The organism is Streptomyces sp. NPDC028368 (genome assembly GCF_055565615.1).
Map to the genome: position 1 here is coordinate 622247 of NZ_JBVHTY010000001.1, position 55042 is coordinate 677288.

A 55042-nucleotide genomic window follows, 5' to 3' on the forward strand; every position below is an offset into this window, starting at 1 on the left:
GGCTCGCCGACCTGGCCACCGAAATCGAGTGCGCGGGCCTGCTCGTACGGGACGTGGCCGCCCGCTGCGACGCGGAACCGGACCGGCTCTTCCCCCGCGAGGCATCCATGGCGAAGCTCAAAGCCACCGAGACCGCCAAACACGCCGCCCTGGAGGGCATGCAGATGATGGGCGGCTACGGCTATGCGACGGAGTACGGCATGGAACGCCACCTCCGCACCGCCGTGGTCTCCACCGTCTACGGCGGCACCAGCGAGATCCAGCGCGACATCATCGGCAAGACCTACGGCCTGTAACGACGCCCTGCGGCCCGGAACTGCGGCCGCAGCCACGTGCGGCAAGTAAATCTCCCTGCCCTCAATCTCCCTCTCCCCAGATGGTTACCTGGAAGTAACCTCAGCTGATTGGATAAGCGTCGCCGGATCAAACCCCCACCCCCCGCAGGGAGTTCCCGTGTCGCACTCAGCGCTCCGCTCTACCCGGGTCGCCGCGATAGCCGCAGCCCTGGCCGCCGTCACCCTGACCGTCGCATCCCCCACAGCGTCGGCCGCCACCACCCCCCATCTGAAGGTGCTCACCTACAACACCTTCCTCATGAGCAAGAACCTCTATCCCAACTGGGGCCAGGACCACCGCGCGCAGGCGATCCCGGCCGCGGACTTCTTCCAGGGCAACGACGTCGTCGTCCTCCAGGAAGCCTTCGACAACTCCTCCTCCGACGCCCTGAAGGCCAACGCCTCGGCGCAGTACCCGCACCAGACCCCGGTGGTCGGCCGCAGCAAGGACGGCTGGGACGCCACCGGCGGCGCCTACTCCGCCGCCACCCCCGAGGACGGCGGGGTGACGCTGCTGAGCAAGTGGCCGATCCTGCGCAAGGAGCAGTACATCTACAAGGACGCCTGTGGTTCGGACTCCTACTCCAACAAGGGCTTCGTCTATGCGGTGCTGGACGTGAACGGCACCAAGGTGCATGTGGTCGGCACCCACACCCAGTCCACCGACTCGGGCTGCAAGGCGGGCGAGGCGGCCGCCGACCGCGCCCGGCAGCTCAAGGAGATCGACGCCTTCCTCGACGCCAAGAACATCCCGGCCGGCGAAGAGGTCATGGTGGCCGGCGACCTGAACATCGACTCACACGGCGACGAGTACAACGCGCTGCTCAGCAACGGCGACCTGGCCCCCGCGGACAGCCGCACGGGCCACCCGTACTCCTTCGACACCCAGGAGAACTCGATCGCCAAGTACCGCTACCCGAACGATCCCCGCGAGGACCTGGACTACGTCCTGTACCGCAACGGCCACGCCCGGCCCGCCGACTGGCAGAACAAGGTGATCAAGGAGGAGTCGGCGCCCTGGACGGTGTCCAGCTGGGGCACGGACTACACCTACACCAATCTCTCCGATCACTATCCGCTTCTGGGCGGCTGAGCTGCGTCAGGTGCGGCCGGCGGGTGGTCCGGCCGGCGGGCGCGGTCCGTCAGTGGTCGTAGACCGTCACCGGTATGCCGTGCCGGGTGAGCCGCTCGGATATCAGCGGCTCCACCCGGGACCACTTGCCGCCCGCCAGCCCGCAGCCGATCCGCGGCATATGGACCGAGGCCCCGAGTTCCTGGGCCTTGGCCGCCACCCGGCCCAGGCCCGCGTCGATGGCTTCGTACCGCACCGGAACGCCCTTGCTGCCCGTACGGATCCCGCGCTGCCCAACGATATTGGCCACCCAGAGACGCTGTCCGACCTGGACGAACTGCGCCGCGCCCAGCCCGAAGTCGTTCCCCGCCCGCGCGCGGTGCCATGCGCGGTATGCCGCCTCCGGCTCCGGCCAGCGGCGCGAGAGCGCCAGAACGAAGCCCTTGCCCCAGCCGCCGAGGTCGTTGCAGACATGGGCGATGATCTTGACGCCCTTGCCCTGCGGCGCGGTGGCGTCCCCCTTGAGGTACGTGACGTGTGAGATCCCCGTGTTCTCAGTCATGCCTCAACCGTAAAGGCGACCACTGACAATCGGTCGGGACGATCAAGCGCAGGGGCGGCCGCGGAAGCCTCTCGGGCCTCCGCGGCCGCCCCTGCGTTCTCAGGCGTCCGCTACTGCGCGGTTATTCCGCCAGTTCGCGTTCCTTGGCGATCCGGGCCACCCGGCCGCGGACCGCGTACCAGCCGGCGACCAGCGCGGCGGCCAGGACCGGGATCAGCATCACGGTCTGCCGGCCGACACCGTCGTCGAACCACATCAGCACGATGACGCCGACGAGGAAGACGATGGTGGCGATATCGGTGACCGGCGTGCCCGGGAGCCGGAACTTCGGGCGCGAGAGCAGCCCCTCACGGGAGCGGCGCACAAACACCATGTGACAGATCATGATCGTGACCCAGGTACTGATGACACCCAGCGCGGCGATGTTGATCACGATCTCGAACGCCTGGCCCGGCACGAGGTAGTTGAGCCCGACGCCAAGGACGCACACCGTGGCGGTGAGCATGATGCCGCCGTACGGAACCTGGTTGCGGTTCATGCGGCCGACGAACTTCGGCGCCGAACCGGCCATGGACATCGAGCGCAGGATCCGGCCGGTCGAGTAGAGGCCGGAGTTGAGGCTCGACATGGCCGCGGTCATCACGACGAGGTTCATGACATCGCCCGCGTACGGCACACCGAGGTTGGACAGCACGGTCACGAAGGGGCTCTCGCCACCGGTGAACTTGTTCCACGGCAGCAGCATCGCCAGCAGCACGACCGAACCGACATAGAAGATGCCGACCCGCCACATGATGGAGTTGACGGCCTTCGGCACGACCTTCTCGGGCTCATTGGTCTCACCCGCGGTGACACCGACCAGCTCGACGGCGGAGTAGGCGAAGACCACACCCTGGAGCACGATCACCATGGGCATCAGGCCGGTCGGGAAGAGACCGCCGTGGTCGGTGATCAGATGCAGCCCTGGCGTTTGTCCGGCGACCGGGTGCTGGGTGGCCAGCAGGAAGATGCCGATGAACATGAAGGCGACCAGCGCCGCGACCTTGATGATCGCGAACCAGAACTCCAGCTCACCGAAGATCTTCACCGAGATCAGGTTCACCGACAGCACGACCGCGAGTGCGATCAGCGCCATCACCCACTGCGGGATGCTGGTGAACATGCTCCAGTAGTGCGTGTAGAGAGCGATGGCCGTGATGTCGGCGATACCGGTCGTGGACCAGTTGACGACATACATCCAGCCGGCGACGTACGCGCCCTTCTCCCCCAGGAACTCCCGGGCGTACGAGACGAAGGAGCCGGAGGACGGGCGGTGCAGCACCAGCTCGCCGAGCGCCCGTACGACGAAGAAGGCGAAGAGGCCGCAGACCGCGTAGGCGATGGCCAGCGAGGGACCGGCGGAGTGGAGCCGGCCACCGGCGCCGAGGAACAGGCCGGTGCCGATCGCGCCGCCGATGGCGATCATGTTGATGTGGCGGCCCTTGAGGCCCTTGCTGTAGCCCGCGTCGCCCGCATCCTGCCGTGCGCCGCTCCCCCCGTCAGGTGACCTCTGGGCTGCGTCTGTGACGGTTTCTGTGCTCACTGCTGGTGGATCTCGCTTTCAGGCAGGTGCTTGAGCGGGGCCATAGGACTCCGCGGATCGCGCGAAGTCGGCCGACGGCACACCATCCCTGAAGACCGCTCCCCCGTCTGTGGGCAAGATCACATGGCGTAAAAACCTTGTAGGATGTGACGGTATTTCTCGTGAATCACCCGGCGGCGCAGCTTCAGGGAAGGGGTCAGCTCGCCGGTTTCCGGACACCACTCCTCACCCAGCAGCAAAAATCGCTTGACCTGCTCGGTCCGGTTCAGGTGCGTATTCGCGGCCGCCACGGCCCGCTCGACCTCTTCCTGGACGGCCGGATGCCCGGCCAGCTCCCGTAGCGTCCCCTCGATGCCGTGCCGCGCCGCCCAGGCCGGGGCCAGCTCCGCGTCCAGCACCAGCAGCGCCACCAGATAGGACCGGCCGTCGCCGTATGCCAGCGCCTGCCCGATGAGCGGGTGTTCCTTGAGGGTGTTCTCGACCAGCGCGGGCGAGACGTTCTTGCCCGTGGACGTCACGATCATTTCCTTCTTGCGGTCGGTCAGCCAGAGGTAGCCGTCCTCGTCCACCCTGCCGATGTCGCCGGTCGCGAACCAGCCGTCGGCATCGGCGGCCGGTTCCACCGACCCGTCCGCCCGCAGATAGCCGTCGCATACCGTGCGCCCCCGCACCTCGATCTCCCCGTCCTGGGCCGTGCGCACCTCGAGGCCGTCGATCGGGCGGCCGACCGAGCCCAGCCGGAAGGCGCCGGGACCGTTCGTCGTGGACACGCCCGCCGTCTCGGTCAGCCCCCAGGCATCCATGATCACGATGCCCAGACCGGCCCAGAACCGGACCACGTCGGGCGGCATCGGCGCGGACGCACTCGCGGTCCACACCAGCCGGTCGAACCCGGCCAGAGCCAGCAGCGGATCCAGCACCTCGGCCTTGACCTGCGCGTATGCGGCCGCCAGCACCTCGGAAGGCCGCTCGCCGCGCTCCCGGCAGGCCACATACGCACGGGCGGTCACGCCCGCCGCCTCCACCGCCGCCCGCCGCTCCTGCGGGAGCAGCGCGAGCGCCGCCCGTACGGCCGCCGCGAGCTTCTCCCAGACCCTCGGCACGCCGAAGAACTGCGCCGGATGCAGCTCGCGGGCCGTCGCGGCGACCGCCGCCGGGTCGGCGCAGAGATAGACGTGTGAGGCGCGGAAGACCGGCAGATAGATGCCCAGCATCCGCTCGGCGATATGGGCGAAGGGGAGATAGCAGAGGTGCTCGACATGATCGGGCAGCTCGACGGCGGCATCCAGCGCCCTCGCGTTGAGGAGCACATTGCGGTGGCTGACCACGACGCCCTTGGGATCGCCGGTGGTGCCGGAGGTGTAGACGACGGTGAGGGTGTCGGCCGCGTCTCCCTGCCGCCATGCCGCCTCGAACTCCTGGGGGTCGCGGAGACCGGCGCCGCGGGCGGCCAGCGCGGTGTAGGTCTCGTACCGGTCCGGATCGCCGGCGTCCTCCGCATCCACCAGCACCAGCTTCTCGAGCCGGGCGGCGGCATCGTCGAGCAGCGGCTCCCAGCGCCCGCGCTCGCGCGCACCTTCCAGGACGGCGAAGCGGGCCCTGCTGTGCCGGACGATATGGGCGATCTGTTCGGGCGCCGCGGTGCCGTACACCGTCACGGGGATCGCGCCGAGGTGTACGAGGGCGAGGTCGCTGAGCCAGTGCTCGGGGCGGTTGCCCATCATGAGGAGGACGATCTCGCCGCGCCGTACGCCGAGCGCGCGGTACCCGGCGGCCAGCTCCGCGACGCGGCGCCGGACCCCGGCCCAGCTCAGCGTGTGCCAGCCGGCGGTTTCGTCGGCGTTGCGCCAGGAGAGCGCGGGCAGTTCCCCGTGGTCCTCGGCGTTGCGTAACAACAGGGCGGGAAGGGTGAGTTGGTCCGGTTCGCCGGGCATGCGCAGGATCGTGGTCAAGGTGACCTCCTGGTGAAGGGTTCAGAAGGTTTCACAAGAGTGGTGAGACAGCAATACTGTTGAACATGATGGAGTCCGCCACCGACCTGACGGTCGACGAACTGGCCGCCCGCGCCGGCGTCACGGTCCGCACGATCCGCTTCTACAGCACGCGCGGGCTGCTGCCGCCGCCCGAGATCGGCCCGCGCCGGGTCGGCCGCTACGGACCGGACCATCTCTCGCGGCTCGCGCTGATCGAGGAACTCCAGCATCAGGGCTTGACCTTGTCCGCGATCGAGCGCTATCTGGCCCAGCTGCCGCCCGATCTGAGCGCGCAGGATCTGGCCATCCACCGTGCGCTGGTGGCGAGTTGGGTGCCCGACAAGGCGGAGGAGGCGACCCGGGACCAGCTGGAGCGGCGGGTCGGCCGGGAGCTGACCGAGGAGGACCTGGACCGGCTGGCGGCCATGAGCGTGCTCGTACGCACCGATGACCCGGAGGTCTTCCAGGTCGATCCGGGCCTGCTGCACCTGGGCACGCGCCTGCTGGACGTACCGATCGCGCTGGAGACGATCCTGGCGGCGCGCACCGTCGTCATCGAGCACACCCGCTCGGCGGCGCGCGAGCTGAGCCGGCTCTTCAAGGACGAGGTGTGGGAGCCGTACCGGGACGGCGGGCCGGACGAGGAGGAGATGGCGCGGATGAAATCGCTCTCCGCCCATATGCAGCCGATGGTCGTGCAGGCGCTGGTCACCGCCTTCCAGCGGTCGATGAAGCAGGAACTGCGGGAGTGGTTCGGCAGGAGCGAGCGGAGCGAGGCGTGAAGGGTGAGGGGCGGGCCGTCATGGCCCGCCCCTCGTCGGTCAGTCGCTGAACTTCTCGCCCTTCTCGGCCTTCTCGACCAGCAGCGCGGACGGCGCGAACCGCTCGCCGTACGCCGCCTCCAGCTCGCGGGCGCGCGCTACGAACCCGGGCAGGCCGACGAGCTTCTCCCGCCCTGGCCCGCCCTGGTATCCGTTGATGTACTGGATCACGCCGCCGGTCCAGCCGGGGAAGCCGATGCCGAAGATGGAGCCGATGTTGGCGTCGGCGACCGAGGTCAGCACGCCTTCCTCGAAGCAGCGGACGGTGTCCAGCGCCTCGGAGAACAGCATCCGCTCCCGCATGTCCTCGAACGGGATGGCGGCGCCGGCCTGCGTGAAGTGCTCGCGCAGCCCCGGCCACAGGCCGACCCGCTTGCCGTCGTCGCCGTACGCGTAGAAGCCCGCGCCGCCGCTGCGGCCGGGCCGCCCGAACTCGTCCACCATGCGGTCGATGACGGCGTCGGCCGGGTGCGGCTGCCAGGTACCGCCGGCTTCCTCGACCGCCCGCTTGGTCTCGTTGCGGATCTTGCGCGGCAGGGTGAGGGTGAGTTCGTCCATCAGGGACAGCACCTTGGCCGGGTAGCCGGCCTGGGCGGCGGCCTGTTCGACGGAGGCCGGGTCGAGGCCCTCGCCGATCATCGCGACGCCTTCGTTGATGAAGTGGCCGATGACGCGTGAGGTGAAGAAGCCGCGCGAGTCATTGACGACGATCGGGGTCTTCTTGATCTGCCGCACCAGGTCGAAGGCGCGGGCCAGCGTCTCGTCGCCGGTCCGCTCGCCCTTGATGATCTCCACCAGCGGCATCTTGTCGACCGGCGAGAAGAAGTGCAGCCCGATGAAGTCGCGGTCGCGCTCCACGCCTTCGGCCAGCAGCGTGATCGGCAGGGTGGAGGTGTTGGAGCACAGCAGCGCGTCGGGAGCGACGATGTGCTGGATCTCCTTGAACACCTTGTGCTTGAGCGCCACGTCCTCGAAGACGGCCTCGATGACGGCGTCGCAGCCCGCGAGGTCCTGCGGGTCGGCGGTGGGCGTGATGCGCGCCAGCAGCTCGTCGCGCTGGGCCTCGGTCGTACGGCCGCGCGACAGGGCCTTGGCGAGCAGCCCGGCCGCATACTCCTTGCCCCGCTCGGCCGCGTCCGGGGTGACGTCCTTGAGGACGACCTGCATCCCGGCCCTGGCGCAGGAGTAGGCGATGCCGGCGCCCATCATGCCGGCGCCGAGAACGGCGACCTTCTCGACCTTGCGGGGCTCGATGCCCTTGGGCCGGTTGGCGCCGGAATTGACGGCCTGCAGATCGAAGAAGAAGGCCTGGATCATGTTCTTGGAGATCTGGCCGGTCACCAGCTCGACGAAGTAGCGCGCCTCGATGGTCTGGGCGGTCTCGAAGTCGACCTGGGAGCCCTCGACGGCGGCCGCGAGGATGTTGCGCGGCGCCGGGTAGGGCGCGCCGCCCACCTGCTTCTTGAGGTTGGCGGGGAACGCCGGGAGGTTGGCCGCGAACTTCGGGTGGGCCGGGGTGCCGCCGGGGATGCGGTAACCCTTGACGTCCCAGGGCTGCTGGGACTCTGGGTGCTCGTCGACGAAGGCGCGGGCCTTGGCGAGCAGTTCCTCGGGGGTGGCCGCGACGTCGTGGATCAGGCCGGCGTCCTTGGCCCGGGTGGCGTTGTACTGGGTGCCCTGGAGCAGCACCTTCAGCAGCGCGTCGGTGATGCCGAGGAGGCGGACCGTGCGGGTGACGCCGCCGCCCGCGGGCAGCAGACCGAGGGTGACCTCCGGCAGGCCGATCTTGGTGGCGGGGGTGTCAAGGGCGATGCGGTGGTGGCAGGCGAGCGCGATCTCGTAACCGCCGCCCAGCGCCGCGCCGTTGATGGCCGCCACGACGGGCTTGCCGAGGGTTTCGATACGGCGCAGGTCGCGCTTGATGCCGTTGCCCGCCTCGAAGGCCTGCTGCGCCTGGGCGGGGGTGACGGCGATCAGGTCGTGCAGGTCGCCGCCGGCGAAGAAGGTCTTCTTGGCGGAGGTGAAGATGATGCCGCGGATGCTGTCCTTCTCGGCCTCCAGGCGGTCGGCGACCGCGGTGAGGGAGGCCTTGAAGGCGTTGTTCATGGTGTTGGCGGACTGGTCGGGATCGTCCAGGACCAGGGTGACGACGCCGGTCTCGTCCTGCTCCCAGCGAATGGTCGACGCTGCGGTGGGCTCGCTCACTGTGGCTTCTCCGTAAGGGGGTGGGACGGGCGGTCAGAGGCGCTCGATGACGGTGGCGATCCCCATGCCGCCGCCGACGCAGAGGGTGGCCAGGCCGTAGCGCTTGTCCTGCCGCTCCAGCTCGTCGATGAGGGTGCCGAGGATCATCGCGCCGGTGGCGCCGAGCGGGTGGCCCATGGCGATGGCGCCGCCGTTGACGTTGACCTTGTCCAGGCTGAGGCCCATGTCCTTGACGAAGCGCAGCACGACCGCGGCGAAGGCCTCGTTGATCTCGACGAGGTCGATGTCGTCGATGGTCAGGCCGGCCTTGGCCAGCGCCTTGCGGCTGGCGGGCGCGGGGCCGGTGAGCATGATCGTCGGCTCGGAGCCGGAGACCGCGGCGGAGATGATCCGGGCCCGCGGGGTCAGGCCGTAGCGCTCGCCGACCTCCTTGGAGCCGATGGCGACGAGGGCCGCGCCGTCCACGATGCCGGAGGAGTTGCCCGCGTGGTGGACGTGGTCGATCTTCTCGACCCAGTGGTACTTCTGCAGGGCGACCGCGTCGAAGCCGCCCGCGTCGCCGATGGCGGCGAAGGAGGGCTTGAGGCCGGCCAGGGAGTCGGAGGTGGTGCCGGGACGCATGTGCTCGTCGTGGTCGAGGACGACCAGGCCGTTGCGGTCGCGTACGGGGACGACGGAGCGCTCGAAGCGGCCGTCCTTCCAGGCCGCGGCGGCCCGCTCCTGGGAGAGCGCGGCGAACTCGTCGACATCGCGGCGGGTGTAGCCCTCCACGGTGGCGATGAGGTCGGCGCCGATGCCCTGCGGGACGAAGCCGGTCTCGAAGTTGGTCATCGGGTCGGCGAACCAGGCGCCGCCGTCGGAGGCCATCGGGACCCGCGACATCGACTCGACGCCGCCCGCCAGGACCAGGTCCTCCCAGCCCGAACGGACCTTGGCGGCGGCCATGTTGACCGCCTCGAGGCCGGAGGCACAGAAGCGGTTCTCCTGGACGCCGGCGACGGTGTCCGGCAGTCCGGCGGCGATCGCCGCGATCCGGGCGATGTCCGAGCCCTGGTCGCCGACCGGGCCCACGACGCCGAGCACGATGTCGTCGATCGCCGCCGGGTCGAGGTCGGGAAAGCGCCGCCGCACCTCGCCGATGAGGCCGACGACCAGGTCGATCGGCTTGGTGCCGTGCAGTGCGCCATTGGCCTTGCCGCGGCCGCGCGGGGTGCGGATCGCGTCGTATACGTACGCTTCGGTACTCAAGTCAACAAGCCTTTCGGATGAGAGGTGGGGCGGGGGCAGCGGGCGGGGCCGGGGCCGGTCGGGTCCGCTCCGGGGGCAGCCGGGCGTCAGCCGAGCAGGGAGCGCCCGATGATCTCCTTCATGATCTCGGTGGTGCCGCCGTAGATCGTCTGGATACGGCCGTCGGTGAAGGCCTTGGCGACGCGGTATTCGGTCATATAGCCGTAGCCGCCGTGGAGTTGGAGGCAGCGGTCGGCGACCCGCTTCTGCAGCTCGGTCGCCCACCACTTGGCCATCGAGGCGTGTACCGCGTCCAGTTCGCCTGCCGAGTGGTCGGCTATGCAGCGGTCCAGGAAGGCGCGGGTGACGGCGCACTCGGTGGCCATCTCGGCTATCTCGAAGCGGATGTGCTGGAGCTTGGCCAGCGGCCGGCCGAACGCCTCGCGCTCCTTGACGTACTGGCTGGTGATCTCCAGCAGGTGTTCGGCGGCGGCGATCCCGGCGACGGCGATGCCCATCCGCTCCTGCGCGAGATGGGTCATCAGATGGATGAACGCGCCGTTCAGCTCGCCGAGCAGATTCTCCTTCGGCACCCGTACGTCGTGGAAGAACAGCTCGGCGGTGTCCTGCGCCTTCTGGCCGATCTTGTCGAGGTTGCGGCCGCGCTCGAAGCCCGCCATGCCGCGCTCGACGACCAGCAGGCTCAGACCGTGTGCCCCGCCCTCGGGGGTGGTCTTCGCGACGACGATGACGAGGTCGGCGAGGATGCCGTTGGAGATGAACGTCTTGGAGCCGTTGAGGATCCAGTGGTCGCCACGGTCCTCGGCCGAGGTGCGGATGCCCTGGAGGTCGGATCCCGCGCCCGGCTCGGTCATCGCGATGGCGGTGATGATCTCGCCGCTGCAGAAGCCGGGCAGCCAGCGGCGCTTCTGCTCCTCGGTGCCGAGCGTCGTCAGGTACGGGCCGATGATGTCGTTGTGCAGCCCGACGGCGAGCCCGGCGGCACCGGCGCGGGTGAACTCCTCGGCCAGTACGGCGCTGTAGCGGAAGTCGCTCTCCCCTCCGCCGCCGTACTCTTCGGGCACCGCCAGTCCCAGCAGACCCTGCCGGCCGGCCGCCCGCCAGGCGTCCCGGCTGACGATGCCGTCCTTCTCCCACTGCTCGTAATGCGGTGTCACCTCCTTGGCCAGGAAGGTGCGTACGGTCTCGCGGAAGGCCTCGTGGTCCTCGGTGAAGATCTGGCGCTGCATCTGCGCGGTCATCTCTGCGGGCCCTCCTCAGAGCCAGTTCTTGACGGTCTCGATCAGCTTCGCGGGCTCGGGTCCTATGGGGTGGACGTTGAGCATCGTCACGCCCGCCTCGCGGAAGGCCTCGATGCGCTCGCGGACGTACCCCTCGGGCCCGCACAGGGACATCAGCTCGCAGAATTCGTCCGGTACGGCCGCCTCCGCCTCCCGCTTCTTCCCGGCGAGGTACAGCTCCTGGATGGTGTGCGCGGCCTCTTCGTAGCCATAGGCGACGGCGAGGTCGTGGTAGAAGTTCTTGCCCTTGGCGCCCATTCCGCCGATGTACAGCGCGATCGTCGGGCGGGCCAACTCCCTTACGGCGGCGGCCTCTTCGCCGATGGCCAGCAGGCCCCCGGCGACCGTTTGCAGCGGCCCCAGCGCCGGGTCTCGACGGGCGGCGCCCTCGGCCAGCGGGGTGCCCCACACCGCACCGGCCTTCTCCGGGATGAAGAGGGTGGGCAGCCAGCCGTCGGCGACCTCGGCGGTCATCCGGACGTTGGCCGGGCCGAGCGCGGCGACGTAGACGGGGATGTCGGGGCGCACCGGCCGGGTGAGGATCTTCAGCGGTTTGCCGAGCCGGCCGCCCTTCTCCGGGGGCAGCGGCATATCGGTGATGCCGTGGTGGTCGATGGTCTCGCGGCGCCAGATACGGCGGCACAGCTCGATGGTCTCGCGGGTGCGGCCCAGCGGTCTGTCGTACGGCTTGCCGTGCCAGCCCTCGACGACCTGCGGTCCGGATGCACCCAGGCCCAGCAGCGCCCGGCCGCCGGAGACGGCGTCCAGCCCGGCGGCGGTCTGGGCGATCAGGGCGGGGGTGCGGGAGTAGACGTTCAGGATCGCCGAGCCGATCTTGGCGCGCTCGGTGCGGGCGGCGAGGAAGCCCATGATCGTCGGCGAGTCGAAGCCATAGGCCTCGGCGACCCAGATGGCGTCCAGACCGGCCCCTTCCAGGGCGGCGACCTCCTCGGCGGCCTGGCGCGGGTCGCCCGCGTACTGGAGCGTGGTGGCGAGTTCCATCAGCTGTCCGCCTCCTGCGGCTCGGTGCGGGCCGGACCGGCGGTGAGGCTGGGGATCTGCCAGTCGCGGGCGATCTCTTCGGTGTCCGCGCCGGGCTGCGCGGGCGGTCTGCGCACCGCACCCGGGGTGTGGGAGAAGCGCGGCGCGGGCGCGGGCTGGGTGATCCCGCCGTGGTCGACGAAGGTGCCGCGGGCGGCGAGATGCGGATGCGCCGGGGCCTCGCGCAGGGACAGTACGGGCGCCACGCAGGCGTCGGACTCCTGGAATACGGCGGTCCATTCCGCGCGTGTACGGGTCTTGAACCGGATGGCGATGGCGGTGCGCAGCTCGCTCCATCCGGCCAGGTCGTCGCGGCTGGGCGCGGTCTCCTCGATGCCCAGGAGGCGGATGAACTCGCCGTAGAACCGCTTCTCCAGCGCACCGACGGCCATATAGCCGCCGTCCGCGGTTTCGTAGGCCCCGTAGAACGGCGTCCCGCCGTCGAGCAGATTCGCGCCGCGCCGGTCCTGCCAGCCGCCGGCCGCCAGCATGCCGTGGATCATCGCCGTCAGATGAGCCGTGCCGTCGACGATCGCGGCATCCACGACCTGGCCCTGGCCGCCCTCGGTGCGGGCGTGCTGGAGGGCCGCGAGCACACCGATGACCAGGTAGAGGGAGCCGCCGGCGTAATCACCCACCAGGTTGGCGGGGATGGCGGGCGGTCCGTCGGGCGGTCCGATCATGCCGAGGGCGCCGGTGATGGCGATATAGCCGATGTCGTGCCCCGCGGTGTCGGCGAGCGGCCCCTGCTGTCCCCAGCCGGTCATCCGCCCGTACACCAGCCGGGAATTGCGGGCCAGGCACTGCTCGGGGCCGACGCCGAGCCGCTCGGCCACACCGGGCCGGTACCCCTCGATCAGCACATCCGCGCGCTCGACCAGGTCGAGAACCTGCGCCGCGCCCTCGGGGTCCTTCAGGTCCACCAGCACCGAGCGTTTGTTGCGGTTGGTGATGTCATACGCCGGGTCGATGCGCAGTCCGGAGCCTCCGGGCCGGTCCACTCGCACCACATCGGCACCGAGGTCGGCCAGCAGCATGGCTGCGAACGGCCCGGGGCCGATGCCCGCGAGCTCGACGACCCGCACCCCGCTCAGCGGGCCGTTACCTGACTCAGCCATCGCGCCCCCTGTCCCTCCGCCGCACGTCGCACGCCACTGTGACACTTCTGATGTAACACTCGTGATGTTAAGAACGTGTTCCACTTTCCACAAGCCCCCCGAGCCAAGTGCCGGCCACCGGAAAAGGCCCGCGCCGACGATGCTCAATTGCCATCGCCGTCACGGGCCTTTGCGCGTCCGCTGCCGCTGGGCGCTATCCCCCGTCGAGCTCGGCGATGAGCTTCTTCGGGGCTATGACGCGGTAGGACTCCTCGGTCCAGTCACAGAGCAGCTCGGCGGCCGGAGCGGCCTTCTCCGCCAGCGGGAGCTGCACCCAGCCGGCCTTGCCCAGGCCATAGCCCGCGGGCCTGGCGCCGGGCGAGGTGAGCGCATGGGCATGTGCTTCCGGGTCCGTGAGCTTGACCGTGATCCCCGGCGGGCGGCCGTCGTCATCGGCGCCGAGGAAGACAAAAACCTTCTTGTTGACCTTGATGACGCTCTCGCCCCACGGAAACTCCTCCACCGCCCCGGGCAGCTCCAGCGCGAACCTGCGCACCCGCTCCCGCACCGCCGCCGGACCCGCCGCCTTCGCCATGAGCTCCTCCACGTCCGTTCCCCCTCCGCACCGCCCGCGATGCCGTCCGCCGGGCCACGCGTCCCGCGCACGCCGGCCCATCGCATTCCACGCTAACCGCGACCACTGACAACGGCCCGCGGAGCGCCGGACGCAGGGCCGACGGAGGGACAATGCACTCATGTCTCCTCCGCAACTCGCCGCCGGGCTGTTCGACTTCCACAACGGCCAGGGCCTGCGTCAGTTCACCGAGCTGGCACTGGCCCTGCTGCTGTCCTCACTCATCGGCCTGGAACGCCAAGCCCGGCAGAAGAGCGCCGGACTGCGGACCCACACGCTGGTCGGCGTGGGCAGCGCGCTGTTCATGGAGGTGTCGATCCACGGCTTCGGCGCGCTGCTCGGCATGAACGGCGTGGCACTCGACCCGTCCCGCGTCGCCGCGCAGGTCGTCTCGGGTATCGGCTTCATCGGCGGCGGCCTGATTTTCGTCAAGAAGGACGCGGTGCGCGGGCTGACGACGGCCGCCACCATCTGGCTGACCTGCGCCATCGGCATGGCGTGCGGCGGCGGCCTGCCCTTGCTGGCGATCGGCGCGACGGCGGTGCACTTCCTCATCGTCCGCGGCTTCACCTTCGTCTCGGACCGCATGAGCACGGCGCCCTCCTTCGCGCAAGTGGAACTGCGCCTGACCTACCGCGCCCAACACGGACTGCTGGGCAGGATGTTGGAGATGTGCACCAGCAGCGGTTTCCGGGTGACCGATGTCCAGGTGGAGACCGGCGCGGAGGAAGGCCGTGCCCCGGCCGAGGTGCTGCTCCGTTTGGAGGGGAGCGGTACGGCATACCCTCTGGTCGAGGCCCTGACGGAGCTGGAAGGGGTACGCGGGGTGGCGCTGGGACGGCAGGACGACAGTACGGAGTGAGCCGACTCCTACGGGGAAACCGTGGGCGCCGCCTCGGGCCGGGGCGCTGATCCCCCGCCCGCCGCCACGAGATGGTCATGGGTGGCCGTGCTGTCCAGGAGGCGGGCCAGCCGCCGGGGGACATCGCCGCCCACCAGGATGATGACGAGGAGCGTCAGCCCGAAGGTGAGGACCGCCAGCGCCCGCCCCAGAGACATCCCCTCGGCGAGACGGGCTCCCAGGACCGGCGCCACCGCCCCGCCCAGGGCCCCTACGTTGTAGACGAAGCCGAGTGAGGCGGCGCGGGTCGCGGTGGGGAAGTGGCCGGCGATGTACTTCGGCAGGATGCCGGAGATCCCCTGACTCAGTGCCAGCAGCCCGAAGAGCAGCACCCCGAGCCCCACCAGGCTGTCCTTGACCGCGAAGACCGGGAAGACGAACACGAGGGAGGCCAGGAGAGTGCATGCGTACGCCCGCCGGGTCCCCAGCCGGTCCCCCACGAACCCGGCCAGCCAGCACCCCGCCATGGTGCCGAAGCCCGCGTAGAACATCACGTCGGTGACCTGCGCGGCGGTGTACCCCAGGTCGGTCTTGAGGTAGGTGGGCAACAGGGCCTGGATGGGCCAGCTGTACAGGAACGCGCAGAACACGGTGACCATCAGCGACACATACAGCAGCCATCCCTTGCGGCCGCCGAGCTGTGCGGCGAAGGCGACCAGACAGAGCGCCGCGATGACGGACAGCCAGGGGACACGTCCGGCCCCGATGGGCGTGAAGACGCAGAACAGGGCGCCCGCGGCGGCCACTGTCAGAATGCCGTTGCACCAGGAACGCAGCCGGCCGGTGAACAGCGACCGGAACGGATTCGGCCGTTCCGGCTGCGCGCCGGCCGTGGCGGCGCCGATCTCGGCCTGCCAGTCGTCGGCCTCGGGGAGCGACCTTCGTACCCACAGGGCCACCAGGACGGGCAGTACGCCGATCCAGAACATCCAGCGCCAGCCCCAGTGCGGGACCACCCAGCCGTAGAGCTCGGCGGCGATGATGCTGCCGCCCGCGTAACCGGAGATCAGGAATCCGGAGGCACGGTTGCGCAGCCTGGTGGGCCAGCTCTCGAGCACATACGTCACGCTGGCGCTGTACTCCCCCGCCATCCCCAGGCCGATCACCAGACGGGCGACGAACAGGCTGGTGTAACCCCAGGCGAATCCGCAGGCGAAGGTGCCGAGCGAATAGAGCAGGATGCTGGTGATCATGGCGGCCTTGCGGCCGTAGCGGTCGCCCATCGCGCCGAGGACGGCGCCGCCCAGCCACCGGGTGATGAAGGCTCCGGAGATGAGCGAGGCGGCGGTGGCCGTGCTCAGGTGGAATTCATCGGCGATCTCGGTCAGGACGAGGGTGATCAGGACGAAGTCGAAACCGTCGAGGAGATACCCGATCCAGGCGGCGAACATCGCCTTCCACTGGCGCGGGGTCGCCTCCCGGTACCAGGGGGCTGTTCCGGTGGGACGGCCCTGGGAGCGTGTCGTCACAGCAGTCCTGCCTCTTCCAGCAGTCGGCGGACGGTTCGGTTGGCGGCGTCGTCCAGCGGCAGCTGCGGGGCCGCGGTGGCGGGGCTGTCGATGACGCCGAGCAGGTGCAGGGCAGCCTTGAACGCACCGAGGGCGGACGAACTCCGTCCCATGTCCGCTTCGTCCCCGACCTCGGTGAGGGAGAACAGAGCGGCCAGCCGGTCCTGTTCGGCGGCAGCCGCCCTCCACCGCCCGGCCCTGGCGTGCCTGTAGAGCCGTACATAACCCGCCGGATCGACATTCCCCAGCCCCGGTACGACACCATGAGCGCCGGCCAGCAGGGCACCGTCCACGGAGAGCTCCGACCCGGTCAGAACGGAGAAGTTCCCGTTCACGTCGCGCAGCCGAACGATCAGGCGGCGCAGTGCACCGTCGTCGCCGCTGCTGTCCTTGAGCCCGGCCAGCACCCCGTCGGCAGCGAGCGCGAGCACCGTGCCGGCGGGCAGCTTGGTGTGTACGGCCGTGGGGATGTCGTACGCGAAGAGCGGCAGATCAACGGCCTTGCGCAGCCGGGTGAAATGGTCCGCGATCTCGGCCGGATGGGTGCGCGTGTAGAAGGGCGCGGTGGCCACGATGCCGTCGGCACCCAGGGCCTGGGCCGTGCGGGCATGGTCCAGGACGCGGGCGGTGGCCATGTCGATGGCGCCGGCCAGGACGGGCAGCCGGCCTCGGGCGGCCCCGACGACCGTCTCGATGACGGTGCCTCGCTGGACGTCCGACAAGTAGGCGGCCTCTCCGGTGGAACCGAGCACGAAGAGGCCGTCCACCCCGGCGTCGACCAGGCGCTCGGTGAGCGCGACCAGCGACCGGCCGTCGACCCGGCCGGTGCCGGTGAGCGGGGTGCACAACGGTGGCACGACGCCGCTGAGCGGTGCGGGGAAGAGCGGGTCAGGGGGCATCACGTCCGGCTTCCTGCCGTACGGTCCGTTCCGGCGTGCAGGGGGCGAAGCGGCTACCCCGGCAATCCGGACGTGGGACGTCCTATGTCATCCCGAATCTGGCCCCGCTATGACGCCGTGTCAAGACTCCCCGCCACTCACGACGGTGGAGCCGGAAACCTGCGAGCCCCCGCCTTCAGCGCGGCAGCATCGCCACGCTCGCCGCGCACTGCGAATGGAGCGGCGCAGGCAGCTCGTCCGGACCGAACCACTCCAGCGCATCGAACTTGTGCGGCTCACCGATCGCCACCGCACCGGGATCCACCCGTACGGCGAACACCACCGCGACCCAGTGCGACTCCACCGGATCGCCGCGCACCACGTTGCGCACACCGAGCTGTGCAATCTCCAACGGCCGGGCCCGGTACTCCTCTTGGACCTCCCGGACCACGGCCTCCTCGAAGCTCTCCCCGAACTCGAGCGCCCCGGCACCGCAGTCCCAGGCACCCGGCTCGTCCCGCGCGCCCGCGCCCCGCCGGGCCAGCAGCACCCGGCCCGCTCCGTCGTGGCACACGAACACACACGACACCGCCACCGCGGCCATTTCCGCTCCCTCTGCTCTGCGTACGGACCCAGGAAAAAATTGCCGCGTCAGCTCACGACAAAGCCACCGGTTCCGGCCCCCGCACCCTATTGACCTCATGCAACGCCGCGCACCGCAATTACTCCCCGGCCCGCGAGGAACCCGCTTCACCGCCAACGACATGGCCGAAGACCGCCATTGACGGAGCGCCGACGACGTGCTTAGGTCCGGGCTTCAGGTCGAAAGGATGCGCGATGCGACGGCAGGACACCTCCGGACGAGCCCATGACCTCGTCCTCTACGGCGCCACCGGGTTCGCCGGGGTACTCACCGCCGAATATCTGGCCCGGCACGCCCCCAAGGACTGCCGCTGGGCACTGGCCGGCCGCAACCCCGCCAAGCTGGAGCGGCTGCGCGACCGGCTGGCGGCCATCGACCCGGCCTGCGCCGACCTCCCGCTGCTCCGCGCTGACAGCGACGACCCCGGCTCGCTGCGCGCGCTCGCTGCCGACACGCGCGTACTCGCCACGACCGTCGGCCCGTATCTGCTCCATGGCGAGCCGCTGGTCGCCGCGTGCGCCGCGGCGGGCACGGACTACGTCGATCTGACCGGCGAGCCGGAGTTCATCGACCGGATGTATCTGCGCCACCACGCGACGGCCCGCGCGTCCGGCGCCCGCCTCGTGCACTCCTGCGGCTTCGACTCCGTCCCGCACGACCTGGGGGTGCTCTACACCGTCGGGCTGCTCCCCGAGGGCGTACCGCTGCGCATCGACGGCTTCGTCCGCAGCAATGCCACCTTCTCCGGCGGCACGCTGGCCTCCGCGCTCACCGTCATCTCGCGGCCGCTGGCGGCGGCGCAGGCCGCCCGCGCGCGCCGGAAGGTGGAAGCCCGGCCGGCCGGCCGTACGATCCGGGCGCCCTTCGGCCCGCCTCTCAGGAGCGGTGCGACGCATACCTGGGGCGTGCCGTTGCCGACCCTGGACCCGCAGGTCATCGCCCGCTCGGCCGCCGCCCTCGACCGCTACGGGCCCGACTTCCGCTATCGCCACTACGCCGGGGTGCGACATCTGCCGATCGCCGTGGGCGGGGTGCTGGGGGCGGGCGCGCTGGTCACGGTCGCCCAGGTGCCGCCCGCGCGGCGTTGGTTGGCGGGGCGCCTGGCACCGGGCGAGGGGCCGAGCCCGGAGCGGCGCGCCAAGAGCTGGTTCACGGTGCGCTTCGTGGCCACCGGCGGCGGCAAGCGGCTGATGACCGAGGTCTCCGGTGGCGATCCCGGCTACGACGAGACCGCGAAGATGCTCGCGGAGTCGGCGCTCAGCCTGGCCTTCGACGACCTGCCGGAGACGTCCGGCCAGGTGACGTCGGCGGTCGCCATGGGGGACGCGCTGACGGCCCGCCTCCAGAAGGCGGGCATCACCTTCCGGGTGGTCCGGGGCTAGTCCGCCCCTATGGCCACGGGTTTCACGCGCGCGCCAACGCCCTCCGGCACAGGGAATCGGCGGCGCGGGTGGTCTCCGGCAGGCGATATTCGGCCGCCAGATGCAGCGTGTGCGCACATGCCCGGTCGAGACCGACGCGGTGCCCCACCGATACAAAGACCGGCTTGACGCCCTTTTGGGTACGCACCGCACGTCCCACCTCTTCGCCCCCTTGTGCGCCCGCGGCCGCCTCGTCCCGGTCCAGGAGCGGCGAGGTCGCGCCGCGCTCGGGGCCGGGCGGCTCGTACCGGAAGGTGAACGGATTCTTTGCGACCCCGATGGTCGGCAGCCCGGTCAGCACCCCAAGGTGGCTGGCGAGTCCAAAACGCCGCGGGTGCGCCAGCCCGTACCCGTCGCAGACCACGAGATCCGGGGTACGGGTGAGGCGGGCGAGGGCCTCGAGCACGGTGGGAATTTCCCGGAAGGCGAGCAGCCCGGGAATGTACGGGAAGGAGACCCGCCCGACGGCGGTGGCTTCGTCGACGACGGCAAGCGTTTGGGCGTCGAGGGCAACGGCCGCCGCGGCGACCACGTCCCGGTCGTCGTCGTAGGCGACATCCACCCCAACCACCGTGCCCGCGAACCCCGGTGGCGGACCGGCTTCATCGAGTCGTACACAGGGCCGCAACCGGTCCTGTACGGCACGTGCCTGGGCTTCGTCCGTCGGCCAGTGCCGCAGTTCGTCGTCGCACGAGATCGTGGGAGTGTCCATGGTGATCGCCACGCTACCGAACCCGTGATCGGTCGTCCGACCGCCGCTGATTCGCCCGCCGCTCAGCCATCGCGAGGGGCGCGTATCAGTGCAAGGACACGTATCAGTGCAAGGACGTGTGTCAGTGCAAGGTGGAACGCGCGATGCGGAACCCTACGTCGTCGATCCGGAAGGTCGGATGGCTGCGGCGCCGCACCGAGGCCCGGCAGCTCCAGGGCTCGTCGAACCACCCACCGCCGCGTAGTACCCGATAGGTGCCGTAGACCTCGGCATCGTAGATGTCCCAGCACCACTCCCAGACGTTGCCCAGCATGTCGTGCAGACCCCAGGCATTGGGCTGCCTGCCGCCCACCTCGTGAATCCGCTCGTGCGAGTTGCCGCGGTGCCAAGCGATCTCGTCGAGCCGCCCGTACCGCGCGCCGGCCGTACCGGCACGACATGCGTGCTCCCACTCGGCCTCGGTCGGTAGCCGGTACCCGTCAGCGGATGCGTCCCACTCGATACCCTCGGCGTCGGAACGGAGGCGATACGCGGGCGCCAACCCCTCTTGTCGGGAAAGGGCGTTGCAGAACTGGACAGCGTCCCACCACGAAACACCCTCGACGGGCAAGTGGTCGCCTTGCGCGGTGCTCGGTCGCCGGCCGGTGACCTGTGCGTACCGCGCCTGGGTGATCGGGACCGCCGTGAGCCGATAGGGCGCAAGCTCGACCGGCCAGCTGCGCTGCGTCCGCCGGTCCGAGAGCGTCACCTGTCCCGGAGGGATGGCGATCATCTCGTTCGTCTCGTTTTCCACGCCCGCGTCCATGGACAGATGATCTCACCGGCCGCCCGACCGCCCGACCTCACGGAGCGATCGGCTCCAGCAGCGCCCGCCCACGAGAATCTGGGCCGAATGCGGTCCGCGGATGGCTCCGCCCGGTACTGCCGACGGGGTGACGCAACGGCGCTGTCCATGGCGTTGTCTATATTGCATCCATGTTCGTACTGGAACTGACCTACACCGCACCCATCGAGCGCGTCGACGCCGCCCTGCAGGACCACGTGGCCTGGCTGAACAAGCAATACGCCGCCGGGCATTTCATCGCCGCCGGCCGCAAGGTCCCGCGCGACGGAGGCGTGATCATCGCCACTGGCCTGGACCGCGCGGCCGTCGAGCAGCTGGTGGCCGAGGACCCGTTCTCCGTGGCCGGGGTGTGCACATACCGGATCACCGAATTCGTGGCGACCACGACCGCCCCCGCTCTGGAGGAGTACCGGGAACAGCTGCCGTCCTGAGGCGTCGCCCCGGCCCCCCTCGGTGTCTGGGTGCTCAATTTCCGGCAAGGGGCCTTGCGTACGGGGCCGTGACCACCGGTGCGCCCTTCAGGTGAAGGGCGCAGCCGCCACAGCGCTGCTAGAGCGCAGCCTCCGGAGCAGCTGGGGCCGGGGCCGGCGTGGGGGTCGGGCCCGGGGTGGGCCAGCGGCCCCCGTTCCTCCAGTAACCCTGGATTTCCTCCAGCTGGCGGCCCTTGGTCTCGGGCGCGGTGACCGAGGCGAAGACGAGGGCGCCGAGCGCGAGGAGGCCGAGGGCCGCGAACGTCCAGGCCGCCCCCGCCCAGGCCATCAGGGAGGGGAAGAACTGCGCGATCAGGAGATTCGCCACCAGGTCGGCGGTCAGCATCACCGACGCCCCCGTGGAGCGCAGCTGGGCGGGGAACGCTTCGCTCGCATAGACCCAGATCAGCGATCCGAAGCCGAAATTGAAGGCCGCGGTGAACAGCAGGATGGCGCCGAAGCCCACCCAGGTCGTGGCGCCGTGCAGGTTCCCCATGCCGAAGACGACGGTCAGTACGGCAAGCATCGTGACCATCGTGCCGATCCCGGAGAGCAGCACCACCCGGCGGCCGAGCCGGTCGATGATGAGGATGGCGAGGACGGTCGCCGCCAGTGAGGCCAGTTGCACGAAGGACGGCAGCAGGAAGTTCTGGCCGTTGCCGGTGAAGCCCATCTCTTCGAAGATCTGCGGGCTGTAGTACGTCACGGCGTTGATGCCGGTGATCTGGCAGAAGAATCCGAGGCCGACGACGAACAGCGCGGCACGGGCGTACGGCTTGCGGAGCAGCGAGCGAGCCGAGCCGCCGTTCTCCCCGGCGAGCGCGGCGCCCACGGCCGCCACCTCCGCCCGCGCATCGACATCCGGATCGGTCATCGCCATGACCTCCACGGCTCGTTCCGTACGGCCCTTGAGCACGTACCAGCGCGGTGTGTCCGGCAGCCGGAACAACGGGATCATGACGAGCGCCGCGGGGATCGCGGAGAGGCCGAGCATCCAGCGCCAGTGGCCGCCGCCGGACAGTCCCCAGTTGACGAAGTACGTGACGACGATGCCCGCGACCGTGGCGACCTGATAGGTGGCGACGGATGCGCCGCGGATGCGGGCGGGCGTCGATTCGGCGATGTAGAGCGGGGCGGCCACGATCGAGATGCCGATGGCGACGCCGAGCAGGAAGCGGACCATGTCCAGCACGACGACATTGGGCGCGATCGCGGAGAGCGCGACGAAGGCGGCGTACGAACCGGCGACGATCAGCATCGCGGCCTTGCGGCCAAGGGCATCGGCGAGCTTGCCGCCGATCAGCGCCCCGACGATGGACCCGCACACCAAAATGCTGTTGACCAGGCCCTTCTCCGCCTCGGTGAGATGGAAGTCCCTGCTCAGGAACACCAGGGCGCCGGAGATGCTGCCCGTGTCGTAGCCGTAGATGACGCCGACGACGGCGCCGGTGAGCGCGAACAGTCTGCCGGTGCGGCGCGAGGTCTTGGACGACGGCGGCTGGGGCGTCTCGGAGAGCGTGGCAATGGACATGGGGGAGTCCTTCGTCCGGCGGAGCGGCCTGCAGCATGACCGGTCAGAACCGACCATGACTGATCTTGCGAGTATTCGGCGCCTTTCACGCAGTTGTCAACAGCTGTCAGCCAGCCTCGTCTGCGCACCTTTACCCGCCCATTTACGCCACCCAAATGCCGCAATCCACACACTCGCCTTCAAATCCCGTGCCGCCCCTCTGGTGCACCCACTCCTTCGAGGGATGGATCCGTCTCGCAAAAATGCGTACAGTCGATTGCAACGAAGGCGAAACTTGCAGAATCACTCAACAAGACTTGCATGATGCGCACGACGCGCAGACAGAGCTTGCGGATCACGGGAGGGCGTCCGATGAGCGAGACCTCGTACATGGAGCAGGAGCTGAGCAGCCAGCCGGAGACCTGGCGGGAGGCGGCACGGATCGGGGCGAGTGACGGAGGGCCGCTCCCCAAGGCAGGACAGCGCGTGGCCGTCGTCGGCTGCGGCACCTCATGGTTCATGGCGCAGTCGTATGCGGCGCTGCGCGAAGGCGCGGGGCTGGGGGTGACGGACCCGTTCGCCGCATCGGAGGCGTTCCTGGGCGCCGGCCGCGGCTATGACGCGGTAGTGGCCATCACCCGCTCGGGCACCACGACGGAGGTGCTGCGTGTACTCGACGCGGTCAAGGGCCACATCCCGACGGTGACGATCATCGGCGACCCCGAGACCCCTGCGGTCGCCCTCTCCGATGAGACGGTCGCGCTGCCGTTCGCCGACGAGCGGTCGGTGGTGCAAACGCGGTTCGCGACGACGGCGCTGACGCTGCTGCGCGCACACCTGGGCGAGGACGTCTCCCGGGCAGTGGCCGACGCGCAGGAGGCGCTGGCCGCGCCGCTGGAGAAGGAGTGGGTGGACGCCGAGCAGTTCTCCTTCCTCGGTACGGGCTGGACCTTCGGGTTGGCCAACGAGGCGGCCCTCAAGATGCGGGAGGCGTCGCAGAGTTGGACGGAGTCCTATCCGGCGATGGAGTACCGCCACGGCCCGATCTCGATAGCCGCACCCGGCCGGGTGACGTGGGTGTTCGGGCGGGCCCCGGAGGGGCTGGAGGCGGATGTGGCGCGGACCGGTGCCCGGTTCGTATGCCATGCGCGCGATCCGCTGGCCGATCTGGTGCTGGTGCAGCGGGTGGCGCTGGCCCGAGCCCGTGCCCGCGGTCTGGACCCGGACAATCCGCGCAGCCTGACCCGTTCCGTGATGCTCGAGGCCCCGGCCGCGCCGTAGCCTCCTCGCCACCCTCTTGACGTCAACCTGCCCAGTCCGCAAGGGAGTCAGAATCCCATGCCCCTCGTTCCGACCTCATCCATCGTCGATGCCGCGCGTGAGGCGCGGGTCGGTGCCGCGGCCTTCAACGTCATCCATCTCGAGACCGCCGAGGCGCTCGTCACCGCCGCCGAGCGCACGGACCTCCCTCTCATCCTGCAGATCAGCGAGAACTGCATCCGCTACCACGGCAGTCTGTTGCCCATCACCCGCGCCACGCTCGCCCTGGCCGAGAGCTCCACCGCACCGATCGCGGTCCATCTCGACCACATCACCGACGCGGAACTGGTCCACCAGGGCATCGCCGCCGGCGTGGGGTCGGTCATGGTGGACGCCTCGGCCCTCCCCTACGAAGAGAACGTCACCGCCACCACCGAACTCACCAGCTGGTGCCACGACCGCAACGTCTATGTCGAGGCAGAGCTCGGCGAGGTGGGCGGCAAGGACGGCGTGCACGCACCCGGCGTCCGCACAAACCCCCACGAGGCACTGGCCTTTGTCCAGGCGACGGGCGTCGACGCACTCGCCGTCGCCGTCGGCTCCTCACACGCGATGCATGAGCGCACGGCCGTACTGGACAAGGACCTGATCGCGGAGTTGCATACGACGCTGCCCGTACCCCTGGTACTGCACGGCTCCTCCGGCGTCCCGGACGACGAGCTCCGCCGCGCCATCGCCGCCGGAATGACAAAGATCAATATCTCCACCCACCTGGTGTCCGTCTTCACCCACGCCATACGGCAGACACTCGGCGCGGCCCCGGCGCTCGTCGACTCCCGGAAGTACGTCAAGCCCGCCCGGGAAGCGGTGGCCCAGGAGGCGGCGAGGCTGCTGGATGTGCTGAGCACTCCGGCGACGGTCCCGGAGCAGTACGCCGCCCAGGAACCGGCGCGGGGGTAAACGCGGACAGCCGTCCCTGCCCCTGCCCCTGCCCCCGCGACAATGCGAGGCATGGTCATGGCACGGCATCGATATGCCTCATCGCCCGTCGTCAACGGTCTACCCCTGCTCACCGAGCCGGGCTTCTGGGCCGCGTATCTGGCAGATCTGTCCGACGGTCTGCCGGCCGAGTCCTTCGGCGTGGACGCAGCCGACGCCGGGGCTCTGTGGGACCGGCTGCAGGACGATGCGGCCTGGCCCATGTTCAGCGTCCCGCTGTCCGGCGGCCACAGCATCGTCGTGCACTACAACAACAGCGAGGAGAACAGCACCACGGACTATTTCCTCACCCACCCGAACTGGCCGCACGACGTGGTCCTGGCCAGCGACGACCAGGACCGTATCGGCCCCGGCCTGTGCTGGCCCGAACTGTCCGCACTCCTCCACTGCCCACCCGGCGCAGCCGGAGTCACCGACCCGCATGCGCGGCTGCTCCTGCTGTTGCCCGTACTGGGCGACGTGTCGATACCCGACGAGGCCATCACCGCAGTGATGACGGCGCTCAGGGCTCATGGCGGCCCCACGGCTTGTGAGCCCCTGGCCCGGCGGCTGCTGCTCGGCCATCCCCTGTGGGGCGCCGAGGGGTGGCGGTTCGATCCCGAGGAGGGCAACTGGATCTGCGACGGCCCCCATAGCCCTCGGCGGACACCTCTCGCCGAGCACCTGCCGGACGCCGAGCGCGCGGCGCTGGCGCAATGCCTCGCTCCAAGAGCCCCATGACGCAGACCCATGACGAAAACCCATACCGCAGGCCCATGCCGGCAGAGAGGGAGGACCATCACGTGCACACATCCCGGTACTGGCACCGGCACTGACGCTGGCGCTGGCGCCGACGCCCTCCCCTGCCCCACTCCTGCCTCGCCCCTCTGCTCGTGCGGTCGAGCCGCAGGCGATCACGGCGAACGCTGCCAAGGCCGCTGACCGCCCGGCCTGACCGTGGTCGATCGAAACGAAATAGGCTCACGGTATGAAGCGCCATGAACGGATGAACGCACTGCTCGAGCTGCTCGGCGACCGAGGCCGAGTGGATGTCGAGGAGGCGGCGACCGAGCTGGAGGTCTCGGCCGCCACGATGCGGCGCGACATGGACACCCTCGCCGAGCAACAGCTGCTGACCCGCACCCGGGGCGGGGCGGTGCTCAGCTCGGTGGCGTACGACCTGCCGATCCGGTACAAGCACGCGCATCGGTCCGCGGAAAAGGAGGCGGTGGCGCAGGCGGCGGCGAAGTTGGTCGAGCGCGGGGACGTGGTCGGGCTGAGCGGTGGCACCACGACCACGGCGATCGCCCGGGTGCTTGCCATCCGTCCGGATTTCGCGGAAGCGGGACCGCAGCCGCATCTGACGATCGTCACCAACTCCCTCAACATCGCCAATGAGCTGGCGGTGCGGCCGCAGATCAAGATCGTGCTCACCGGCGGGGTGGCGCACTCGCGGTCGTTCGAACTGGTCGGACCCTTCAGCGAGTTGGTACTTCAGCAGATCTCCATCGACATCGCCTTCATCGGGGCCAACGGCATGGACCCGATGATGGGGGCCACGGTGCACGACGAGGCGGAGGCCAGGGTCAACCGCCTGATGGCCGAGCGTGCGCGGCGTGCCGTCGTCGTCGCGGACTCGTCGAAGATCGGCGAGCGCTGCTTCGCCCGGGTCGGCGACGCGGACGTATTCGACACCTTCATCACGGACAACGGAGCAAAGGAGGCGACCCGCCGTGAGTTCACTGACCGGGGGCTGAGAGTGGTGACGGCGCGGCCGTCCGGCAGTGCCGAGACAGGCCCGGCCGACGCCGGCCGCTGAACGCGGGCGTCGAGCCCTCGCCCCCACCCAAGCCCCCTCCCAAGCCCTCCCCCAGGCTTTCCCTACGCGGCGAACCGCGCCCCCAGGGCCTCCAGTCCCACCGCATACACCGCATCCCCGAAAACGCCCTCGACCTCGGGCACGACCTCCGCGGCGCCTTCATAAGTCGCCGTCCAGCGCACCTCGGTGCCCCGGGCATGGGGAACGGCGGTCAGGGTCGCCTCGTAGTCGGTGATCGGGAGGAAGGGGTCGAGGACGGTGTAGCGGTATGAGCGAGTGGCGTCGTCCTTGGCGAGGAGGCGTTCGCGGGCGACGACCGTGCCGTCTAGGGTGAACACCCGTACCGCGCCTGGGGTTTCGGGGTTGGCACCGTCCTCGATGGCCGAGGGCGGGACCTGCGGGTGCCAGTCGGCGAGGCCGTCGAAGCGGCCGATGGTGTGCCAGACCGTGTCGGGGCCGGCGGGGAGCACGGTGGTGCGGATGAGGCTGTGCACAGTGTCACCTGTTCCTGGATTGTGTTGGGGCGTTGGGGCATTGGGGTGCTGGGAGGCCGGGGCGGTGTTCGGGGGCGGGTGCCGTCGTCGTTACCAGGTGCCGTCGCCGCGCAGGACGGCCTCGGCGCCGCCGTCGAGGAAGACGACCTGGCCGGTGACGTGCGTGTTCTCCGGGGAGGTCAGCCAGGCCAGCAGCGGGGCGACCTGCTCGGGGCGGGCGTGCCCGTGCAGCGGCATCGGAACGGTCGCGTCGACGACCTTGCGCATTTCGGCGTTGGCGAGCATCGGCTCGGTCATCGGGGTGACGATCGTGCCGGGGGCGACGGCATTGAGCGGGATGCCCGCGGCGGCCCAGTCCTCGGTGACGGCGACACGGCGCAGCCAGCGGGCGATGGCGTGCTTGGACGAGCCGTAGATCGCATACCCCTCACCCCGGTCGATGGCCGCCTGGGCGGCGGAAACGGTCGCGTCCTCATCGCCGGTCAGAGCCGCGTCGACGATCGCCGGGTCGTGCGGGTGGACGGAGGCGACGGAGGAAATCAGCACGGCGCGCGGGTCGGTACCGGCGGCCAGCAGCGGGCGCAGTCCTTCGAGAGTGGCGACCACACCGAAGTAGTTGACCTGGACGGTGAGCGGCGTGAAGTGGGCAAGGCCGGCACAGGCGATCACCGCGTCGAGTCGCCCGCCGGTCAACTCGCGTGCGCGGTCGACGAGTTCCGTACGGCCGGCGGCGGTGGCGAGGTCCGCGGAGATGTCGACGCCCTTGAGGTCGGCGCCGATCACGGTATGCCCGTCTTCGCGGAGGTGGGCGGCGGTGGCCTTGCCTATTCCGGATGCGGCTCCGGTGACGAGATAGGTACGGGGCATGGTCGGCTCCTTCGCAGAGGCGTTCAGGTCAATGCGGCGGCGTTCCGGTCGACGCAGAGGCGTTCCGGTCGATATCGATCAGGGGCGCTACGACAAGACCCGCCCGGCCGCTCAGCCGCGACGACCACGGGCAACCACGGGCAACCACGGGCAACCACGGGCAACCACGGACGATCGTGAACGATCACGTACGGCCACAGCGGTAGCCACGGCAGAGACCACGGCGACAGCCGCAGTGCCCATCGCAGCGACCCATCACGGCAACCACCGCAGCAACCACCGCAGTAACAACGGCAGCGGCGCGATCGCTCGCCCCAGGTGCAGCCAACATACGCTTTATTGGCACGACGTGCCAGTAAACTGTTCCATGACAGCGTTCATGACAGAGTTGAGGCCCGGACAGCCCCTGACGGCTCGGGATGGCCAGGGATGGCCAGGGATGGCCCGGACCGCACGGCGAGGATGAGGTGGATGACGGCAGCGCGCGGCAGACCAACGCTGACCGAGCGACGACGGCACGCGACCCGGCTGGAGATCGCGGAGGCGGCGGCGGCTCTCTTCAGCGACCAGGGCTACGACGCGACGACCGTCGAGGACATCGCGTCCGCGGCCGGCATCTCGCTGCGCACGTTCTACCGCTACTGCGCGGCCAAGGAGGACGCGCTCACACCCGTACTGACCTCCAGCGTCGGCCAGCTCGTCGATCAGCTGGCCACCCGCCCCGTCCAGGAACCGCTGACCAGCGCGGTGCAGGCGGCATTCGCCACGTCGACGTCGGCCCGGCGCCTCGCGGACACCGAACGGGCCCGTCGGCTGATCCGGGTCATGGGCAGCGTTCCGCCGATCCGTATGCGCTGGCTGGCTGCCGGGCGCGAGATGCAGGACCGGCTGGTGCCGGTGCTGGCGGCGCGTACGGGAACGTCGCAGGACAGCCTTGAGGTGCGACTGCTTGCCTCCGCGTTGATCGACGCGATCACCGTCGCCATGGAGCACTGGGCTCGCCAGGACGAGCCGGAGGACATCGCCGAGCTGACCCGTCGCGCGCTGGACTATCTGCGGGTCGATGAGCTGTAAATCACGGCCGGCCCGCTCCAGCACCCCTCCCCCACCGTCTGACCTGCACTTCTGACGCCGTCCGCCGTTCCGGTTCCCGGAATACGGATCCGGTCCGGTTCCGAAAGGATCGCGCTTGCGCCGCTGTGCGCCACCCAGGGCTGAATTTCTCCAGGCACGTATGGACAATGGAGAATGAACGTGCGAAAGCCGATCCGGCACAGCGGCCTTCAGCGGCCTTCGCAAGGTTGCCCAACGGGGGAGAGATACGTGCGGAAGATCATCGCCATAGCCCTGGCAGCGGTGGCATGCAGCGCCACACTGACACTGTCCACGGCCTCTGACGCGGCGGCGGCCGAGCGCTCGCCGCAGTGCGTCAAAGTGCGGAAGTTCTTCGACAAGGACCACCAGCACTACGTACGGCTGACGAACCTGTGCGGCCAGCGCACCTCGTGCTTCACCATCGTCATCCCGCATGCGAAGGACCCACGCGGCCGCCTCCGCAAGGGAGCGACCAAGGACGTCCACTACGGGCCGATATGGGGACCGCGGGCGCTGTACGTCAAGAACACGCACTGCTGAGCGGGCCACACCGCCGTCCCTCGCCGCCGTCCTGGGCCGAGATCAACGCCCGGGGCGGCGGCGCGGTGCATTCCGACGGTTCGGCGCGATGATTCGGTCCGATAGTTCGGTCCGATAGTTCGGCGCCATCAGCGGCTCCTGGCTTCCCGACGGCAGGGACGGGCCGCGGCAGTAGACGTAGCGGTAGCGGTAGCGCGGCCTCGGCGGGCTTGCGGCACGATCCGGCCGCTCACCTCCGTACCGCAACACCGTCCAGCACCATCGAGAGGTACTGGCGGGCGATCTCCTCCGGGCTGTGCTGTCCGCCCGGCCGATACCAGCTCGCGGCCACCCAGACGGTGTCGCGGACGAAGCGGTAGGTGAGCCGGATGTCGAGATCGGCGCGGAAGACCCCGTCGGCCACACCGCGTTCCAGCGTGCCCAGCCAGGCCTTTTCGAACTTCAGCTGGGAGTCGGCGAGATAGCCGAACCGGGGCTGGGCGGCGAGCTGCCGGGACTCCTTCTGGTAGATGGCGACCGCGGCGCGGTGCCGGTCGATCTCCCGGAAGGATTCGGTGACCAGCGCCTCGATGGTTTCCCGTGGTCCGAGGCCGGCGGCGAGTACGGCGTCATAGCCGTCCCAGAGCTCGTTGAGGAAGGTCGAGAGGATCTCGTCCACCATCGATTCCTTGGAATCGAAGTGGTAGTAGAGGCTGCCCGCGAGCATTCCGGCCTCGTCCGCGATGCGGCGGACGGTGGTGGCGTTGTACCCCTGCGCGGCGAACACCTCTGCCGCGATGGCCAGCAGTTCGCGGCGGCGCTCCGGGGACGCGTTGGCGGCCGTCGTCTTCTTCGCGGCCGTCGTCTTCTTCGCGGTCGTCGTCTTCTTCTTGGCGGTTGGCACCTGGCCATTGTCGCTGCCGCGCTGGGTGCCAGAGGCGCAGCCGAGGGCACAGCCGAGGGCACAGCCAATATCTTTCACTAGTAAAACACCTGCTAATGTTTTAGCCATGGGGAAGCACGCCAAGCCCGCCGAGAAGAGACTGACCACCGCACCCGATGGCGGGGTGCGGGCCCGTCCGCTGCCCGTCAGGAGCACCGTGCGGCTGCGCCGCCCCGTCGACATCTGGCACAAGCCGGCGCTCAGCGCGGTTGTGGCCATGGCGATCCCCGATCTCACACTGTTCGCCCTCGGCCGGCTGGATCTGATCCTCTACACCTCGGCCGGGGCGCTCTGTGCCCTGTACGCACACGGCCTGCCGTACGCCGCCCGTGCCCGCACGCTGCTGTGGGTGGTGCTCGGCATGGTCGCGAGTCTTGGCATCGCGCTGACCGCCGCATCGCTGACCGCCTCGACCGTGGTCCTCGTCGTGCTCGCGTCGCTGCTCGCCGCCGCGCACAAGATGGCGTGCGATGCGACACGCGTCGGACCGCCGGGGAACCTCATCCTGACCTTCGTCGCCGCCTCGGCCTTCTTCGTGCCGCAGCGCCTTGGCCAGGTCCCCCTGCACCTGGCGCTCGCGCTTGGCACGGGCGCGCTCGCCTGGCTGGTGTGCATGGCGCCGACGCTGGTACGGCCGTGGGGGCCGGAGCGGATCGCGACCGCCCGCGCTCTGGAGGCCGCGGCCGGACTGCTGCGTACGGGGACGGACGGCGGAAGCGCGGGAGGGGCCGAGGTGACGCACGCGCGGCATACGACCGCGGCCGCCGTGAACACCGCCTGGCACACCCTCTTCCTCGTCCCGGCGCGCACCCCGGACCGGACCGCGGCACGCGGGGACCTCGAGCGGCTCCTCGTACGGGCCGAGTCGGCGCTCGGCGGCAGGTACGGGGAAGGGGACGGGGAAAGGGAAGGGGACGGGGACGGGGACGGGGAAGGAGACCCGAAGGCGGAGGCGGAGGCGGAAGCGGAAGCGGAAGCGGAAGCCGCATGCCTCGGGGGCTGGGCGCGCGGGCTCCGGCGCGGACGTCCGCTTCCCGAGGTCCCGCTCACGGCGCCGCAGGCCGAGGAGCCGGCCGGATTCGCGGCGGAGAGGGAGGCGGCGGGGGCGGAGGCGGCAGGGGTGACGACGGCGGGGGTGGCGGCTGATACCCGGGGCCCGTTCATGGGCCCCGGTGGCGCGGCCCTGCGGCATCCGGTGCCCGGCCGCCCGCGCGGGATGCGCGCGGTGCTGGGCCGGCTGGCGCCGGGATCACCGTTGCTGCCGATAGGCGCGCGGGTCACGGCGGGGTGTGTGCTGGCCGGTTGGGCCTCGATGGCGGTCGGCGTCGGGCATCCGTACTGGGCCGTGGTGACCGCGGCCTCGATCTACCAGGCGAACACCACACTTTCCTGGCAGCGCGCGCTCCAGCGCACGGTCGGCAATCTGCTCGGACTGCTGCTGTTCTCCGCGCTGCTGCCGCTGATCCACACCGGGCATGTGGCGATGATCGCGCTGGCGCTGGCCTTCCAGTTCGGCGCCGAGGCCTGCATCACCAGGAATTACTGGCTGGGCTCGGTGTGCGTCACGCCGATGGCGCTGCTGCTGACCGAGTTCGGCAGTCACCTGCCCGCGAAGACGCTGATCGGCGACCGCTGGACCGACACCGTGGTGGGCGCGGCGGTGGGCCTGGCCTGCTGCGTACTGGTCACCAATCGACGCGCCGCCGACCGTATCGAGGTGGCTCTGGAGCGGGTGGCGGTCGCGGAGGCCGCGGCATGCACGCTGCTCGCGGCGGCGCCCGTGCCCGGGACGGATGATGCGCGGGAGACCGGCTGGGCCCGCGACCGGCTCGTCGGCTGCCTGGTGGAGCTGCGGGAGGCGGTGGATGTCGCGGCGGGCGAGTGGTGGCAGCGGGCGCTCCCGGAGGAGCGGATCGCCACTGCCGAGCAGCAGGGCCACCGCACCCTGTCCGGTCTCGTACGCCGCCTGCCGGCGCCCGCGCCGGCCGCCTGACCTGCGGTAGATCCGTGCCGGCCGCGTCCACGGCGCACAAAAGCCCCCCGGGGCCACCCGGCCGACACCACGCGGCGGCCACCGCACGTCAGAGCCCGGACGGCAGGCACAATTGAACGGTACGGCAGGGGCCGAGAGGAGAGTGCGGGTGGCCGAGGACATCGTCGCGGGGGTGCTGCGCCAGTGGCAGCAGGTGCACCCCGGGCTGGACACCGGCCCGATGGCGGTGATCGGGCGGCTCAACCGGTGTTCCGCGCTGTTGCAGCAGGCGGCCGACGCACCGCTGCGCCGGGCCGGGCTCACCCGCCCCGAGTTCGACATCCTCGGCACGCTGCGCCGGATGGATCGCGAGCTGACCCCGGGGCGGATCGCCCGCGAGACGTTCGCCTCCGGGGCCGCGGTCACCAAACGCGTACGGCAGCTGGAGGATCGCGGGCTGATCGCCCGGCGTCCCGACGACCGGGACCGCCGCGTCACCCACCTCTCCCTCACCGACGAGGGGCGCGAAACCATCGACCGGTTGCTGCCCGAACAGCTGCGGTACGAGGCGGCGTTGCTGGACGGCATCGGCGACGAGCGGCAGGAGGAACTCTCCGCGGCGCTGGGTGAGTTGCTGGTGGTGCTCGAGGGGCGGCTGGGCAGCCTGCTGGACTGAGCGGTTCGAGCTTTCCTGGCCGGGCCGGTCAGTCGGAACCGGACCCGTCGAGCGGCTCCGTCGGGAACGGTTCGTCGCTCCAGCGGAACCACGCCGCATCGTCCTCGATATGCAGTAGGAACTCGGCCACCGGCCCGGCCGGAGCCACCAGCCGTACGCCCTCGGAGGCCCGGCTGTAGGCGTCTTCCCAGGCCGTCACGTCGTCGTCGATCGTGTCGATGAGCTCCAGCTCACGGGCGAAATGCGGCCGTAGTTCCGGGTAGCCGGGGCCGGGTTCGAACCGCCCGTTCAGCCAGGGGAAGTCGGCCTGGGTGATCGTGATCTCCCCCACCACTTCCGTCCCCCGCTCCACCCGCCACACTTCGCCGATGAACGGCATTGCCGCCTCCCCTTGGTCCCTCCGGTGACACGCGCGGCGCGCCCCTTTTGCGGCGTGGGGTGCGCAGGACGCGTGACGGTCGGACGACAGGATTGCAGACCGGGCGATTGCGGGCGGGCGCTTTGTGTGGGGAGGACAGGTTGTGGTTCTTGAGTGGCGGCTGGTGAGACGTCGCCGAGGGCCGCGTTCTCGCCCGATGGTTTCGGATGGCTTATGGTGCGGCGCGGTCACCAACCCGGGGGTACTTCATGCGGCTCGCAGCCGTCGTCATCCTGCTCGGCGCGCTTCTCGGTTCCACGGTCGGCGCTGCCCATGCGGCGCCCGGGTCATCACGCTCGGGCTCCGGTACGCACACCGGATCGTCGTCGTCCGGCAGCCGCGGCAGCCGGTTCGGCGGTAGTGGCAGCGGTAGCGAGGGAGGTCTCGGGACGACCAAGCGGCGTGGCAGTTCGTCCGGCGGTTACGGCTCCCCCTCCAGGTACGGGAGTGACGACGACAGCCGTTCCTCCGGTGGCGGCTTCCTCTCCGGGGGCCCGTGGTGGCTGAAGCTGCTGAAGGGGCTCGGCGTCATTGTCGGCGGTATCGGCGGCGTCGGCGGGCTGACCTGGCTCGGCGTCAGGCTGAGGAATGCGGGCAAGCGGCGCGCCGGTCTGAAGCGTGCGCAGCGTCAGCACGCCGAGCGGGCGCGGGGCCGGTAGCGCACGAGCGGCGGCGGTCGGCCGGCACGTACGGGTTCGGATCTGGTTCGAATCGAATCGGATTGGATTGGATCAGATCGGATTGGATCCGTTCGGCGCGGAGAGGTGCCGGCCAGTAGCCGGGGAGGGGCCCCGGTCACGGCTCCAGGCGTGCGACGCGGCCCTGTTCGCCCGCCGCCCAGCAGGCCAGGTCAGGGGCGCAGTCGACGGTGTCGTAGGAGCCGTTGTCGAAGGTGCGCCAGGTGTGGCCGCCGTCGGTCGTCATATCGCTGCCGGACGGGCCGACCGCCAGGGCGATATGCCGGGAGTACGGGAGCCAGGCGGCACCCGAGCGGTAGGCCTGCGGGGGCGTAGCGGCCGGGCTCCAGGTGGCGCCGGCGTCGGCGCTGACCGCGGCGGCGCGGGGAGAGGGCTGGTCGGGGCGGTAGTCGCCGCCGACCGCGAGGCCGTGCGTACGGTCGTGGAAGGCGAGGGCGAAGACGCCGCGGGCCGGGTCGCCCGCCGGGACGGTCGTGTCGGTGACGGTCCAGGTGTGGCCGCGGTCGGTGGTGTGCAGGACGCGGGCACGGGCCGCGCCGCCGGTGGCGATCCAGGCGTCGTGGCCGCCGGAGGAGACCAGGCACTGACCGCCGGCGGCGAATGCGGCCTCGCCCTCCTGGGCCGGGGGCATTCCGAGCGGCGGCAGTATGCGCCAGCTGCGGCCGCCGTCGGCGGTGGAAAGGATGCGGTATCTGCCGTCGACGGGGTCGCTGAGCGCGAGGCCGTGACGACGGTCGAAGAAGGTGAGGCAGTCGTAGAAGGCGCGGGTATCGGTGTTGCGGAAGGTCTCGGTCCAGGTGGCGCCGGCGTCGTCGGTGCGCAGGACGCGTGAGGCCTCGCCCTCGCCGATGGCAAGGACGACCGCGCGGCGGGCGTCGAGTACCTCGATGTCGCGGAACTCCAGCGTCGCGGCACCGGGTGGCGAGACGTCGCTCCAGTGCTTGCCGCCGTCGTGGGTGCGCAGCACGGCACCGTTGGTGCCCGCGACCCAGGCGGTCGTACGGCTGACGGCCGCCAGACCACGGAAGCGGGAGGTGGGGTGGGCGCCGGAGCCGGTGTCCTTGAGGTCCCAGTGCCAGTGCGGTGCCGGCCGGCTGTTGTGGGGCGACGATGCGGCCACGGGACTCGCGGTCATCGCGGCGAGCACCGCCGCGCCGGCCGTCAACGCCGTCACCGCCCGCACCGCTGCCGCGACCCGCGCCGCCACCCCACGAGACGCCGATCCGTCGCGTCTCCCGAGCCTCAAGTGCCCTGTACGTCGCATCCGCCCCACCCCGCTCCACCCGCCCCGCTCATCTGGCCCAGGGATCTCAGGCGCCTCCGGGCCCCCAGGGCCCCAACGCCCCTCAGCGCCCCCGGCTCTCCCGGCCCTCGTCGCGCTGGAAGCTAGTCCAGCGATACGGCCCCGTCCAGACCGCCGGGTGCCGCCCATGGGTGGTTCGACGGCCGCAACTCACCCGGAGCCGCAGTGAATCGAGCCTGCGACATCGGCAGCCGATAGGTTCGGACCTTCGCGGCAATGCTTGCATTTCGCATGTGTAAAGGGGGCATATCCTCGCATTCGAAGAGCCGTGACGCAGGTCACGCAGGAAATCGATGCACGGTCGCGATGACCTACGCGTCCTAGTCGTTGTACCGACAAGGATCTGCACCGAAAGTAAGGGAGCCGGCGATGTCCACCGTCATCGAGCAAGCCGTTCAGGCCCGTCTCATCGCGAGCGCACCGCAGTCGCGGGTGATTCCGGCAACCCTTCGCTATGACCGAGCCGATCCCTTCGCGGTGCGCCTGGCATTTCCGCCCGGCGCTTCGCTGGACGGCGCCGAGGTGGCGTGGACGTTCGGGCGCGATCTGCTGGAGGAGGGGTTGCAGCGGGCGGCCGGGGCGGGTGATGTGCAGATCTGGCCGTGCGGCACGGACGGTGTGGTGGTGGAGTTCCATACGGCCGGCGGGATGGCGTTGGTGCAGTTCGAGGCGCGGGACCTGCGGCTCTTCCTGACCCGGTCGTACGGGGTCGTCGAGAAGGGCGGCGAGACGCGGCATCTGGACGTCGACGCCGACCTGGCTGCCCTGTTGCGCGAGGCGTAGGACCGGAAGGTCCCACACCTGGCACCCACACAGGACAGCCGGCGCGGGACGACTGACGCGGGACGACTGGCGCAGGACCGCTAGCGCAGGACGACGCGTGACCCGTACCGCGTCAGGACCTCGGTCACCAGGGCGCAGAAGTCGTACGGTTCGCCGTCGGGGCCCAGGAGTTGGCCCAGGTGGCGGCGGGCTACATCGTGGTGGTGCCAGATGACCGTGAAGGGGGCGGTGGCGCCGAAGTGGCCGCACAAACAGTCGACCAGTGCGCCCACACCGCGGCCGAAGTAGCCGCCCGGTCCGTTGACCGCCTCGCCGATCGCCAGGAAGGACGATGTCGAGCAGGCAGGGCCCATGGGCGGACGGGCGGGCCGATTCCGCCTCCACCGCCACGCCCCAGCAGCTGACTTCCTCCCTTCCCTGCCGGTCCAGGATCCTCAACCAGGCGCTGCCGAGCCGTCGTCGGCGAGGGCTCTCCGCCGTGAGGGCCGCGGTGAGGGCGGGGCCCGGCGCGCAGCCGAGCAGGGTCAGGGGGGCGGGTTCCGGTTCGTCGGCCGGGACGAGCTCGGAGAAGTCGAGGCAATTGCCCAGCTGGGTACGGCCGTTGTGGATCCGCGCGCCGGCGGCGAGGTAGGGGTCGCCGGGTGTGAGGTAGTCGTCCGCGATCGCCTCGAGGAAGACATCGCGGCGTGCCGGGTCGTAGTGGTGCGGACGGTGGCCGGTGATGCGGGCGTTGCGCAGGGGCCAGGCGTCGAGGCGTTCCGAGCCGGGCGGGCAGGCGTCGCCGGGCCGGGGCGCTATCCACAGGTCGCCGAGGCGGGCGGCGACCGCTCCGGCGTCGAGGGCGTGCAGGGCGGTCCGCAGCGGCCCCTGGGGTGTGCAGCCGAGCAGTTGGTAGGGCGCGGGGCGCGGGTCGGCGAAGAGTCCGGTGAGGCCGGCGCAGACGCCCAGCACCTCGTCGTCCTCGTCGGCCACGAGGGCGTAGCCGGGTGGGCGGGACTGCCGGATGCCGGGCGGCCAGGTGTGGGCCGGGCGGTCAGTGGGCGGCACGCGCCCCCTCGCCGTCAAAGAGGTTGGCCAGTTGCCGATCCATCAGCCGCATCGCCTGCTCTGCGCTGTGGACCTCCAGCAGGACATAGCTGGATAGCCCGTCGGCCAGGCTGATCAGCAGCATCGCCTCGTCCTCGGTGGCCCGGTCGGGCGGGAGTTCGCCGCGCTCGGCGGCCCGGCGCAGCTGGTCGGCGAAGAAGGCGCGGAGCTTGGGGATGCCGTCCTTGGCCTCGGCGCGCAGGACCTCGTCGTGTACGGCGCGGTTGAAGTACGCCGCGCCGACCAGCGTGCCGATACGGCTCTTCTCGTCGAGCGGCAGCATTCCCGACAGGCAGGTCCGCAGCACCTCGCGGGGCGACGGTTCCTCGGTGAGCGCGGCGATGCGTTCGCGGATGCGGCGGTCGGCCAGCCGGTTGATGTGCTGGAGGGCGAAGGCGAGCATCTCGTCCTTGGTGCGGAAGTAGTGCTGCAGCCGGCCGAGCGAGATGCCGGCCTCGGCGGCGACCTCGCGCAGGCTGGCGCCGTCCAGGCCCCGGGTGCTCGCGATCCGCCAGAGCGCCTCGGCGATCTCCTCGCGCCTGGCTCCGTGGTCCACCTTCTTGGGCACGGACGGCCTCCCTCTCCTACGTCGTCAGGGGCGCCTCGTACGCCGTCAGGGGTGGCCGAGCACGCCCGCACGCTTTTACAAGTCGCTTGTACCGTTATAACGTACCGCTATTCAATACACTTGACTTGGAACCGGTGACCCGTATGCCCGAGCACGCCGCCCCGCTCCTCCGCCCACCCCGCCATCGCGTCGACCCCCGGGCCCGCCGCTGGTGGACCGTGCAGGCACTGCTCACGCTCAGCGGCCCGATGCTGCTCACCGCGCTGGTCATGGCGGCGCTCAGCCTGCTGTTCTTCCCGGGCGCGCTGCCGTGGCTCGGCCCGTTGCTGCTGGTCGTGCTCGTCCTGCCCGCGGTCGGCTACCTCGCGGTCATGCCGCGCCTGCGGTACGCGGTGCATGCGTGGGAGCTGGGCGAGCGCGCGGTGTATGCGGCGGGCGGCTGGTTCTGGCAGAAGCGGCGGATCGCGCCGCTGTCGCGGGTGCAGACCGTGGACACCGTGCGCGGCCCCATACAGCGGCGGTACGGACTGGCGACGGTGACCGTCACCACCGCCTCCACCGCGGGCGACATCAAGATCGCGGGACTGTCGGACGCACACGCCGAGGAGCTGTCGCGCCGGATCGGCGAGGCGGCGCAGGATGTGCCGGGGGATGCCGCATGAACGGCCGCGACACCTTCCCCTGGCGCCGCCTCGATCCCCGTACGCTGCTGGTGCACTGCGGCTGGATGGCGGCGCCGCTCGGATCGCTGGCACTGACGGCGCTGGCCACCGGGGGCCGGATCACCACCGAGGCGTGGATCACCCTCATCGCCATCGCCGCCTCCTTCGCCGCCGTCACCCTGACCGGCCTGATCCGCTGGGCCCGTACGGACTTCCGCGTCACCGACGACAGCTTCGAGGTGCGCAGCGGGCTGCTGACCCGTCGGCTGCGCAGTGTTCCGCTGCACCGCATCCGTACCGTCGACCTGACGGCGACCCCGCTGCACCGGCTGCTGGGTGTCACCGTGCTGCGGGCGGGGGCGGGAGGCTCCGGGGACAGCGGGAGCGAGCTGTCGCTGGAGGCGCTGAAGGTCTCCGACGCGGACCGGCTGCGCGCCGAGCTGGTCGCCCGCGCCAATGCGGGGGCGGCTGCCGAGGACCCGGTGCTCGCCCGCATCAGGTGGCGCTGGCTGCGCTATGCCCCGCTGACCTTCTGGGTCGTCGGCGGTGTGTTCGTGGCGGCCGGATCCGTCTACCGGGCGCTCCACGGGATCGGCATCGAGGCCTGGAAAATCGGCTTCGTCCAGCGGGCGTTCCACGAATTCGGCGCCGGGATGCTGTGGCTGACGATCCCCGCCGCGCTGCTGGCCGTCCTGACGCTCGGCTCGGCCGGTGCGGTGGTCCTCTATGTCGAGAACTGGTGGAGCTACTGCCTGGAGTGGACCGACGCGCGCACACTGCGGGTGCGCCGCGGGCTGTTCACGACGCGCTCCGTCACCATCGAACGGGCCCGGCTGCGGGGCGTGCTGGTACGGGAACCGCTGCTGCTGCGGGCCGGCGGCGGCGCGCTGGTCCGTGCGGTGGCGGGCGGCCTGGGCAACCGCGAGGAAAACCGCCGCCGCAGCGGACTCATGCCGCCGGCGCCACGCCGGGAGGCGCTTCGGGTGGCGGGCGGCGCCCTGCGAGCATCCCAATCCCCGTTCTGTGCAACGGAGTTGACCGCACACCCGCGGGCCGCCCTACGCCGGCGGCGGATGCGCGGTCTGCTCTTCGCGGTGCTTCCCGGCACGGCCGTCCTCGCCGGTCTCGGGGCCGCGTTCACGCCCGTACTGCTGCACTGCGCCTGGATCTACGCCGCCGTCGCCACTCTTGCCGTGCTGTGGCTGGCCCGGGACGCGTACCGCAGTCTCGGCCACGGCATCCGCGGCCGGTATCTGGTGATCCGCTCAGGCACCTTCAGCCGCGACACCCTCGCCCTGCAGCGCGAGGGGATCGCCGCCTGGACGCTGACGACGTCACCGTTCACCCGGCGGGCCGGGCTGGTCACGCTGACCGCGGCGGTCGCGGCGGGCGAGGACGGCTATCGCCTCCCCGACCTCGCCGCCGCCGACGCGCCGGCCCTCGCCTCGGCGGCGGCCCCGGGAATCCTGGAGGAGTTCCTGGTACATCCCGGGGAGACGCCCCCCGAGGAGAGGGCGCAGCCGCTCAGATCTCAATGATGAGCTTGCCGCGCACATGGCCCGCCTCGCTCAGCTCCTGCGCCTTGGCGGCGTCGGCGAGCGCGAAGGTCTCGGCGACCGGTACGGTCAGCCTCCCCTCGACGGCCAGGCGGGCGTGCTCGGCCAGCCCCGCGCGGACCGTCTCCGGCGGCGTGCCGCCCGCGGAGAAGGGCACGCCGTGCTCGGCGGCATTCATGTCGGCGATGGTGACGATGCGGTCAGTCGTCCCGCCCCGCAAGGCGATCGATGCCGGCAGCGTGTCATGGCCGGCCGCGTCGAAGACCGCGTCGATGCCCTGCGGGGCGGCCGCCCGGACCCGGTCCTCGAGTCCTTGTCCGTACGCCACCGGGACCGCGCCCAGCGTGCGCAGGAAGTCGTGATTGGCCGGGGAAGCGGTGCCGATCACGGTCGCGCCCAGGGCGACCGCCAGCTGGACGGCCACCTGGCCGACCGCGCCCGCCGCGCCGTGCAGCAGCAGCGTCTCGCCGTCCTTGAGGCCGAGCAGGTCGAGGACGCGCTGGGCGGTCTCACCGGCGACGGGCAGCGTCACGGCGGCCGCGAAGGAGAGCGCGGCGGGCTTGCGGGCGATATCGCCCGCGATGGCGTACTCCGCGTACGCGCCCGTCCGGGTCCAGCCGAAGACCTCGTCGCCGACGGCCACCTCGGTGACGCCGTCGCCGAGCGCGTCCACGATCCCGGCGAACTCCAGGCCCGGCACGGCAGGGAACGTCGTCGGGTAGAACTGCTCCACCCATCCGTAACGCCGCTTGTAATCCAGGGGATTGACGCCGACCGTCACCACCTTCACCCGCACCTCGCCCGGCGCGGGCTCCGGCTTGTCGGTGTCCCCGTAGGTGAGCACCTCGGCGCCGCCGAATTCGTTGTAGATGATCGCTCGCATGGAGGTCTCCCCGTTCGATGCCTTCACAGCAATGGGTGGTGGGTTGATGACTTCAGCCTGGTCCGTGCGACGGGGCACCGGGCCAGCCATCAGGACAGTCCCACCTGGCCAAAGGGCCAGCGCCCGCCCTGACGCCGCTGGTTAGGCTGAGCGCTATGGAGTTGACCGGTTCCGTGCCCGCCCTGACCGCCGCCTACGAGGTGATCCGCCGGCCCCTGGGCGAGATCCTGCCCCGGCTCTCCTCGGTCCTGGCCGAACTGGTCCCGCACCGGGCGGCGGCCGAACTGTCCACGCACTGCGCGCACTCACCGTTCAAGACGCACGGCGATCCGGCGATCATCGACCGGCTCTCCACCGCCGACCTGGCGCCGCTGCTCGCCACGGGCACGCCGGGACATCCGTGGCAGGGCGCCGTCACCCTCGCCGGGGCCGAGCGGCCGGTGCTCGCCGTCACGAGCCATGCGACGCCGCGTGGCGCGGTCCTGCTGCTCGTACGGGACGCGGACGCCGCCCCCGTCGACGCGCCGGGCCTCGCTGTCGTACAGGCGCTGTGGGACGTGGTGACCAGCCACTTCGACCGGCTGGCGACGGAGGCCATGCCGGGTGCGCTGGCCCGCTCGCGGGCCGCCGCCGGGTCCCGGGCCCGGGTGATCGCCGAGCTGGGCGAGGTGTACTCGGCCGCGCTCACCGGACTGCTGGGGGTGCTGCGCAGCCGGAAGCTGGACGATGCGGCGGCCCGCGCCACCGCCACGGATCTGGCCGTCTCGGCCCTGGTGGAGCTGCGTGCGGACGCGGAGCGGGACCAGATGATCGCCGAGGAGCCGGCCGGGCAGGCGTTCGCCCGGCTCGCCGACTCGCTGCGGCCACTGGTGCGCTACAGCCCCGTACGGCTGGAGCTGGGCGCGCCGGACTCCCCGCGCACGCTGCCCGCCGACGTGGCGCACACGGCGCGGGCGACCGTCCGGGCCGTGCTGATGAAGGTCCTGGAGCAGGAGGCGGTGAACCGCGTGCACGTCGGCTGGCAGATCGTCGACGGCGAACTGCGTGCGACGGTACGCGACGACGGGCCCGGCACCCTCACCCCGTGCGACCTGTCCCCCGGCCTGCTGAGGGAACGGCTCGATGTCCTGAACGGCCGGCTGGACGTCGACGCGGTGCCCGGGTGGGGGTCCACGGTGTCGGCGACGATCCCGCTGTCCGCTTCCCAGGATCCGGCACCCGACCCGCTCACGCCCCTGGGCGAGCGGGAGTTGCAGGTCCTGGCCCGGCTCGCGCTCGGGCACCGCAACCGCATGATCGCGGAGGAACTGCACATCAGCCAGTCAACGGTGAAGTTCCATGTCGCGAACATCCTGACCAAGCTGGGTGTGGAGTCGCGGGGCGCGGCGGCGGCGTTGTTCCACACGGTCGCGTAGGGGGTTCTCGGCAAGGCTCCGCGGCGGGGACCCGGCCGGCCCCGTCGTGCCGCCGCCGTCTCCTCCCCCACCCCCCTCCCACACATATGACGCAGATCACACAGATCGCCCCTCGGTCCTGTGCACGGCAACCGCCAACCCACCGTCCTATTGAACGAGCCGTGAACGAACTGAACGAGCCGTGTCCGGGACCCGTGTCCACGGCCGACAGCCGTGAGGGAGCAGCCGCGATGCCCAGCGTCATCGACCAAGCCGTCCAGGTCCGTCTCCTCGCGACCGCCCCCGGCCCGCATACGGTTCCCGCCGTGCTGCACTACCAGCCCGCCGACCCGCTCGCCGTACGGATGTCGTTCCCGCCGGAGATCTCGCTGGACGGCGCCGCGGTGGACTGGGCGTTCGCCCGTGAGCTGCTGGACGAGGGGCTGCGCGGGCCCGCCGGGCGGGGGGACGTGCGGGTGCGGCCGGCAGGCCCGGACCGCACGGTGCTGGAGTTCCACGCCGACGAGGGCATCGCCATGGTGCAGATGCGGACGGCGGACGTCCGGCTGTTCCTGGCGCGCTCCTACGAGGCGGTGCCCGCCGGTCACGAGCAGGCGCAGCTCGCCGTCGAGAGCGGCCTCAGGGAGCTGTTCGGGGCGGCCTGAGCCGCCCCGAACGGGCCCGACCTGATCCAAACGACAGGCCCTAACGCTGCGGGAACCCGAACCCGTAGCCCTGCTGGGCCATCCACGGCAGCAGCGCGTCCAGCGACTCCACGGTCCTGGCGCGATTGCCGCCGCCGTCGTGGAAGAGCACCGTCGGCCCGTTGGAGAGCTCCCCGCGCACCGTCGACTCGATCATCGCGACGCTGCCGCCCTCGAAGTCCTTGCTGTCGACGTTCCAGCCCAGCGGGCGCATGCCGTGATCGGCGGCGAGCTGCCGGCTGTAGGGGGTGAAGGCGCCGCCGGGGGCGCGGTAGTACTCCACCTTGGCGCCGCCCGCCGCCTTCTCGATCATCTTCTGGGCGTCGAGGATCTCCTGCGACTGGTAGCTCTGCGGGCGGTGGTCCATGCCGGTGTTGTGGCTGACGGTGTGGTCGCAGAGCTTGTGGCCGGCGGCCACCACCTGTCGGACGATGTCGGGGTGGGCGGCGGCCTGCGGGCCGATCATGCAGAAGGTGGCCTTGACGCCGTGCTTCTTGAGGACCTCCAGCACCTTCGGGGTCCAGACCGGGTCCGGGCCGTCATCGATGGTGATGTTGAGGCTGCGGCCGGGACGGTCCGAGGCATGCACGATCGACGACTTCACGGGAGACCGGGGCGCCTGCCCGGCGTGCTTGCCCGCCGAGTCGACGGGATCGGCGCTGGCCTTTACGGTGGCACCGGGCTGGGCGAATGCGAGGATCCCCGCGACGGACAGGGACAGGGCCGCCGCCGCGACCACGCCTATGATCCCGCCCTCAAAACCGAAGCGCCGTGCCATGTGAATCCCGTCCCTCACCCAATGCTCGTGTGCTGCCGACCGGCGGCGGTGCCGTCGCACGCCGCCTTGCACCACGACAGATGCACGAGATCCCGGGCAGGCTGCTCCTGTTACGGATCCATCATGAAACTTATTGATACTGGACCCATGCCACGTGTACTTCTGATCGAGGACGACGCCGCCGTACGGGACGGAGTGACCCTCGCACTACGGCGGCGCGGCCACGAGGTGGCGGCCGCGGCCAGCGGCGAAGAAGGGCTCACCGCGCTGCCGGGCTTCCGGCCGGACATCGTCCTGCTGGATCTGATGCTGCCCGGCAAGGACGGCTTCGAGGTCTGCCGGCTGATCCGCGCCGAGCGGCAGCTGCCGATCATCATGCTCACCGCCCGCGGCGACGACCTGGATGTGGTGCTCGGGCTGGAGGCCGGGGCGGACGACTACATCGTCAAGCCCGCCCGGGGCGAGGTCCTGGAGGCGCGGATCCGTGCGGTGCTGCGCCGTACCGCGCTGCCCGCCAACGGCGAGGCGGCCGGTCCGGAGCCGGGGCCCGCGCCCGTCGAGTCCTACGGGGAACTGGCCATCGACCGGGCCGGGCTGGTCGTCGGCAAGGGCGGCCAGGACCTGGCGCTGGCCCCCTCGGAGATGAAGCTGCTGCTGTTCCTCTCCGCCACCCCGGGTCAGGTCTTCAGCCGCCAGCAGCTGCTGGAGCATGTCTGGGAGCACAGCTACCACGGCGATGCCCGGCTGGTCGACGCGTGCGTGATGCGGCTGCGGACGAAGATAGAGGACACCCCGCGCAGCCCCCGCTACGTCCAGACCGTGCGCGGGTTCGGCTACCGCTTCGGGCCGCTGTGAGCCGGCTGGGCCGTCTGGTGCCCACCCGTCTTGTCCCCACCCGGCTGCGCGGGCTGCGCGCCCGTCTCGTCGTCGCGTTCGTGCTGGTGGCCACCATCAGCGCGCTGACCACCGCGGGCCTGACCTACCGCGAGGCCCGTAACGCCATCCTCCAGCGCTCCCAGGACATCGCCGTCAACGACCTGCGCGCGCAGATCAATTCGCTGGCGCCGGAGCTGACGGTGCCGCCGTCCCAGTCGGATCTGGACTTCTTCCGCGTCCAGCTGGAGCGTTCGGGCACCTCCCGGGACTGGGACATCTCGGTGCACTACAGCGGCGTCCCGGACAGCGAGGACAGCGGGCTGCAGCGCAGTGTGGTGGTCCCGGCCGATCTGCGGGAGTCGGTGGAGAAGCGTCATGTGCCGGCCTTCCAGCGCGTCGACCGCAACGGCGATCCCTGGCTGCTGGTCGGGATGCCGGTACGGCAGTCCGACGGGAAGGCCTCCTCGCTGACCGTCTACGCCCAGCTCCCGCTGAGCGCCGAGGAAGCCAATGTCGAGGCGCTGGTGAGCTCGGCGCGGGGCGGCGCGCTGCCGGTACTCGCACTGGCCGTGATCCCGGCGCTGCTCGCCGCGCGCGGGGTGCTGCGGCCCGTACGGCGGCTGCGGCAGGCGGCCGGACGGCTCGCCGAGGGCAAGCTGGACACCCGGCTGGAGGTCAAGGGCACCGACGAACTCGCCGACCTGTCCCGGACGTTCAACGACATGGCCGCGGAGCTGGAGGAGAACGTGGCGGAGCTGCGCCGCCTGGAGGCCAACTCCCGGCGGTTCGCCGCCGATGTCTCGCACGAGCTGCGCACACCGCTGGCGGCGATGACCGCGGTCACCGACGTACTCGACGAGGACGCCGCGTCGCTCGACCCCGACACCGCCTCCGCGGTCCGGCTGATCAGCCAGGAGACCGGCAAGCTGGCGCGGATGGTGGAGGACCTGATGGAGGTCTCGCGGTTCGATGCGGGGGCCGCGGCGCTGCATCTGGACGAGGTGGACGTCGGCGAGACCATCCGCAAGACGCTGCAGGCCAGGGCCTGGCAGCAGCGGGTGGCCTCGGAGCTGCCGGACGACGTACGGGCCCGGCTCGACCCGCGGCGGCTGGATGTGGTGGTCGCCAACCTGGTCGGCAATGCCCTGCACCACGGCGGCGAGCCGGTCCGCGTACGGCTGCACGCACCGGAGCCGGGCGCCGGCCGGCTGCTGATCGAGATCTCCGACAGCGGCCCCGGCATCGACCCCGAGGTCCTGCCGCATGTCTTCGACCGGTTCTACAAGGCCGACTCGGCCCGCGCCCGGTCGGAGGGCAGCGGTCTGGGACTGGCCATCGCGCTGGAGAACGTACGGCTGCACGGCGGCACTCTGCGCGCCGCCAACTCCCCCGACGGCGGCGCGGTCTTCACCGTGGATCTGCCCCTGCGACGGGCCCCGGAGCTCCCCGCCGCGGAGGACGGCCGGGACGACGTCACTCCCGCGGCCGGGAAAGGGAACGACGCATGAACGTCCTGAAGAGCGTGCGCGGCCGGAATACCGCGCTCGGCCACAATGCCGTGCTCGCTGCGCGGACCCGGCGGATCGTGGCGGGTGGCCTGCTGGCCGGTGCGCTGGCCGGCTGCGGGATCGCGCCCACCGACGTCATCGACGCCGGGGAGCCCGCCACCGGCGTGAAGTCGCCCGGCCAGCCCGCTGCCGATGTCCAGCTGTTCTTCTACGGCCCGAGCGGGCTGCGCTCCGCGACCCGCCCCGCCAAGGCACCCGTCGATCCGCAGAACGCGATCGAGATGCTGATGGACGGCCCGAACCACGCCGAGCGGCAGCGCGGGCTCTCCAGCGTGCTGCCGAAGTTCCCGGGCCGGCTGCTCGCCACCACCGGCCGGGGCACCGTCGCCCTCACCCTGCCCATGAACGCGAAACTGCTGGACTCCGCGTCGCTGAACCAGCTGGTGTGCACGGCGGCCAATGCCCGGGTCCCGGGCGACAAGCCGCCGGGAGAGGTCACCGTCACGGTGGTGGGCGATGGTGTCCGTGTCGGTCCCATGGTCTGTGGCGGCAACAACGCCTTCCCGGTGGTCCAGCCGAGCCCGAACACCGCGGCGCCGAGGGCCGGGGGCTGAGACCCGGCGCCGCGGTCGGGGCACGCGTTACGGTGAAGAAAGGCACCCGCGTGCCACAAGGACCGGCCGGCCTGCAACCCCGGGAGACTCGTGCGATGACCGAGCGCAAACCCCCTGGTATCGGATTCGAGACCTGGATCGACAAGCAGATCCGCGAGGCGACGGAGCGCGGCGACTTCGCCAACCTGACCGGCGCGGGAAAGCCGCTGCCCCGCCTCGACCAGCCGTACGACGAGCTGTGGTGGATCAAGGACAAGATGAGCCGCGAGAACCTCTCGTATCTGCCGCCGTCGCTGGTGCTGCGCAAGGAGGCCGAGGACGCGCTGGAGGCGGCGTCCCACGCCCCGTCCGAGGCGGCCCTGCGCCGCACTCTGACGGCCGTCAACGACCGGATCCGTGCGGCCCTGCGCACACCGCTCGAAGGCCCCCCGCTCGGCCTCACCCCCTTCGACATCGACGAGGTGGCCCGTAACTGGCGTGCACAGCACGGGAGTTGACCGCCTTCACGGACCACTGTCACGGGCCCTCGTCACGGACCGCCGTCACGGCTCCAGTCGCACCCTGAGGAACCGCGGCCGATAGAGCTCCACATTCCCGCTGAGATGAGGATCTGCCGGGGCCGGGCCGAGCCAGTTGATGTCGTAGCTGAGCAGGAGCTGCCCGGACGCGGTGAACTCGGGGTGCGCCTGGGGGTTGTACGCGGCCACGTACTGCGGCTGGGCGTCGGCGGGCCGGGGCGGGGTGATGCGGCCGTTCGGGCCGTGCCAGGGGCCGCGGGGCGAGCAGGACCAGTAGCTGGTGATCGTCCGCGTCCCGGCCGTGCCGTCACCCCCGGTATCCATGGTGAACAGCACCCAGGTCGTGCCGTCCCGGACGACGGTGAAGGCGCTGCCCACGCCGCGCCGCCCGCCCGCGCGCAGCACCGGCGCGGCGCGCCCGGCCCGCCGCTGCCAGTGGGCTCCGTCCCAGAACCGCCACCCGGTGCGGTCCCCGAGCCGCCCGGCCGGGACCCGGGCGAGGTAGCCGCTGGAGGCCGGTGACGACGGCGGGTCGTCGGCGCCGAAGACATAGGTCCAGGCGCCGTCGCGGACCGCCGCGGCCCCGTAGAGGACCCGGCGCCCCGGGTCCGTGACGGACGTCCGGCCGACTGTCTCGGTGATGCCTTCCAGGTGCAGGTCCGGCAGCGAGAGGGTGGCGACCTCGGTGCTGCGCGGCATACCGAAGATCCACGGGCCGGCCCCGGGGGCGCGGTTCCACAGCAGGACGCGGACGACCTGCTCGTGGGCGCCGGGGGTACGCGGTTCCACGCTCGCCCGGACCGGCCAGCGCCAGCCGCCGCCCGGCGGGTCCGGGAAGAGCGGTCCGGGGGCGGCCGCGGTACCGCCGGTCAGCGTGCGTTCCGGCCGTCCCGAACGCCCCGTCACGACGGCGGAGTTGTGCCGGAGGTAGGGGGTGCCGCCGCGGTCGGCCGTGCGCCAACGGTGCGGCTGCCCCTGGGGGTTGGGCGGCGGCTGCACCCGGTCCAGGAAGGTGTCGGAGAAGAGCCAGAGCGTCCGGCCGTCGGGGAGACGCACCGAGTGGGTGCCGTCGCCGCCGGTCCAGTCGTCGAGGCGGGTGTTGTCGTCCCCGTAGCGGGCGAATGCGGCGGTGCGTCCGGAATCGGCGGACCAGGAGGCGATCCGGCGTCCGGTGCAGGCCGCGGCCCGGTCCGGGGCGGCCTCCCGGGGCAGCGCCCACAGCAGGAGGGCGGCGGTCAGGAGCAGGGCGGCGGCGGTCGCGGTGCGGGTGAGCGGCGGCCTGGACATCACGCTCCTCTGGGGGTCCCCCTGCTCCTCAAGAGCGTGGGGGAGGGTGCCGCGGCCCACCGTACAGAACCGGACGATCACCTCCCGGCAACCGGGCGCCGCCGACCGGAGCCGGCGCGATGTCCGTCCGAATACGGACAAACGCCAGGCCAAAGAGTGCAAGGTCACAGCGGGAGCCCCTGCTCCAGCTAACGGTCGTTCGCCTAGCCTGCTGCCATGACCGCCGAGTCCCCCGAACTCCCCCTGGCCGCCGCATTCCCGGACGCGGACCGAGAGCAGTGGCAGCGCCTTGTCGAAGGCGTGCTGCGCAAATCGGGCGTTACAGAAGCCGCCGGTGCCGCCGCCGAGGACGCGCTCGCCACCGGCCTCCAGGACGGGATCCGCATCCGCCCGCTGTACACCGCCGAGGACGGCCAGGCCGCGCCGGGCCACCCCGGGTTCCCTCCCTTTATACGAGGCGGCCGCCCCGAGGGCACCACCGTGAACGGGTGGGACGTACGCCAGCGCCATGCGCACACCGATCCCCGGCGCGCCAATGAATCCGTCCTCGCCGACCTGGAGAACGGCGTCACCTCGCTGTGGCTGGCCGTCGGGGAGGGCGGGGTGCCGGTGGCGGGGCTGCCGCAGGCGCTCGAGGGTGTCTATCTGGATCTGGCCGCCGTGGTGCTGGACCCCGGTGCCGACTTCGCCGCGGCCGCCGAGGAGCTCCTGCGCCTTTACGGCACCGCCGGCGTACCGCTGTCCGAGGCGTCCGGAAACCTGGGCGCCGACCCGCTCGGGCTGCTCGCCCGTACCGGTGACGACGGCGCGCTGCGCGACCGGTTGGCCGCTGCCGTCCGGCTGGCGGAGCGCTGCACCGCCGATGCGCCCAGGCTGCGTGCGCTGGCCGTGGACGCGCTGCCGTACCACGAGGCGGGCGGCTCCACCGCCGAGGAACTGGGCGCCTCGCTGGCCACCGGCGTCGCCTACCTCCGGGAGCTCACCGCCTCGGGGCTGAGCATCGACGACGCCTGCCGGCAGCTGGAGTTCCGCTACGCCGCCACCGCCGACCAGTTCCTGACCATCGCCAAGCTGCGCGCCGCCCGCCGGCTGTGGGCGCGGGTCGCCGAGGTCTGCGGGGCGTCGCCGGACGCGGCCGCGCAACGCCAGCACGCGGTCACCTCCACGGTGATGATGACCCGTCGGGACCCGTGGGTGAACATGCTGCGGACCACGGTCGCCGGGCTGTCCGCGGGCGTGGGCGGTGCGGACGCGGTGACGGTGCTGCCGTTCGATGCGGCGCTGGGTCTGCCCGATGCGTTCGCCCGCCGGATCGCCCGTAACACCCAGTCCGTCCTGCTGGAGGAGTCGCACCTGTCCAAGGTGATCGACCCGGCGGGCGGCTCCTGGTACGTGGAGCGCCTCACCGACGAACTGGCCCAGGCGGCCTGGGCGTTCTTCCAGGAGATCGAGGGCGCGGGCGGCCAGGCCGCGGCGCTGCGCTCCGGGATGCTCGGGGAGCGGCTGGCGCAGACCTGGGAGCGCCGCTCGCGGGAGCTGGCGCACCGCCGCGAACCGATCACCGGTGTCAGCGAGTTCCCGCATCTCGCCGAGCCGCCCGTACAGCGCGAACCGGCCCCCGCTTCGGTGGCCGGCGGCCGGGGGCTGCCCCGGGTGCGCCGGGATGACGCCTACGAGCGGCTTCGGTCCCGCTCCGACGCGCACCTGGCAGCCACCGGGGCGCGCCCGAAGGTCTTCCTGGCGGCGCTGGGGCCGGTCGCGGCACACACCGCGCGGGTGACGTTCGCCGCCAATCTCTTCCAGGCGGGCGGCATCGAGACCGTCCAGGAGCGCGTGGACGCCGATTCGGTGGCCGAGGCGTTCGCCCGCAGCGGTGCGGGGACCGCGTGTCTGTGTTCGAGCGATGCGGTGTACGGCGAGCAGGCGGCGGCCGTGGCGGCCGCGCTGACGTCGGCGGGGGCGCGGCGGGTGCACCTGGCGGGCAAGCCCGGCGAGCGCCGGGAAGAATTCACAGGGGCCGGTGTGGAGGCGTTCGTCTTCGCGGGCTGCGACGCGGTCGAGGTGCTCTCCTCGGCCCTGGATGTCATGGAGGTGGCGTGATGGGAGAGTCGACGCAACAGGCGGGCGCCATCCCGGACTTCAGCACGGTCGAGCTGGGGAACCCGGTCGCGGCGGACGGCCCGGCCGACGCCGGGCGGTGGGCGGAGGCCGTACAGCAGGCCACCGGCAAGGGCATCGCGGATCTGACGTGGGAGACCCCGGAGGGCATCGACGTCAAGCCGCTGTACACCGAGGCGGATCTGGCGGGCCTGGACTTTCTGGGCACGTACCCGGGCATCACGCCGTATCTGCGGGGCCCGTACCCGACCATGTACGTCAACCAGCCCTGGACGATCCGGCAGTACGCCGGCTTCTCCACCGCCGAGGAGTCCAACGCCTTCTACCGGCGTAATCTCGCGGCCGGCCAGAAGGGCCTGTCCGTCGCCTTCGATCTGCCGACCCACCGCGGCTACGACAGTGACCATCCGCGCGTCACCGGTGACGTCGGCATGGCGGGCGTCGCCATCGACTCGATCTACGACATGCGGCAGCTCTTCGAGGGCATCCCGCTGGACAAGATGACCGTGTCGATGACGATGAACGGCGCGGTGCTGCCCGTACTCGCCCTCTACATCGTGGCCGCCGAGGAACAGGGCGTACCGCCCGAGAAGCTGGCCGGGACCATCCAGAACGACATCCTCAAGGAGTTCATGGTCCGCAACACGTACATCTATCCGCCGCAGCCCTCGATGCGGATCATCTCCGACATCTTCGCGTACACCTCGCAGAAGATGCCGCGCTACAACTCCATCTCGATCTCCGGGTACCACATACAGGAGGCGGGTGCGACGGCCGACCTGGAGCTGGCGTACACCCTCGCCGACGGGGTGGAGTATCTGCGCGCGGGCATGGCGGCGGGCATGGACGTGGACGCCTTCGCGCCCCGGCTCTCCTTCTTCTGGGCGATCGGCATGAACTTCTTCATGGAGATCGCCAAGCTGCGCGCGGCCCGGCTGCTGTGGGCGCGCCTCGTCCAGCGCTTCGAGCCCAAGAACCCCAAGTCGCTGTCCCTGCGCACCCATTCGCAGACATCGGGCTGGTCGCTGACCGCACAGGACGTCTTCAACAACGTCACGCGGACCTGCGTGGAGGCGATGGCCGCGACCCAGGGGCACACCCAGTCCCTGCACACCAACGCCCTCGACGAGGCGCTGGCCCTGCCCACCGACTTCTCGGCCCGGATCGCCCGTAACACCCAGCTCTTCCTCCAGCAGGAGTCGGGCACCTGCCGGGTCATCGACCCGTGGGGCGGCAGCGCGTACGTGGAGAAGCTCACCCACGATCTGGCGCGGCGGGCCTGGCAGCACATCGAGGAGGTCGAGGCGGCCGGCGGGATGGCCAAGGCCATCGACGCGGGCATTCCGAAGCTGCGCGTGGAGGAGGCCGCGGCCCGCACGCAGGCGCGGATCGACTCGGGGCGGCAGGCGCTGATCGGCGTCAACAAGTACCGGGTGGAGACCGACGAGGAGATCGAGGTCCTCAAGGTCGACAACTCCTCGGTGCGCGCCCAGCAGATCGAGAAGCTGAAGCGGCTGCGCGCGGAGCGCGACGAGGAGGCCTGCCAGGACGCGCTGCGGGCGCTGACCGCGGCGGCGAAGTCGGGTCCCGGCGAGGGGCTGGAGGGCAATCTGCTGGCGCTGGCCGTGAACGCCGCGCGGGCGATGGCGACCGTCGGTGAGATCTCGGACGCCCTGGAGTCGGTCTACGGACGCCACTCCGGTCAGATCCGTACGATCTCCGGTGTGTACCGAGATGAAGCGGGCCCGTCCTCCGGTGTCGAGCGCACCCGGGATCTGGTGGGCGCATTCGAGCGCGCCGAGGGGCGGCGGCCGCGCATCCTGGTGGCCAAGATGGGCCAGGACGGCCATGACCGCGGCCAGAAGGTGATCGCCACGGCCTTTGCCGACCTGGGCTTCGACGTCGATGTCGGCCCGCTGTTCCAGACCCCGGCCGAGGTGGCCCGCCAGGCGGTGGAGGCGGACGTCCATATCGTCGGGGTGTCGTCCCTGGCCGCCGGTCACCTCACTCTGGTGCCCGCGCTGCGCGAGGCGCTGGCCGCCGAGGACCGGGAGGACATCACGATCGTGGTGGGCGGGGTGATCCCGCCGCAGGACGTACAGCCGCTGCGAGACATGGGCGCGGCCGCGGTCTTCCTGCCCGGCACGGTCATTCCGGACGCCGCCCATGACCTGGTGCGGGACCTGGCGTCGGTCCTCGGCCACGAGCTCTGATCGGGGGGCCATGCCTGCGACGATCGATGTCGAACGGTACGCCGAGGGGGTACGGGCGGGCTCCCGGGCCTGGATCGCCCGCGCCGTCACCCTGGTGGAGTCCACCCGCGCCGACCACCGGGCGGCGGCCCAACGGCTGCTGATCGAGCTGCTGCCGCACTCCGGTTCGGCCCGCCGGGTGGGCATCAGCGGCGTGCCGGGGGTCGGCAAGTCGACCTTCATCGACGCGCTCGGCACCCTGCTGACGGGGAAGGGCCACCGGGTCGCGGTGCTCGCCGTCGACCCGTCCTCCAGCCGTACCGGCGGCTCCATCCTGGGCGACAAGACCCGGATGGAGCGGCTGGCGACGGACCCGGCGGCGTTCGTCCGCCCCTCCCCCACCTCCGGCACGCTGGGCGGGGTGGCGCGGGCGACCCGCGAGTCCATCGTGGTGATGGAGGCGGCGGGCTATGACGTCGTCCTGGTGGAGACGGTCGGCGTCGGCCAGTCCGAGACCACCGTGGCCAATATGGTCGACACCTTTCTGCTGCTGACGCTGGCCCGCACCGGCGACCAGCTCCAGGGCATCAAGAAGGGCGTCCTGGAGCTGGCGGACCTGGTGTCCGTCAACAAGGCGGACGGTCCGCACGAGCGGGACGCCCGCTCGGCGGCCCGCGAACTGGCAGGTGCACTACGGCTGTTGCAGCCATCCGACGCGGCCTGGACGCCACCCGTGCTCACCTGCAGCGCCCGCGAGGGCACCGGCCTGGAGACGGTGTGGGAGCGGATCGAGCAGCACCGCACCCTGCTGGACTCCACCGGCGCCCTGGCCGAGCGACGCCGCGCCCAGCAGGTCGACTGGACGTGGTCGATGGTGCGGGAGCGGCTGATCGACCGCCTCCAGGAGCATCCGGAGGTACGCCGTCTGGGGCCCGCCGTCGAGCACGAGGTGCGCGAGGGGAAGATCACCGCGACGTTGGCGGCCGACCGGCTGCTGGACGCGTTCGGCCTCGCCGACGGCTTCCCCCGCACGCCGAGCGAGAGTCAGGCCGGTTAGGCCGGATACTCACTCCGCCACCTGAGTAGCCAGGCTCATGACGTCCCCCGGCCCGGCCCCGAGTATGTCGGTGACGCATACGCACCGATCGGGTCCGGGGGGATCTCGCATCATGGGCAGACACGCACGACAGTGGTTCCTGCGCGCCGTCAGCGCGGCACTCACCTCGCTGTACCGCCTGTATGGCGTGCGCCCCTTCACCTGGCGGCTGATGGCTCGCAACTACCGTCCCTGGATGGGCCGGTTCGCGCATCTGCATGCCTGGATGACCTGTCAGTTCGCGGCCCTCGACGTGCCCGCGTACGCCGACCATCTCGCCCGCCACGGCTGGCGCTTCCGCTGGTTCCGTACGACCTCCTATCCCCCGACCGACAAGGAGTCGTACGTCAAGGCGTACCCCCAGCACGAACGGTGCTGGAAGGGGAAGCCGGAGATCGCGGGCAGCGTCGTCGACGAGTCCTCCGGCTCCTCCGGTACCCCGTACAACTGGATGCGCGGCCGCCGCGAGCTGAAGACCGTGCACCGCAATGTCGCGGGATACACCTCTCTCGTCTTCCCCTCCAGGAAGCTGTTCGTGATCAACGCGTACTCGATGGGTGCCTGGGCCACCGGCACCAACACCGGGATCGCGATGGCCCGGATCGCCACCGTCAAGAACACCGGCCCCGACCTCGACAAG

53 protein-coding genes (2 of these 53 cut by a window edge) are annotated in these 55042 nt (G+C 70.9%); 28 read left to right on the plus strand and 25 right to left on the minus strand.

The annotated features are described in order from the left end of the window. On the plus strand, nucleotides 1-296 hold the 3' end of the coding sequence (locus ACZ4S3_RS02750) for an acyl-CoA dehydrogenase family protein (protein WP_467924865.1). It extends 850 nt beyond the left edge of the window; 296 of the gene's 1146 nt are visible here — the last part of the coding sequence; the start codon falls outside the window, past its left edge; the stop codon is at nucleotides 294-296. 157 nt (nucleotides 297-453) lie between these two features. After that, entirely contained in the window at nucleotides 454-1428 is a 975-nt protein-coding gene (sph, locus tag ACZ4S3_RS02755; protein WP_467924867.1) for a sphingomyelin phosphodiesterase, read from the plus strand. Nucleotides 1429-1477: 49 nt separating this feature from the next. Here the strand turns inward: sph and ACZ4S3_RS02760 are convergent, their stop codons facing one another. The 3 genes from ACZ4S3_RS02760 to ACZ4S3_RS02770 all read right to left on the minus strand — a co-directional run bounded on the left by ACZ4S3_RS02760 (nucleotide 1478) and on the right by ACZ4S3_RS02770 (nucleotide 5503). Continuing rightward, nucleotides 1478-1951 (minus strand): macro domain-containing protein, encoded by a 474-nt coding sequence (locus tag ACZ4S3_RS02760; RefSeq protein ID WP_467925227.1) that lies wholly within the window; start codon nucleotides 1949-1951, stop codon nucleotides 1478-1480. A gap of 139 nt (nucleotides 1952-2090) precedes the next feature. Continuing rightward, complete coding sequence (locus tag ACZ4S3_RS02765) at nucleotides 2091-3551, minus strand: amino acid permease (protein ID WP_467924869.1); 1461 nt, start codon at nucleotides 3549-3551, stop codon at nucleotides 2091-2093. A 119-nt stretch (nucleotides 3552-3670) separates the two neighbouring features. After that, nucleotides 3671-5503 carry an AMP-dependent synthetase/ligase gene (locus tag ACZ4S3_RS02770; RefSeq protein ID WP_467924871.1) on the minus strand — a complete coding sequence of 611 codons (1833 nt, stop codon included), beginning with the start codon at nucleotides 5501-5503 and terminating at the stop codon, nucleotides 3671-3673. 65 nt (nucleotides 5504-5568) lie between these two features. On the opposite strand from ACZ4S3_RS02770, the gene ACZ4S3_RS02775 reads away from it, so the two are divergent. After that, nucleotides 5569-6306: a MerR family transcriptional regulator gene (locus ACZ4S3_RS02775; protein ID WP_467924873.1), complete on the plus strand. Its 738-nt coding sequence runs from the start codon at nucleotides 5569-5571 to the stop codon at nucleotides 6304-6306. Between the two features lie 39 nt (nucleotides 6307-6345). On the opposite strand, the gene ACZ4S3_RS02780 is transcribed toward ACZ4S3_RS02775, so the two are convergent. The 6 genes from ACZ4S3_RS02780 to ACZ4S3_RS02805 all read right to left on the minus strand — a co-directional run bounded on the left by ACZ4S3_RS02780 (nucleotide 6346) and on the right by ACZ4S3_RS02805 (nucleotide 13811). After that, nucleotides 6346-8550: a 3-hydroxyacyl-CoA dehydrogenase NAD-binding domain-containing protein gene (locus ACZ4S3_RS02780; protein WP_467924875.1), complete on the minus strand. Its 2205-nt coding sequence runs from the start codon at nucleotides 8548-8550 to the stop codon at nucleotides 6346-6348. A 33-nt stretch (nucleotides 8551-8583) separates the two neighbouring features. Beyond that, entirely contained in the window at nucleotides 8584-9798 is a 1215-nt protein-coding gene (locus ACZ4S3_RS02785) for an acetyl-CoA C-acetyltransferase (RefSeq protein WP_467924878.1), read from the minus strand. A gap of 86 nt (nucleotides 9799-9884) precedes the next feature. Further along, nucleotides 9885-11027 carry an acyl-CoA dehydrogenase family protein gene (locus tag ACZ4S3_RS02790; RefSeq protein ID WP_467925229.1) on the minus strand — a complete coding sequence of 381 codons (1143 nt, stop codon included), beginning with the start codon at nucleotides 11025-11027 and terminating at the stop codon, nucleotides 9885-9887. A 27-nt stretch (nucleotides 11028-11054) separates the two neighbouring features. Next, nucleotides 11055-12080: an LLM class F420-dependent oxidoreductase gene (locus ACZ4S3_RS02795; RefSeq protein ID WP_467924881.1), complete on the minus strand. Its 1026-nt coding sequence runs from the start codon at nucleotides 12078-12080 to the stop codon at nucleotides 11055-11057. Continuing rightward, nucleotides 12080-13237, minus strand: a complete 1158-nt coding sequence (locus ACZ4S3_RS02800) for a CaiB/BaiF CoA transferase family protein (RefSeq protein ID WP_467924883.1) — start codon at nucleotides 13235-13237, stop codon at nucleotides 12080-12082. The genes ACZ4S3_RS02795 and ACZ4S3_RS02800 overlap by 1 nt, the downstream gene beginning before the upstream one ends. A 193-nt stretch (nucleotides 13238-13430) precedes the next feature. Continuing rightward, nucleotides 13431-13811, minus strand: a complete 381-nt coding sequence (locus tag ACZ4S3_RS02805) for an MmcQ/YjbR family DNA-binding protein (protein WP_467925231.1) — start codon at nucleotides 13809-13811, stop codon at nucleotides 13431-13433. Between the two features lie 160 nt (nucleotides 13812-13971). Between ACZ4S3_RS02805 and ACZ4S3_RS02810 the strand changes: the two genes are divergently transcribed. Beyond that, a complete protein-coding gene (locus ACZ4S3_RS02810; RefSeq protein ID WP_467924885.1) occupies nucleotides 13972-14712 on the plus strand; it encodes an MgtC/SapB family protein in 741 nt (246 codons plus the stop codon). An 8-nt stretch (nucleotides 14713-14720) separates the two neighbouring features. Here ACZ4S3_RS02810 and ACZ4S3_RS02815 read toward each other — a convergent pair whose 3' ends face one another. The 3 genes from ACZ4S3_RS02815 to ACZ4S3_RS02825 all read right to left on the minus strand — a co-directional run bounded on the left by ACZ4S3_RS02815 (nucleotide 14721) and on the right by ACZ4S3_RS02825 (nucleotide 17741). Then, entirely contained in the window at nucleotides 14721-16220 is a 1500-nt protein-coding gene (locus ACZ4S3_RS02815) for a sialate:H+ symport family MFS transporter (protein ID WP_467924887.1), read from the minus strand. After that, nucleotides 16217-17158 carry a dihydrodipicolinate synthase family protein gene (locus ACZ4S3_RS02820; RefSeq protein ID WP_467924889.1) on the minus strand — a complete coding sequence of 314 codons (942 nt, stop codon included), beginning with the start codon at nucleotides 17156-17158 and terminating at the stop codon, nucleotides 16217-16219. The genes ACZ4S3_RS02815 and ACZ4S3_RS02820 overlap by 4 nt, the downstream gene beginning before the upstream one ends. 175 nt (nucleotides 17159-17333) lie before the next feature. Beyond that, nucleotides 17334-17741 (minus strand): NUDIX hydrolase, encoded by a 408-nt coding sequence (locus tag ACZ4S3_RS02825; protein WP_467924892.1) that lies wholly within the window; start codon nucleotides 17739-17741, stop codon nucleotides 17334-17336. A 233-nt stretch (nucleotides 17742-17974) separates the two neighbouring features. Here ACZ4S3_RS02825 and ACZ4S3_RS02830 point away from each other — a divergent pair, with 233 nt between their 5' ends. Next, a complete protein-coding gene (locus ACZ4S3_RS02830) occupies nucleotides 17975-19162 on the plus strand; it encodes a saccharopine dehydrogenase family protein (protein WP_467924895.1) in 1188 nt (395 codons plus the stop codon). A 22-nt stretch (nucleotides 19163-19184) separates the two neighbouring features. Here the strand turns inward: ACZ4S3_RS02830 and ACZ4S3_RS02835 are convergent, their stop codons facing one another. Next, nucleotides 19185-19913, minus strand: coding sequence for an endonuclease V (locus ACZ4S3_RS02835; RefSeq protein WP_467924897.1), 729 nt, complete (start codon nucleotides 19911-19913; stop codon nucleotides 19185-19187). Nucleotides 19914-20034: 121 nt separating this feature from the next. Further along, nucleotides 20035-20718 (minus strand): formylglycine-generating enzyme family protein, encoded by a 684-nt coding sequence (locus ACZ4S3_RS02840; protein WP_467924899.1) that lies wholly within the window; start codon nucleotides 20716-20718, stop codon nucleotides 20035-20037. 170 nt (nucleotides 20719-20888) lie between these two features. Here ACZ4S3_RS02840 and ACZ4S3_RS02845 point away from each other — a divergent pair, with 170 nt between their 5' ends. Beyond that, complete coding sequence (locus ACZ4S3_RS02845; RefSeq protein WP_467924901.1) at nucleotides 20889-21188, plus strand: YciI family protein; 300 nt, start codon at nucleotides 20889-20891, stop codon at nucleotides 21186-21188. Between the two features lie 118 nt (nucleotides 21189-21306). Here ACZ4S3_RS02845 and ACZ4S3_RS02850 read toward each other — a convergent pair whose 3' ends face one another. After that, a complete protein-coding gene (locus ACZ4S3_RS02850) occupies nucleotides 21307-22758 on the minus strand; it encodes a sugar porter family MFS transporter (RefSeq protein WP_467924903.1) in 1452 nt (483 codons plus the stop codon). 351 nt (nucleotides 22759-23109) lie between these two features. Between ACZ4S3_RS02850 and ACZ4S3_RS02855 the strand changes: the two genes are divergently transcribed. The 4 genes from ACZ4S3_RS02855 (at nucleotide 23110) to ACZ4S3_RS02870 (ending at nucleotide 26794) form a co-directional block, all read left to right on the plus strand. Continuing rightward, a complete protein-coding gene (locus tag ACZ4S3_RS02855) occupies nucleotides 23110-24018 on the plus strand; it encodes an SIS domain-containing protein (protein ID WP_467924906.1) in 909 nt (302 codons plus the stop codon). Between the two features lie 57 nt (nucleotides 24019-24075). Further along, nucleotides 24076-24957 (plus strand): class II fructose-bisphosphate aldolase, encoded by an 882-nt coding sequence (locus ACZ4S3_RS02860; protein ID WP_467924909.1) that lies wholly within the window; start codon nucleotides 24076-24078, stop codon nucleotides 24955-24957. Nucleotides 24958-25014: 57 nt separating this feature from the next. After that, nucleotides 25015-25716: a hypothetical protein gene (locus ACZ4S3_RS02865; RefSeq protein ID WP_467924911.1), complete on the plus strand. Its 702-nt coding sequence runs from the start codon at nucleotides 25015-25017 to the stop codon at nucleotides 25714-25716. 247 nt (nucleotides 25717-25963) lie between these two features. Beyond that, a complete protein-coding gene (locus ACZ4S3_RS02870; RefSeq protein ID WP_467924913.1) occupies nucleotides 25964-26794 on the plus strand; it encodes a DeoR/GlpR family DNA-binding transcription regulator in 831 nt (276 codons plus the stop codon). Nucleotides 26795-26856: 62 nt separating this feature from the next. Here the strand turns inward: ACZ4S3_RS02870 and ACZ4S3_RS02875 are convergent, their stop codons facing one another. Together ACZ4S3_RS02875 and ACZ4S3_RS02880 are read right to left on the minus strand one after the other, a co-directional pair. After that, nucleotides 26857-27288, minus strand: a complete 432-nt coding sequence (locus tag ACZ4S3_RS02875) for an SRPBCC family protein (protein ID WP_467924915.1) — start codon at nucleotides 27286-27288, stop codon at nucleotides 26857-26859. A 90-nt stretch (nucleotides 27289-27378) separates the two neighbouring features. Continuing rightward, nucleotides 27379-28155, minus strand: a complete 777-nt coding sequence (locus ACZ4S3_RS02880) for an SDR family oxidoreductase (RefSeq protein ID WP_467924917.1) — start codon at nucleotides 28153-28155, stop codon at nucleotides 27379-27381. A 471-nt stretch (nucleotides 28156-28626) separates the two neighbouring features. Here ACZ4S3_RS02880 and ACZ4S3_RS02885 point away from each other — a divergent pair, with 471 nt between their 5' ends. Next, entirely contained in the window at nucleotides 28627-29229 is a 603-nt protein-coding gene (locus tag ACZ4S3_RS02885; RefSeq protein WP_467924919.1) for a TetR/AcrR family transcriptional regulator, read from the plus strand. A gap of 249 nt (nucleotides 29230-29478) precedes the next feature. After that, entirely contained in the window at nucleotides 29479-29790 is a 312-nt protein-coding gene (locus ACZ4S3_RS02890; protein ID WP_467924921.1) for a hypothetical protein, read from the plus strand. A gap of 229 nt (nucleotides 29791-30019) precedes the next feature. Here the strand turns inward: ACZ4S3_RS02890 and ACZ4S3_RS02895 are convergent, their stop codons facing one another. Next, nucleotides 30020-30577 (minus strand): TetR/AcrR family transcriptional regulator, encoded by a 558-nt coding sequence (locus ACZ4S3_RS02895; protein WP_467925233.1) that lies wholly within the window; start codon nucleotides 30575-30577, stop codon nucleotides 30020-30022. Between the two features lie 202 nt (nucleotides 30578-30779). Here ACZ4S3_RS02895 and ACZ4S3_RS02900 point away from each other — a divergent pair, with 202 nt between their 5' ends. Further along, a complete protein-coding gene (locus ACZ4S3_RS02900; protein ID WP_467924923.1) occupies nucleotides 30780-32705 on the plus strand; it encodes an FUSC family protein in 1926 nt (641 codons plus the stop codon). Between the two features lie 148 nt (nucleotides 32706-32853). Continuing rightward, nucleotides 32854-33360, plus strand: coding sequence for a MarR family winged helix-turn-helix transcriptional regulator (locus tag ACZ4S3_RS02905; protein WP_467924925.1), 507 nt, complete (start codon nucleotides 32854-32856; stop codon nucleotides 33358-33360). Between the two features lie 28 nt (nucleotides 33361-33388). Here the strand turns inward: ACZ4S3_RS02905 and ACZ4S3_RS02910 are convergent, their stop codons facing one another. After that, nucleotides 33389-33739, minus strand: coding sequence for a hypothetical protein (locus ACZ4S3_RS02910; protein WP_467924927.1), 351 nt, complete (start codon nucleotides 33737-33739; stop codon nucleotides 33389-33391). A 248-nt stretch (nucleotides 33740-33987) separates the two neighbouring features. Here ACZ4S3_RS02910 and ACZ4S3_RS02915 point away from each other — a divergent pair, with 248 nt between their 5' ends. Beyond that, complete coding sequence (locus ACZ4S3_RS02915; protein WP_467924929.1) at nucleotides 33988-34437, plus strand: hypothetical protein; 450 nt, start codon at nucleotides 33988-33990, stop codon at nucleotides 34435-34437. A gap of 136 nt (nucleotides 34438-34573) precedes the next feature. Here the strand turns inward: ACZ4S3_RS02915 and ACZ4S3_RS02920 are convergent, their stop codons facing one another. Continuing rightward, entirely contained in the window at nucleotides 34574-35611 is a 1038-nt protein-coding gene (locus ACZ4S3_RS02920; RefSeq protein WP_467925235.1) for a WD40/YVTN/BNR-like repeat-containing protein, read from the minus strand. Nucleotides 35612-36148: 537 nt separating this feature from the next. Between ACZ4S3_RS02920 and ssgD (ACZ4S3_RS02925) the strand changes: the two genes are divergently transcribed. After that, nucleotides 36149-36562 carry a spore wall synthesis regulator SsgD gene (gene ssgD / locus ACZ4S3_RS02925; RefSeq protein ID WP_467924931.1) on the plus strand — a complete coding sequence of 138 codons (414 nt, stop codon included), beginning with the start codon at nucleotides 36149-36151 and terminating at the stop codon, nucleotides 36560-36562. Between the two features lie 80 nt (nucleotides 36563-36642). On the opposite strand, the gene ACZ4S3_RS02930 is transcribed toward ssgD (ACZ4S3_RS02925), so the two are convergent. Next, entirely contained in the window at nucleotides 36643-36915 is a 273-nt protein-coding gene (locus tag ACZ4S3_RS02930) for a barstar family protein (RefSeq protein ID WP_467924933.1), read from the minus strand. A gap of 680 nt (nucleotides 36916-37595) precedes the next feature. Continuing rightward, the gene (locus ACZ4S3_RS02935) at nucleotides 37596-38216 is read right to left on the minus strand and encodes a TetR/AcrR family transcriptional regulator (RefSeq protein ID WP_467924935.1); all 621 of its coding nucleotides are present in this window, start codon (nucleotides 38214-38216) and stop codon (nucleotides 37596-37598) included. A 143-nt stretch (nucleotides 38217-38359) separates the two neighbouring features. On the opposite strand from ACZ4S3_RS02935, the gene ACZ4S3_RS02940 reads away from it, so the two are divergent. Further along, nucleotides 38360-38878, plus strand: coding sequence for a PH domain-containing protein (locus ACZ4S3_RS02940; RefSeq protein ID WP_467925237.1), 519 nt, complete (start codon nucleotides 38360-38362; stop codon nucleotides 38876-38878). Then, nucleotides 38875-40416, plus strand: coding sequence for a PH domain-containing protein (locus ACZ4S3_RS02945; RefSeq protein ID WP_467924937.1), 1542 nt, complete (start codon nucleotides 38875-38877; stop codon nucleotides 40414-40416). The genes ACZ4S3_RS02940 and ACZ4S3_RS02945 overlap by 4 nt, the downstream gene beginning before the upstream one ends. Here the strand turns inward: ACZ4S3_RS02945 and ACZ4S3_RS02950 are convergent. Continuing rightward, a complete protein-coding gene (locus ACZ4S3_RS02950; RefSeq protein WP_467924939.1) occupies nucleotides 40403-41317 on the minus strand; it encodes an NADP-dependent oxidoreductase in 915 nt (304 codons plus the stop codon). The genes ACZ4S3_RS02945 and ACZ4S3_RS02950 overlap by 14 nt on opposite strands. A gap of 155 nt (nucleotides 41318-41472) precedes the next feature. On the opposite strand from ACZ4S3_RS02950, the gene ACZ4S3_RS02955 reads away from it, so the two are divergent. Together ACZ4S3_RS02955 and ssgD (ACZ4S3_RS02960) are read left to right on the plus strand one after the other, a co-directional pair. Further along, a complete protein-coding gene (locus tag ACZ4S3_RS02955) occupies nucleotides 41473-42732 on the plus strand; it encodes a LuxR C-terminal-related transcriptional regulator (protein WP_467924941.1) in 1260 nt (419 codons plus the stop codon). A gap of 230 nt (nucleotides 42733-42962) precedes the next feature. Continuing rightward, complete coding sequence (gene ssgD, locus ACZ4S3_RS02960) at nucleotides 42963-43376, plus strand: spore wall synthesis regulator SsgD (protein WP_467924943.1); 414 nt, start codon at nucleotides 42963-42965, stop codon at nucleotides 43374-43376. A gap of 40 nt (nucleotides 43377-43416) precedes the next feature. Here the strand turns inward: ssgD (ACZ4S3_RS02960) and ACZ4S3_RS02965 are convergent, their stop codons facing one another. Then, nucleotides 43417-44193 carry a polysaccharide deacetylase family protein gene (locus ACZ4S3_RS02965; protein ID WP_467924945.1) on the minus strand — a complete coding sequence of 259 codons (777 nt, stop codon included), beginning with the start codon at nucleotides 44191-44193 and terminating at the stop codon, nucleotides 43417-43419. Nucleotides 44194-44340: 147 nt separating this feature from the next. On the opposite strand from ACZ4S3_RS02965, the gene ACZ4S3_RS02970 reads away from it, so the two are divergent. The 4 genes from ACZ4S3_RS02970 (at nucleotide 44341) to ACZ4S3_RS02985 (ending at nucleotide 47688) form a co-directional block, all read left to right on the plus strand. Then, entirely contained in the window at nucleotides 44341-45048 is a 708-nt protein-coding gene (locus ACZ4S3_RS02970) for a response regulator (protein WP_467924947.1), read from the plus strand. Next, nucleotides 45045-46577 carry an ATP-binding protein gene (locus ACZ4S3_RS02975; RefSeq protein ID WP_467924949.1) on the plus strand — a complete coding sequence of 511 codons (1533 nt, stop codon included), beginning with the start codon at nucleotides 45045-45047 and terminating at the stop codon, nucleotides 46575-46577. Before ACZ4S3_RS02970 ends, ACZ4S3_RS02975 begins: the two co-directional genes overlap by 4 nt. Further along, the gene (locus ACZ4S3_RS02980; protein ID WP_467924951.1) at nucleotides 46574-47191 is read left to right on the plus strand and encodes a hypothetical protein; all 618 of its coding nucleotides are present in this window, start codon (nucleotides 46574-46576) and stop codon (nucleotides 47189-47191) included. The genes ACZ4S3_RS02975 and ACZ4S3_RS02980 overlap by 4 nt, the downstream gene beginning before the upstream one ends. A gap of 95 nt (nucleotides 47192-47286) precedes the next feature. Further along, nucleotides 47287-47688: a DnaJ family domain-containing protein gene (locus tag ACZ4S3_RS02985; RefSeq protein ID WP_467924953.1), complete on the plus strand. Its 402-nt coding sequence runs from the start codon at nucleotides 47287-47289 to the stop codon at nucleotides 47686-47688. Nucleotides 47689-47733: 45 nt separating this feature from the next. On the opposite strand, the gene ACZ4S3_RS02990 is transcribed toward ACZ4S3_RS02985, so the two are convergent. Further along, nucleotides 47734-48996: a DUF4185 domain-containing protein gene (locus ACZ4S3_RS02990; RefSeq protein ID WP_467924955.1), complete on the minus strand. Its 1263-nt coding sequence runs from the start codon at nucleotides 48994-48996 to the stop codon at nucleotides 47734-47736. A gap of 216 nt (nucleotides 48997-49212) precedes the next feature. On the opposite strand from ACZ4S3_RS02990, the gene ACZ4S3_RS02995 reads away from it, so the two are divergent. From ACZ4S3_RS02995 to ACZ4S3_RS03010, 4 genes are all read left to right on the plus strand, one after another. After that, the gene (locus ACZ4S3_RS02995) at nucleotides 49213-51096 is read left to right on the plus strand and encodes a methylmalonyl-CoA mutase family protein (RefSeq protein ID WP_467924956.1); all 1884 of its coding nucleotides are present in this window, start codon (nucleotides 49213-49215) and stop codon (nucleotides 51094-51096) included. Then, the gene (scpA, locus tag ACZ4S3_RS03000; RefSeq protein ID WP_467924958.1) at nucleotides 51096-53327 is read left to right on the plus strand and encodes a methylmalonyl-CoA mutase; all 2232 of its coding nucleotides are present in this window, start codon (nucleotides 51096-51098) and stop codon (nucleotides 53325-53327) included. The genes ACZ4S3_RS02995 and scpA overlap by 1 nt, the downstream gene beginning before the upstream one ends. Nucleotides 53328-53337: 10 nt before the next feature. After that, nucleotides 53338-54363 (plus strand): methylmalonyl Co-A mutase-associated GTPase MeaB, encoded by a 1026-nt coding sequence (meaB, locus tag ACZ4S3_RS03005; protein WP_467924961.1) that lies wholly within the window; start codon nucleotides 53338-53340, stop codon nucleotides 54361-54363. A 112-nt stretch (nucleotides 54364-54475) separates the two neighbouring features. Further along, a protein-coding gene (locus ACZ4S3_RS03010) for a phenylacetate--CoA ligase family protein (RefSeq protein ID WP_467924963.1) crosses the window boundary here: on the plus strand, nucleotides 54476-55042 show its 5' end (the start). 1011 nt of this gene lie beyond the right edge of the window; the window shows 567 of its 1578 coding nt (coding positions 1-567); its start codon is at nucleotides 54476-54478; its stop codon lies off the right edge, out of view.

Excerpts from the sequence above, each read along its gene's own strand:
- ACZ4S3_RS02920 (WP_467925235.1), bottom strand. The coding sequence starts at position 35,611 with ATGACCGCGAGTCCCGTGGCCGCATCGTCGCCCCACAACAGCCGGCCG.
- ACZ4S3_RS02880 (WP_467924917.1), bottom strand. The coding sequence starts at position 28,155 with ATGCCCCGTACCTATCTCGTCACCGGAGCCGCATCCGGAATAGGCAAG.
- ACZ4S3_RS02990 (WP_467924955.1), bottom strand. The coding sequence starts at position 48,996 with ATGTCCAGGCCGCCGCTCACCCGCACCGCGACCGCCGCCGCCCTGCTC.
- ACZ4S3_RS02775 (WP_467924873.1), top strand. The coding sequence starts at position 5,569 with ATGATGGAGTCCGCCACCGACCTGACGGTCGACGAACTGGCCGCCCGC.
- ACZ4S3_RS02945 (WP_467924937.1), top strand. The coding sequence starts at position 38,875 with ATGAACGGCCGCGACACCTTCCCCTGGCGCCGCCTCGATCCCCGTACG.
- ACZ4S3_RS02900 (WP_467924923.1), top strand. The coding sequence starts at position 30,780 with ATGGGGAAGCACGCCAAGCCCGCCGAGAAGAGACTGACCACCGCACCC.
- ACZ4S3_RS02995 (WP_467924956.1), top strand. The coding sequence starts at position 49,213 with ATGACCGCCGAGTCCCCCGAACTCCCCCTGGCCGCCGCATTCCCGGAC.
- ACZ4S3_RS02855 (WP_467924906.1), top strand. The coding sequence starts at position 23,110 with ATGAGCGAGACCTCGTACATGGAGCAGGAGCTGAGCAGCCAGCCGGAG.
- ssgD (WP_467924943.1), top strand. The coding sequence starts at position 42,963 with ATGCCCAGCGTCATCGACCAAGCCGTCCAGGTCCGTCTCCTCGCGACC.
- ACZ4S3_RS02840 (WP_467924899.1), bottom strand. The coding sequence starts at position 20,718 with ATGGACGCGGGCGTGGAAAACGAGACGAACGAGATGATCGCCATCCCT.
- ACZ4S3_RS02860 (WP_467924909.1), top strand. The coding sequence starts at position 24,076 with ATGCCCCTCGTTCCGACCTCATCCATCGTCGATGCCGCGCGTGAGGCG.
- scpA (WP_467924958.1), top strand. The coding sequence starts at position 51,096 with ATGGGAGAGTCGACGCAACAGGCGGGCGCCATCCCGGACTTCAGCACG.
- ACZ4S3_RS02835 (WP_467924897.1), bottom strand. The coding sequence starts at position 19,913 with ATGGACACTCCCACGATCTCGTGCGACGACGAACTGCGGCACTGGCCG.
- ACZ4S3_RS02800 (WP_467924883.1), bottom strand. The coding sequence starts at position 13,237 with ATGGCTGAGTCAGGTAACGGCCCGCTGAGCGGGGTGCGGGTCGTCGAG.
- ACZ4S3_RS02970 (WP_467924947.1), top strand. The coding sequence starts at position 44,341 with ATGCCACGTGTACTTCTGATCGAGGACGACGCCGCCGTACGGGACGGA.
- ACZ4S3_RS02885 (WP_467924919.1), top strand. The coding sequence starts at position 28,627 with ATGACGGCAGCGCGCGGCAGACCAACGCTGACCGAGCGACGACGGCAC.
- ACZ4S3_RS02790 (WP_467925229.1), bottom strand. The coding sequence starts at position 11,027 with ATGCAGCGCCAGATCTTCACCGAGGACCACGAGGCCTTCCGCGAGACC.
- ACZ4S3_RS02795 (WP_467924881.1), bottom strand. The coding sequence starts at position 12,080 with ATGGAACTCGCCACCACGCTCCAGTACGCGGGCGACCCGCGCCAGGCC.
- ACZ4S3_RS02985 (WP_467924953.1), top strand. The coding sequence starts at position 47,287 with ATGACCGAGCGCAAACCCCCTGGTATCGGATTCGAGACCTGGATCGAC.
- ACZ4S3_RS02930 (WP_467924933.1), bottom strand. The coding sequence starts at position 36,915 with ATGGGCCCTGCCTGCTCGACATCGTCCTTCCTGGCGATCGGCGAGGCG.
- ACZ4S3_RS02820 (WP_467924889.1), bottom strand. The coding sequence starts at position 17,158 with ATGCCCCCTGACCCGCTCTTCCCCGCACCGCTCAGCGGCGTCGTGCCA.
- ACZ4S3_RS02965 (WP_467924945.1), bottom strand. The coding sequence starts at position 44,193 with ATGGCACGGCGCTTCGGTTTTGAGGGCGGGATCATAGGCGTGGTCGCG.
- ACZ4S3_RS02805 (WP_467925231.1), bottom strand. The coding sequence starts at position 13,811 with ATGGCGAAGGCGGCGGGTCCGGCGGCGGTGCGGGAGCGGGTGCGCAGG.
- ACZ4S3_RS02910 (WP_467924927.1), bottom strand. The coding sequence starts at position 33,739 with ATGCCGTTCATCGGCGAAGTGTGGCGGGTGGAGCGGGGGACGGAAGTG.
- ACZ4S3_RS02850 (WP_467924903.1), bottom strand. The coding sequence starts at position 22,758 with ATGTCCATTGCCACGCTCTCCGAGACGCCCCAGCCGCCGTCGTCCAAG.
- ACZ4S3_RS02865 (WP_467924911.1), top strand. The coding sequence starts at position 25,015 with ATGGCACGGCATCGATATGCCTCATCGCCCGTCGTCAACGGTCTACCC.
- ssgD (WP_467924931.1), top strand. The coding sequence starts at position 36,149 with ATGTCCACCGTCATCGAGCAAGCCGTTCAGGCCCGTCTCATCGCGAGC.
- ACZ4S3_RS02870 (WP_467924913.1), top strand. The coding sequence starts at position 25,964 with ATGAAGCGCCATGAACGGATGAACGCACTGCTCGAGCTGCTCGGCGAC.
- ACZ4S3_RS02940 (WP_467925237.1), top strand. The coding sequence starts at position 38,360 with ATGCCCGAGCACGCCGCCCCGCTCCTCCGCCCACCCCGCCATCGCGTC.
- ACZ4S3_RS02810 (WP_467924885.1), top strand. The coding sequence starts at position 13,972 with ATGTCTCCTCCGCAACTCGCCGCCGGGCTGTTCGACTTCCACAACGGC.
- ACZ4S3_RS02980 (WP_467924951.1), top strand. The coding sequence starts at position 46,574 with ATGAACGTCCTGAAGAGCGTGCGCGGCCGGAATACCGCGCTCGGCCAC.
- ACZ4S3_RS02955 (WP_467924941.1), top strand. The coding sequence starts at position 41,473 with ATGGAGTTGACCGGTTCCGTGCCCGCCCTGACCGCCGCCTACGAGGTG.
- ACZ4S3_RS02825 (WP_467924892.1), bottom strand. The coding sequence starts at position 17,741 with ATGGCCGCGGTGGCGGTGTCGTGTGTGTTCGTGTGCCACGACGGAGCG.
- meaB (WP_467924961.1), top strand. The coding sequence starts at position 53,338 with ATGCCTGCGACGATCGATGTCGAACGGTACGCCGAGGGGGTACGGGCG.
- ACZ4S3_RS02915 (WP_467924929.1), top strand. The coding sequence starts at position 33,988 with ATGCGGCTCGCAGCCGTCGTCATCCTGCTCGGCGCGCTTCTCGGTTCC.
- ACZ4S3_RS02830 (WP_467924895.1), top strand. The coding sequence starts at position 17,975 with ATGCGACGGCAGGACACCTCCGGACGAGCCCATGACCTCGTCCTCTAC.
- ACZ4S3_RS02950 (WP_467924939.1), bottom strand. The coding sequence starts at position 41,317 with ATGCGAGCGATCATCTACAACGAATTCGGCGGCGCCGAGGTGCTCACC.
- ACZ4S3_RS02845 (WP_467924901.1), top strand. The coding sequence starts at position 20,889 with ATGTTCGTACTGGAACTGACCTACACCGCACCCATCGAGCGCGTCGAC.